The sequence below is a fragment of the Actinacidiphila yanglinensis genome (assembly GCF_900107965.1).
GTDB classification, from domain to species: Bacteria; Actinomycetota; Actinomycetes; order Streptomycetales; family Streptomycetaceae; genus Actinacidiphila; species Actinacidiphila yanglinensis.
On the sequence record NZ_FNVU01000021.1, the window covers coordinates 112626 to 167441 of the forward strand.

Genomic DNA, 54816 nt, shown 5'->3' on the forward strand with positions numbered 1-54816 from the left:
CCCGGCTCGTGGGCCTCGATCCCGCCACGGTGCCCGCGGACACCGCGCAGCTCGCCCGCTACTTCATCTCGGTCCGGCCCGAACTGGCCGCGACACCCGAGGCGTTCGACGTCGTCCGGTTCCTGAAGGCGCCGCCGGTGCCCGCCCTGCTGCTGCCGGCGCGGCTCGCGCTGTGGCGCATCGTCGCGACGACCGCGTTCGCCGCACTGCCGCCGTACGCGCACGCGTTGTACGGGCGGACCGCGCCCTCGCCGGCCGCCGCGGACCGCCGGCTGCGGGCGGTGGGGCGGGTGCTGCGGGCCATCCCGGCCACGGTGCGCTGGCAGTTGCCGCCGGGCCACATCCTCAAGGCGGTCGCCCGGCTCGGCCCCGGCACCCGCCCGTCGGTCCGGCGCCTGCCCCCGTACGAGCCCGAAGTGCCCTGATGCGCTGTCCCCCTCCGAGCACCGACCCGGCCATACTGGGTGCGGGGAAGCACCGAAGAGCACCGATGAGCACGGGGGCACGGCGCTGATGGCGGCTGGACACCATGACGAACAGGACGGACCCGGCGGCGCACCGCCCGCCGGGCGCGGCAAGGGGGCCGGCACGGACACGGGGGCAGGGGCGGGACGGGCCCCGGGCAAGGGTGCACCGGCGGGGGCCGGCGGCACCGGGAGCGACAGCACGCTGATACAGGGCCGCTACCGGCTGCACGAACTCATCGGCCGCGGCGGCATGGGCGAGGTGTGGCGCGCGCTGGACGAGTCGCTGGGTCGCAAGGTGGCCGTGAAGTGCCTCAAGCCCATGGGGCAGTCCGGTGATGCCGGCTTCAACCGGATCCTCCAGGAGCGCTTCCGGCGCGAGGCACGTGTGGCGGCGGCGCTCCAGCATCGCGGGATCACCGTCGTGCACGACTTCGGCGAGCACGACGGAGTGCTCTTCCTGGTGATGGAACTCCTGGACGGGCGCAACCTGCTCCAGGTCCTCGACGACGCCCGGCGGCACCCGCTGCCGGTCCCCGACCTCACCGACATCGCCGAACAGGTCGCCGACGCCCTCGCGTACACGCACGCCCAGGGCGTCGTGCACCGTGACCTGAAACCGGCCAACATCATCCGGCTGGCCGACGGCGGCGTGAAGATCTGCGACTTCGGCATCGCCCGGCTCGGCCACGACATCGGCTTCACCTCCCGCCTCACCGGCACCGGCGTCGCCATGGGCACCCCGCACTACATGTCTCCCGAGCAGATCAGCAACTCCGGTGTCGACCAGCGCAGCGACCTCTACTCGCTGGGCTGCGTGCTGTACGAACTCGCCACCGGACACCCGCCGTTCGACCTCGGCGACGCCTGGTCGATCCTGGTCGGGCACCGCGACAACATTCCGGAGCCGCCGCGCGCCGAGCGCCCCGAACTTCCCGCCGACCTGGAAGGCCTCATCCTCGACCTGCTCGCCAAGGACCCCGAGGACCGGCCGCAGAACGCCGCCGACGTCGCCGGCCGGCTCAAGGCGATCCGCGCGGGCGCCAAGGTCGCCGTCCCGGCCGGCACCGCCGTACCCGGCTGGGCGCGGGCGCTGAGCACCGGACCGGTGGCCCGCTCCACCCGCGTCCACCCGCCGGTCGAGCCCGCGCACCACGAGCTCACCGGCGCCTGGTCCACCCGCACCGTCACCGCGTCCGCCGACCCGGCCGCGCTCGCCGAACTCGCCGCCCGCCAGGCCGAGGCCGACGACCTCGGCCGGATCGGCAACTGGCATCAGGCGTACGACCTGCACACCACGGTCGCCACCAGCCGCGACCGCGCCCAGGGCACCGAGCACCCCGACACCCTGGCCAGCCGGCACGAGGCGGCGTACTGCCTGACCCGGCTCGGCCGCGCCGAGGAGGCGCTGCGGCTCTACGCGTACGTGGCGGAGGTGCGCCGCCGCGTGCTCGGACCCGACGACCCCGACACCCTCGCCGCGCGGCACGAGGCGGCGTACGCGCTCGGTGCGCTCGGCCGGCACCTGGAGGCCCACCAGGAGTTCTCCGCGGTGCTCGCCGCGCGCGAGCGCGTCCTGGGCCCCGAGCACCCGGACACGCTGCGCTGCAAGCACAACCTGGCGTTCAACCTGGGCCAGTTGGGGCGGGCGCAGGAGGCGTACACGACGGCCGTGGAGGTGGCCGACGCCCGGTCGCGGGTCCTCGGCCCGGAGCACACCGAGACGCTCGGCACCCGTTTCGAGGTCGGCTTCACCCTCGGCCAGGCCGGCCGCTGGGCGGAGGCGCTGGAGGTCTACAGGGAGGTGGGCGAGGCCCGGGCCCGCGTGCTCGGCGCCGACCACCCCGACACGCTCGCCGTCCGCTACGAGACCGGGATCTGCCTGACCCGGCTCGGCTGCACCGCCGACGCCCTGACCCTCTACGAGGACCTGGTCGCCGCCCTCACCCGCGCCAGTGGCTCCTCCGATGAGGAGACGCTGCGCGCCCGCCAGGCCCTCGGCGTCAACCTCGGCCGGCTCGGCCATTGGGACCGCGCGCTGGCCGAGGCCCGCGACGTGGCGGCCGTCCGCCAGCGCGTGCTGGGCGGCGACCACCCCGACACGCTCGTCAGCAAGCGGGAGATCGCGGTCTGCCTCGGCTGGCTCGGCCGCTGGAGCGACGCGCTCACCGTCTACCGCGAGGTCGCCGACGCGCGCGAGGAACTACTCGGCGCGGACGACCCCGACACCCTCACCAGCCGCAACGACCAGGCCCGCTGCCTGGAACACCTCGGCAGGAGCGAGGAGGCGCAGGAGCTCTACCGGCGCGTCTCCCGCCACCGCCAGGACGGCCCCGAACGCCTTTAGGCCCCGCACGCCTTCGGCTCCCCCTCCGAACGACTCCGGCTCCCGGGGACACCCGGATTCCGGACGCCTCCCGCCCGAGGAACGCCCGCAGCGAACAGCACCGCTGTTCCGCCCCGCCCCGCGCTAGCCTCCCCGGATGGGCGACGTGGTGACGTACGAGGTCAACGGGGTGCGGTTGGTCGGCGAGGGGGAAGGCCCGGCCGGCGGGCCGGTGGTCCTGCTGCTGCACGGGCTGGGGGAGGACCGCGGCTCGTGGCGGGCGGTGTCGGCGGCACTCGCGGCGGACGGCCGGCGGGCCTGGAGCATCGACCTGCGCGGCCACGGCGACAGTTCCCACCCGGGCGCATACGCGTACGAGGCGATGCGCGACGACCTGCTGGGCCTGATCGACCTGCTCGGGCAGGAGCGGGTGGTGCTCGTCGCCCACTCCATGGGCACCGTGCCCGCCTCGCTGGTGGCGATGGACCGGCCGCGGACCGTGGACCGGCTGGTGCTGGAGGAGGGCCCGCTGCCCTTCCCCGCCGAGCCGCGCCGCCCCGTGCCCGACGGCCCCGACGGCCCCACCCGCTACGACTGGCGGGCGGTGCGGGACATCGCGGTGCAGCGCAACGCACCCCCGGCCCGGCACTGGGACGGGCTGGCCGAGATCACGGCTCCCACCCTCGTGGTCGCCGGCGGCCCGCGCAGCCACCTTCCGCAGGACCAGCTCGCGCTGGCCGCCGCCCGTATCCCGGACTCCCGGCTGCTGACCATCGACGCCGGGCACATGGTGCACGACGAGCGGCCCGGCGAGTTCATCGAGGCGCTGCGCGGCTTCCTCGGCGCCGCGCCGGCGACGGCCGGGCGGCTCAGTCCCCCGTGACGCGTGCCGCGATCGTCCGGGCGCAGGACGCCGGATCGCTGCGGCTGGTGTCCACCTCCAGGTCGTAGGAGACACCTTCGTGGACCAGGGCGGCCTGCCGTGCCGCCATGCCGGGGGTGCGGTCGCCCCTGGCCGCCTCCCGGGCGGCGGCCACTTCCGGATCGCAGCGCACCCCCACCCACAGCACGTCCATCCCGCTCAGCGCGTCGCGCCAGCGGGTCTGGGAGGCGGCGCCCCCGAGGAAGACCTCGTCGATGACCAGGTGCGCGCCCGCGCGGGCGGCCGCGGCCATGCCCAGCGCCCAGGCGTCGTCCAGCCTGCGGAAGTCCGCGCCGGGCACCACCTCGCCGTCCGGCCCGAACGCGATGCCGTCGCCCGCGTCCCCGCCGCGCATCCGGGCGGGCAGCGCCTCGACGAGGGTGTCCGTGCCGAAGGTCAGCCAGGGCGGACCGGGCAGCGCGTCCTGCAGCGCGCGGGCGAGGCTGCTCTTCCCCGAGCTGGAGCCGCCGTTCAGAATGATCACCTGGGTGGGCACTGCGCCACCGTAGGCGGGACGAGAGGGGAAGGCCAGTGGTTTCCGGCGGGAGCGGCGAGACCGGCGAGAGCGGCGCGGACGATGGCGTCGCCGCGAGCAGCGCGGGCGGCGCGGACGGTGATGCCACCGCGGGCACCGCGCGCGACTCGGGCGCGCTGAGCGTCATGACCTGGAACCTCTGGTGGCGCTTCGGCGGGTGGCGGGAGCGGCGGGAGGCGATCCTGCGCACCCTTGAGGCCGAGCGGCCCGACATCCTGGGCCTCCAGGAGGTCTGGGCGGACAACGGTCCCGGCGGGGAGAACCTCGCGCGGTGGCTCGCCGAGCGCCTGGACATGCACTGGACCTGGTCCCCGGCCGTGGTCCAGGACCGCTGGCACAGCCGCAACGGCGGTGACACCACCGTCGACGTCGGGGTGGCCGTGCTCAGCCGCCACCCGATCCTGGAGACCGCCGAACGCCGGCTGCCGACGCTGCCCGGCCACCGCGACGACGGCAAGACCGCGTTGCACGCCCTCCTCGACGTCCCCGGCGGGCCGCTGCCCTTCTTCACCACCCACCTCAACTCCGGCATCGCCGAGTCGGCCGTGCGGTGCGCGCAGGTCCGCGAGCTGGCCGCGTTCGTCGCCGAGCATGCCCACGGGCCGTACCCGCCGGTCGTCACCGGGGACTTCAACGCGGAGTCGGACTTCGACGAGGTGCGGCTGATCTGCGGCTACAAGACGGCTCCGGCGGTCCCCGGACTGGTCCTCCTCGACGCCTGGCGGTTCGCCGATCCCGCGCTGCCGCAGGGAACGTGGGACATCGCGCACGAGGAGGCGGTGAACTTCGGCATGCGGCCCAGCTGCATCGACTACATCCTGGTCGGTCTGCCGGGACCGGACAGCCGCGGCTGGATCCGTACCGCGCGCCGCTCCGGAGATCGCCGGGTGGCCGGTGTGTGGCCGTCCGACCACGCCGCTGTTCGGGCGGAACTCGCGCTGCCGGACCCCGCGTTGAAGCTGAGCGGCGCGTAGACCGCGCCGGGCCCGTCGGGCCCGGGTGCCCGCCGGACCAGCACGGGCACCCGGGTTCCGCGCGGTCAGCGCCAGTCGGCGGCGAACGCGCGGGAGGGGTTCGCGACGAAGAACGCGTCCGCTGCGGCCTCCCCGAGCGCCGCGGCGATCCGAGGACGCAGCACCCGCAGCAGGTAGGGGAGGCCCGGCCCGCCGCCGGTCGACGCGCGCGAGGAGGCGACGACGTTGTCGCCGCCGATGAGGATCTGGCCGCCGTACCCGGCCGAGGCGAGGTCGGCGAGGCAGTCCAACAGCCGCCAGTCGGTGGCGTGGTGGGCGCGGGAAGGGCCGTCGAAGGCGAGGAACGCGCCGGACGCGGCCAGTTCGCGATGGAGGCCCGGGTCCGGGAACCGGTTGAGGTGGCCGAGCAGGATGCTGGTCACCGGCACCTCCAACTCGCCGTGCAACAGGGTGAGTACGTCGACGGCCGCGGTGCCCATCTCGTGGTGGATGCCGATCGGTGCGCCCGTGGCGTGATGCGCCCGCGCCGCAGCGGCCATCACCTCGCGGGCGTGCCCGTCCAGGCCGTGGAACATCCCGGCCACCTTGATCATGCCCGCCCTCGCGGTGCCGCGCGGCCCGTCCGGGTCGTCGCCGACGAGCATGCCCTCGGCCAGCTCGGCCGTGAAGAACTCCGCGAGGCCGTCCGACCGCAGCCGCTCCAGCAGTTCGGGGGCGTAGTGCGCGGCCTGGTGCAGGCCGGTCGCGGCCACCAGATGCATCCCGGCGGCCCGCGACAGCGCGGGCAGCTCGCCCGCCATCCGGCCCAGCCCGAAGGGCGTCCACTGTGCCACCGCCGCGCCGCCCAGCCCCCGGAACGCGCCCAACTCGGCCTCGGCGGCGGCCGGATCGTCCAACTCCTGCCCGGCGAGGGCGGGGGCGGCGAAGAACAGGTGGTCGTGGGAGTCGGTCACGCCCAGCGCGGCGGGGTCGATGTCACCGAGCACGGTGCGTACGCGCATCATGCGGCACCGCCTTCCCGGCCGCCGTCCTCGGCGGTGCCCGGGCCCGAACCCGTCCCTGGACTCGCTCCGTCGGTTTCCGCCGGGCCGACCCCGAGCTCGTCGAACGCCGCCGCCGCGACCCGCAGTCCGGCGAGCGCCTTGGGCACCCCGACGTAGGGCGCCAGGTGCACCATCACCTCCACGATCTCCGCCGGCTCGACGCCGATCCGCAGCGAGTTGCGCACGTGGTCGTCGAGTTGGGGCTCGACGCCGCCGAGCGCGGTGAGCGCGGCAAGAGTGGCGATCTGGCGGTCGCGCAGCGCCAGGCCGTCGCGCTGGTAGGTGCCGCCGAACAGCGCGGTGACGATCCAGTCGGCGAACCCGGGGGCCAGCCTGTCCAGCCCGGCCAGGGTGCCCTCCACGGTGCGCGGGCCGGCGAGTTCGCCGAGCAGCCGGTACCCCGCCTCGCGGTCGAGGGCCGCCCGCTTCACCACTGCCGCCCGGTCGGGAGGGAGTCCAGTTCGGGCCGCGACAGGTGCAGCACCTGGAAGCGTTCGCCGTCCGGCTCGTCGGGCGCGGCGCCCCGCCAGAGCGTGAAGCGCAGCACCTCCCAGTGCCGCGGATCGACCAGCAGGGCGGCGGAGTGCAGGTCGGCGTGGGCGGCGGTCTCGCGCAGCCCGTCCAGTTCGCGCGCGAACGCCGCTGCCGGGTCCTCGTCCGCGCCGAGTCGCCGCGCCGCGCGCACGGCGGCCGACGGCGGGGACGCCACGGCCGGGCCGCGCTCGAAGCCGAGCACGGTCCAGTGCTCGACCGTCGGGCGGCCGAAGTCCTCGACCAGGCCCCGGAATCCGGGGCCCCACAGGAAACCGTTCATGCCCTGCGGGGTGTTCCACAGGTAGAAGGGCGCGTACTCGTTCACCGGCGAACCGTCGGTGCCGCGCTCCCGGATCAGGTAGGCCTTCTGCCCCAGCCCGGGGAACTCGTCGAGCAGGTGCCCCCGGGTCGCCACCCGGTGCCGGATGATGCCCATGTCGTAGTCGGCGGGCAGGGGAATGCGGTAGTTCATGCCGTGCACGGGTGGATGCTCCCTCGTCCGGTACGCGGCGCGTCGCGCGCGTACGTCAGCGTCCTCGTGTGGGGGTCCGTCGCCGGTGTCCGTCGCGGGCGGACGCCCCGTCGCGTCCGCCCGGCTGGGTCAGCCGTCCTGGCCGGCGGGCGCCGCCGGGGCGGCGTGCCCGGTCGATGCCGCCTCGAGCAGGCCGAGCGCGCCGCGCACCGCCTGGTCGAAGGGCTCGCGGTCGCCCGCCGCGCGGGCCAGCACGTACCCGCCCTGGACGACCGCGGCCAGCGCGGCCGCCGTGTCCCGCGGGTCGATCCCGGGCCGCAGTTCGCCGCTCGCGACGCCGTCGGCGACGATCCCGGCGAGCCGCTCACGCAGCCACGCGAAGGTGTCCCGGACCGGCTCGCGCAAGGTGCCGCTGGCGATCACGTCCGGGTCCATCGCCATCCGGCCGACCCGGCAGCCGCGCAGCGGGTCGCGCTCGCGCAGCAGGTACGTGCCGACCCTCGCCAGCGCGGTGTCGCCCTCGTCGAGCAGCGCGTCGGCCTGCGCGCGCAACTCCGCGGCGCTGCGCCGCATCGCGGTCGCCGCGAGGTCGGGCTTGCCCTTGAAGTGGTGGTACATGCTGCCCTGGCCGGCGCCGGCCAGCTCCTGGATGGCCTTCGGACTGGTGCCGACGTAGCCGCGCTCCCAGAGCAGCTGCTGCGCGCTTTCGATCAGGCGTTCCGCGGTGTCCATGCGAGCAGCGTACATACTAGTAGGTACAAAACCAACCCGGAAAAGCGGCGGCGGGCCCGACCCGCCGCCGACCGGACCGGAGGCACCGGTCAGGCGAAGTACACCTCTGCCCCCGCGACCACCGTCCCGAAGCGGGGGAAGTCCAGCGTCACCGCCGCGTCGTGCTCCGCCGCGGTCAGCCCGGACATCGCGTCCCGTGCGAACACCAGCTGGTAGCCGAGATCCGCGGCCGCCCGCGCGGTGGACTCCAGACCCATGTTCGTGGCGATCCCGGCCAGCACCAGGGTGGTGATGCCCCACTTCCTCAGGTACGCGTCCAGTTCGGTGTCGTGGAAGGCGCCCACCGTGCGCTTGACCACCACCGCGTCGGCCGCCGCGGCGACCTCGGGGACCAGGTCGCTGCCGGGCGGCTGCTCGGCGGCGCCGGAACGGCACGCCCGCACCGCCACCACCGGCGCGCCCGCCGCACGGAACGCCGTGGCCAGCTCCACCGCCGCGGCGACCACCTCCGGCCCCGGGTACGGGGCCAGCGGCAGCGCGACGATCCGGTCCATCAGGTCGACGATCACGAGCGCGGTGCGGGCCGGGTCGAGTCCCGGCGCGAGCGGGGAGTCGCGGGCATCGCCGGCCGCGTGCCGATGATGATCATGTGCGGTCATGATCGGACCCTACCCGCCGGGTCGGTTTCGCGCGGCGGAACCAATACCCCTTTGCCCAGGCGTGGTTGAGCCGGAGACAGGTGCGGAACCGGCCCGGCGCGAGGATGCCGTAGCGCATCGCGGGCCGCCATGTGCGGCTTCCGCCTTCTTCTGCCGGGTGGGCCCGACACCGATAGGCTGGAAGCGGACGTCGATGTGGACGTGGTGTGGATGTGGGAGGAGCCGGGACGTGGCTGAGAGCACCATCGGACAGCCGTTGGCCAACGGGAAGAAGCCGCAGGTGGACCTGACCGGTGCGGAGTGGCTGTCCAGCAGCCAGGGCACCGGGGACGTGCAGATCGCCTTCGTCGAGGGGTACATCGCGATGCGGGACGGGCGGAACCCCGAGGGTCCCGCGCTGATCTTCACCCCCGCCGAGTGGCGGGCCTTCGTCCTGGGCGCGCGGGACGGCGAGTTCGACCTCACCTGACCCCCGGGGCACCTCGCCCCACCGGCGGGTGGTCCCGCCTGCCGGCGGCACCACCCGCCCCGGAGGATCAGGGCCAGTTCCCCAGTACGGGCAGCGGAGCCCCGATGAGCGGCCGCGAGGGAACCCGCCCGGCCAGCCACGCGGCGATGTCGGTCAGGCGGCCCTCGACGGGCAGGGGCTCACCCGCGCCGTGCGAGAAGGCGAACCCGGTGTCGGTGGCGGTGAGCGTCACCCGGAACCCCTCGGGAATCCGGGGCGCGAGGAAGCCGACGAGGTGGGTGCAGAGCGGCACCGGCCAGTCCTGCGTGCCGTAGCCGAGGCCGGCGTCGGCGGTGTGGATCTCCAGCTCCCGCCACCAGGCCAGCGCGGCGTCGCGCAGCACCCCGTCGCGGTAGCGGACCGGGCGCTCCCAGTCGTCGGGTCCGACCGGGGACCAGGACGCCTCGACCTCGTCCAGCGCGTCCGCGAGCGCGGGCGCGAGTTGCTGGACCGGCCGGCGGTGCCCCGCCTCGATGGCGGCGTCGCGGGCCGCCCGGCCCCCGTCGTAGACGTCGATGAGCGTGCCGCGCAGCGCGTAGCGGGCCTGCCGGGCCAATGCCAGGCCGACCCCTTCGAGGTGGGTGAGCACATGGCCGCGGCTCCAGCCGGGCAGCACGCTCGGCGCACGCAGCGCCTCGTCGGTCAGCCCCGGCAGCAGGGAGCGCAGGCGCAACTGCCCCGCGGCAAGCGCCTCCTGGAGGTCGACCGGCGTCGTGTCGGTCACGGCCACAGCAGACCCCGCTCCCAACCGGCGTCCGTACGGCGGTAGTCGAGGCGGGTGTGGCGGCGCTCCTTGTCGCCCTGCCAGAACTCCACCTCTTCGGCGCGCAGGGTGTAGAGCGTCCAGCCGGGCGCGACCAGCCCGGGGTCGGCGGCGATCCGCTCGGCCGCGGCGCGTACGTCCGTGTCGCGCGCGGCGAGGTCGGACAGCGGGGTGCTCTGCCGGCCGAGCAGCGCCTCGGCCCGCGCGCCGGGCGAGCGGGCGAGGAAGTCGGCCGCCGACTCCTCGGGGGACCCGGCGACCACCGTCCCGCGCACCCGCACCTGGCGGGCGAGCGGCGACCAGTAGAAGGTGAGCGCGGCGGCACCGCTGCCGGTCAGCTCGCGGCCCTTGCGGCTGCCGGCGTCCGCGGCGAACTGCCAGCCGTCGGGCGTGACGTTCTTGCAGATCAGCACCCGCGCCGACGGATTCCCGTCGAGGCCGGTGGTGGACACGGTCATGGCGTGCGGCTCGCGCACCCCGCTTCTGAGGGCGTCCAGCAGCCATTCCGTGAACAGCTCGTGCGGGTCGCCGGGCGCTCCCGAGACGTCGAAGTCCGGCAGCTCTCCTGCGAACACGTCGATCTCGCGCAGCACTTCGCGCAGGTCGGACACGAATACCCCCTCTGCGTTAATGGTTCACAGTGACGATACCATTAGCCCATGCAGGTTGATCATCTCGCCCTCGCGCTCGCCGTCACCGTCCGCCACGACGGGAACGGCGGGGTCGCCGACGACCTCGCCGAGCCGGCGGGGTTGACCGCGTGGGTGCGCGGGCAGGGTCCGGCGCTGGAGGAGTTCGGGTTCTCGGTGGCGGGGGAGGACGGTCGGGGCGGCCCGGACCGTCAGGTGCTCTTCCGGGCCGACCGCGCCGCGCTCGACGCCGCCGTCGAGGTGCGGACCGCGCTGCGGGCGCTGTTCGCCCGGGCCGTGCTGCCGGGGGCGCCCAGCAAGGCCGACGCCGGACGGCTGCCCGACGCCGGTGCCGCGCTGGAGCGGCTGAACGCGGCGGCGGCCCGGGTGCCGGTCACCCCCCGGCTCGCCTGGCCGGCTGACGCCCGCCCCGTCGCCGACTGCGCCGCGACCGGCCGCCACCCCGCGGCCGACCTGCTCGCCGCCGCGCTCGCCCGGGCCGGCATCGCCTTCCTCGCCGGGCCGGACAGCGCGCGGCTGCGGGCCTGCCCGGCCCCGCGCTGCGTCCGCTACTTCGTCCAGGCGCACGCGCGCCAGGAGTGGTGCAAGCCCTCCTGCGGCAACCGCGCAAGGGTGGCCCGGCACCACGCCCGCCACCGCACGCCGTCCGCCGAGGGCTCGAACCCACCTGCCGCGACGGCCGGTTGACCCGAGGGCTCGAACGCGCCCGCCCCGGTGGCCGGTTGACCCCAGAGTCCGGATCGCCGCATCCGGATCCCGGCCCGGCGCCGTGGTGGTTACGTGAGGTAACGGGGGCGCACGCGGGGCGCATGGGAGCTCTGCCGGGGAGTGGGGCCAGTGGGGAGTGGTGCCGGCCGCGACGGCCGTGGGAAAGTCGCGGCGGGCCGGCCGGGAAGGCATCCGCCTCCTACGGAGCCGCGGGCTCCTCCGTGCCGGTACGTCTCCTGCCAGTGGCGTACCGGCACGGTCGTTCCTCCTCACACAGCGCAGCCGACGGCGTACCCTGTGGTCCCATCGAACGGAGTGCGCCCGGCGCGCGCCCCGCCGGTCGGCAGGGGGAGAGGAACATGGCTGGACGGCCGTCTGGCGCCACGCGCGTACTGCTCGAGCGTGACGCCGAACTCGCCGCCGTCGACGCAGCGTTGTCCGCCCTGACAGGCCCGGGGCCAGGCGCCGTGCCGGCGCAGCCGGGCGGCCGGGACCGGCGGCGCGGCGGGCTGCTGGCCTTCGCCGGGCCCGCCGGACTGGGCAAGACCACCCTGCTCGCCGAGGTGCGCGCCCGTGCCGCCGAGCGGGGCTGCACCGTGCTGTCGGCACGCGGCGGCGACCAGGAGCAGCAGGTCGCCTTCCACGTCGCCCGGCAGCTGCTCCAGCCGCTGCTGGCCGGGTCGAGCGAGGCCGAACTGCGGGCGGCGCTGGGGAGTTGGTACGGCATCGTCGGCCCCGCCCTCGGGCTGTGCACCCCGCAGGGCGCCGCGCCGGACCCGCAGGGTCTGCGGGACGGGCTGGACTGGGTGCTCACCCACGTCGTGGTCCAGCACGCGCCGGTGGTGCTGGTGCTGGACGACGCGCACTGGGCCGACCCGCAGTCCCTGAACTGGCTGGCCGCGTTCGCGCCCCGCACCGACGACCTCGCGCTCCTGGTCGTCGTCGCCTACCGTCCCGACGAACTGCCGCCGTCCGCCGAGGCGTTCCGCGGCCTGCCCGGCCGTGCCGGGCACCGTCCGATCGGCCTGGAGCCGCTCACCGCCGACGCGATCGGGCTGCTGGTGCGGGCCCAGCTGGGCGCGCACGCCGACGAGGAGTTCTGCCGGGAGTGCTGGGCGGTCACCGCGGGAAACCCGTTCGAGGCGGTCGAGTTGACCGCCAAGGTGCTCGACCGGGGGCTCCGTCCCGACGCCGCCGGCGCCCCCCTGCTGCGCGACCTGGTCGCCGCGGTCAAGGGCAGCGGGCTGATCGCCCGGCTCGAACGCCTCGGCCCCTCCACCGTCCGCCTCGCCTGGGCCGCCGCCGTGCTCGGCACCGAGATCCAGCCCGCGCTGGCCGCCTCCGTGGCCGGACTCGGCAGCCAGGAGGCCGCCGACTGCGCCGACCGGCTGCGGGACGCGCGCATCCTCACCGGCAGCCGCACCCTGGAGTTCGTCCACCCGCTGATCGCCACCGCGGTGTACCGGGCGATCCCCGACGCCGTCCGCGTCGCCCTGCACGGCAAGGCCGCCTGGTCGGTGGTCGACGCCGGGCTCGGGCCCACCGCTGCCGCGCGCCACCTGCTGGAGACCCACCCCGAGGAGGACCCGTGGGTGGTGCACCAGTTGCGCGCCGCCGCCCGCGAGACCCTGCGGGCCGGCGCGCCCGAGGCGGCCCGCAGCTGCCTGGCCCGGGCGCTGCGCGAGCCGCCGCCGCCCGAGGAGCGGGCCGGCGTGCTCTACGAACTCGGCTGCGCCACGCAGCTCCTGGAGCCGTCCACCACCGTCAACCATCTGCGCGCCGCCCTCGAGGAGCCGATCGACGACCCCGAACTGCGCGACGGCATCCTCTTCCTGCTCTCGCAGTCCCTCGCCCACAGCGACCGGCTCAGCGAGGCCGCCGACGTCGTCGGCCGCGCCGCCCGCACGGCCACCTCGGCCCGCACCCGGCTGCGCATGCAGGCCGAGCAGTTCATGTGGGACGCCTTCCGCTCGGACGAACCCGACTCGCCCAGCAGATCGCGCCGGCTGGCCCGGCTCGCCGACCGCCTCACCGGCCGCGACCTCACCGAGCGCTACATCATCGGGCTGCGCGCCTGGGATGCCACCCTGCGCGGCGAGCCGACCGGCACCGTGCTGCGGCACGCCGCACGCGCCCTCCACGGCGGCCTGCCCTGGGCCGACGAGGGCCGCGGTTTCGAGGTGCCGGCACTGGTCGCGATGACCTACCTGTACGCCGACCGGCCCGAGCGCGCCGAGGAACTGTTCGCCGAGGGCATCGCCGACTTCGAACGCCACGGCTGGCGTGGCGCGCACCTCTCCTTCGGGTACGTCCTGCTCGGCTACGTCCGCTACCGCTGCGGGCGGCTGGCCGAGGCGGAGGAACTCGCCCGCGACGGGCTGCGGCTGGCCGAGCGGGTCGGCCGCGGCACCCCCGTGCAGTGGTACGCCGTCGCGGTGCTCGCCGGGGTGCTGATCGCCCGCGGCAGGGCCGAGGAGGCCGCCGCGCTCGCCGCCGACTACGACTTCGCCGAGCCCTTCCCGGCCGCGGTCACCTTCCCGGACGCGCAGGCCGTGCACGGCGAGCTCCTGCTCGCCCTCGGCCGCCACCAGGAGGCGGCCACCGAACTCGCCGCGGTCGGGCGGCGGCTCGACCCGCGCGGCATGCGCAACCCGGGCTGGTGCCCGTGGCAGCTCCACCTCGCCCTCGCCGAGGCGCACGACGCGCCGGAGCGCGCGGCCGGCACCGCGCTGGACGCCGTCGCCCGGGCCCGGCAGTTCGGCGCGCCGTCCGCGGTCGGCGGCGCGCTGCGGGTCGCCGCGGAGGTGATCGGCGGACCGCGCGGCCTCGACCTGCTCGCCGAGGCGGTCACCTGCCTGGAGGCCTCACCCGCCACCCACCAGCTCGCCGCGGCGCTGGTCGCCCAGGGCCGCGCGCTGCGCGCGGCGGGGCGTCCCGGCCCTGCGTCCACTGCCCTGCGGCGCGGCCTGGACGGCGCGGTGGGCTGCGGCGCGGACGGCCTGGCCGACCTCGCCGCAGCCGAGCTGGCCCGGCTGCCGGAACCGCTCGCCGCGCCCGCGGCCGCACCCGCCACAGCGCCGCGCCAGCGCTGAAAGACAGGCTCCCACCAGGCGCGTGTCACCACGTACGATGGCGGCATGTCCTTCCTCCGCCGCCGCAGCGCGGCCACGCCCACCGGGCCGGACTTCGACGTCCTCGCGATGGACCCGGGGGACTGGCCCGGCGACCTGGGCGCCGGGCTGCTGCCCGGCCCCGACGGGAGCTGCCAGGGCATCTACCTGCGGTACGACCTGTTCGGCGGCCGCGGTCCCGCCATGCTGATCGGCAACCTCCCCGAGGGCTCCCCGGCCCGCGAGCTGGAGGAGGGCCAGGTGCCCTTCGAGGTGGCGCAGCTGCTCGCCGCGCTCGGCAACGAGGAGCCCGCCGAGGTGACCGAGATCGAGGGCACCCCGGTGATGCTGGCCGACGGGCCCCTGATCGTCCGCCGGATCAAGATCTCCGAGTCCCGGGTCGCCTGCGCCCAGTTCGACCGCAGCGACGGGGTGCAGGTCACCATCGCCACCTGGGACCGCCCGATCACCGAGGACCTCTACCAGCTGCTCAAGCCGCTGCCCGCGGAGATGTTCCAGGCAGACTGACCGAACGCTCCGGTCCGCGGCGGCCTCGGGCCGAACGCCCCGGCCGGCGGCGGCTGCGGTCGGTCACAGCCATGCCGGCAGCGCCGGCAGGGGGGCCGCCGAGCGCAGTGCGGTGCCCGCGGCGCGGCCGGTGAGCCAGGCCGCCAGGGCGGCCGCGGTTCCGGTCACCTGCTGGGCGTCGGCCCCGTCGCCGCACCGCCAGCGGGTGCCCGAGGCGGACGCGACCAGTTCCAGCGCGGGCGCCCCGGCGCCGAACGAGCCGAGGACGTCGGCGATCAGCACCTCGCAGAAGGCGGGCGGCAGCGCGTCGGCCGCCGCCCCGCAGCCGAGGTCGAGGGTGTGCAGCCAGACCTCGCGCGAGCGCATCCACGGCACTTCCCGGGCCGCGATGGCGCGCCCCTTGGCGCTGCGCACGGGCGCGTCCCACTCGCCGGGCGCCAGCCGGTCGACATGCGCCCGCAGCGCCGCGGCGGTCTCGGCCGCCTCGTGGCGCAGCCGCTCCGCGGGGAAGCCGTGGGAGCGTTCGATGTCGTCGCCGCGCTGCGCGGGACTGCCGTACATCGGGGTCTCGACGCCGGTCTGCGCCCACTCCAGCAGCCGGTCCAAAGCCTCGGCGTTGCGGGCGACGTGGGCGACGACGTGGCGCCGCGTCCAGCCGGGAAGGGCCGAAGGGGCGTCGAGTTCGGCGTCGGTCAGCCCCGCGACGGCGGACAGGAACAGGTCGGTGCCCTCGTCCATCCACGGCAGCGTGACCGCCATGTCCTCCTGCCGGCCTGTCATCGTCCCGCGCACCTCACTGACCGTTCCGCCCGCGCGCGCATCGGCTGACGCACGTGCCGATGGTAGCGATCAGGGTGACCACCCGCGAGGTGCCGGTGACGCGGCGCGGTGCCGTGCGGGCCCCAACCCCCCACGGGCGCCCGCCTGCCCCTGCCCGCCGCGGACCCGGGCCGTCGCGCGGGCCCTCACCGCCGACCACCGGGCCGCTCGGCGGCGGGCGGCCCCGGCCGGCACCGTCACTGCGTGCCGACCGCCGCGCGCACGGCCCGCCGGGCCATGCCGCAGTCGTCGTGCAGCCGCCGCAGCAGCAGCCGCTGCTCCTCGCCCGCCTCGGCCGCGCCGGGCGCGGCAGGCGCCGTGGCCCGCATCGTCCGCTGCACCGCGGTCTCGTAGGTGCGGATCTCCCGGGTCAGCACCAGCATCAGATTGACCAGGAAGCCGTCCCGGGCCTCCGGGCCCAGCGCCTGTGCCTGCTGGCTGATCTGGCGCCGCGCCGCGGGATCGTCGCCGAGCACCGACCACAGCACCGCCAGGTCGTACCCGGGCAGATACCACCCCGCGTGCTCCCAGTCGACCAGCGACGGCCCGGCCGGGGACAGCAGCACGTTGGACAGCAGCGCGTCGCCGTGGCAGAACTGCCCCGGCGTGCGCGACAGTCCGCGCAGCAGCTTCTGCAGGTCGCCCATGTCCCGGTCGGTGAGCAGCCCCAGATCGTGGTAACGCCCGATCCGGGTCGGGTAGTCGATCGGCGCGTCGAAGGACCCGGCCGCCGGCCGCCACGCGTTGATCCGCGAGTACGCCGACAGCGCGGCCCGCACGTCGGCGCGGGTCGGCGCCTGCACGGGGTGCCGCTGCGGGGTGATCACCCTGCCGGGCATCCGCTCCATCACCAGGACGCAGCTCTCCGGGTCCGCCGCGATCAGCCGCGGGGCCCGCACCGGCGGGCGTTGCCGGACGAACGTGCGGTAGGCCGCTATCTCGTGGCGGAAACGTTCCGCCCAGGCATGGGAGTGGTCCAGCAGGCACTTGGCGACCGCCGGCGACCGGCCGGAGGTGCCGATCAGCAGCGCCGTGCGGCCGCCGCGCCGCAGCAGCTGCAGGGGGGTGAACTCGGGGCAGATCCGCTGCACGGCGGCCACGGCGGTACGCAGCTGGGACCCCTGCGGGCCGGTCAAGTCGAGTCTCCCGCCGAGCGGATGGGATCCGCCGGTCACGGTCCGCCGTACGGCGGCCGGACGCGGGCGCAGCACCGGGTCCGTGGCGGACGGGTACGCGAGCCGGGGTGGGGCGGACACGGAGGACGATGCCGAATACATGAGTGGAAGCAGATCCCTTCGTGTGCCTACGGGTTCAAAGGGCGCGCCGTCCCGGTCCGGTGCCGCACCCTGGGGAATGGAGCACCGGGCCGGGGTGGCGCGTTCCTACCTGACACCCGGGCGCGGGTGGCAGACCATCTGGCGGACCCTGGCGAACCCTGGCGAATAGTCGCGGGGCGAATGTCACCGGGATTAGTGTCAACGTGCCGAGGAAACCTGGGGGCTTGACGTGGGCAACGAAGCCAACACCCGACTCGCGGACCTGTTCGGCCTCACCGGCTGGTCCAAGGGCGAACTCGCGCGGCTGGTCAACCGGCACGCGGCGGCCATGGGCCACCAGCAGCTGGCGACCGACACCTCGCGGGTGCGCCGCTGGATCGACACCGGGGAGTCGCCGCGCGAACCCGTGCCGAGGGTGCTGGCCGCGTTGTTCACCGAGCGTCTCGGCCGTGTCGTGACCATCGAGGATCTCGGGTTCGACCGGCGCCGGCAGGCGGGGAGAAGGAAAGCCGGGGACGGCCTGCCGTGGCCGCCGGAACGAACTGTCGCGGTCCTCACCGAATTCACGGGAATGGACCTCATGCTCAACCGACGCGGACTGGTGGGCGCGGGTGCCGCGCTCGCCTCAGGCACCGTACTCAGCACCGCCATGTACGACTGGCTGCACACCGACCCGGCCCTCGCGGCCGATGCACCGGTCCTCGACTATCCGCTCGCCGCGGACCCTGCCGCCCACGACGTCTACGAAGCCGCCCCGATCGGCTACCAGGAGATCGAGTCGCTGGAGCGCTCGGTCGAGGTGTTCCGGGCCTGGGACGCCTCCCGGGGCGGGGGCCTCCAGCGCAAGGCGGTGGTGGGCCAGCTCAACGAGGTCGGCGGGATGCTCTCCTACCGCCATCCCCCGCACCTGCAAAGAAGGTTGTGGGGCGTCGCCGCCAACCTCGCGGTGCTCGCCGGGTGGATGTCGCACGACGTGGGCCTGGAGCCCACCGCCCAGAAGTACTTCGTGATCGCCGCGCACGCGGCCCGGGAGGGCGGTGACCGGCCGCGGGCCGGCGAGGCCCTGTCCCGCGCCGCCCGCCAGATGGTGCACCTGCAGCGCCCCGACGAGGCGATCGACCTGATGAACCTGGCCACGTCCGGTTCCGGCGAGGAGACCCTGCCCCGCACCCAGGCGATGCTGCGCACCATCGAGGCGTGGGCCCAGGCGTCCATGGGACGCGGCCAGGAGATGCGCCGCACCCTGGGCGAGGCCGAGGAACTCTTCGCCTCCGACCGCGACGACCTGCAACAGCCCAGCTGGATGCAGAACTTCGACGAGGCCGACCTGCACGGCATGGAGGCGCTGGCCTACCGCACCCTCGCCGAGCACGAGTCGGCGGCGGCCGTCCACGCCCAGCGGCACGCCAGACAGGCGATCGACCTGCGCGGCGGCGGTCACGAACGGTCGATGATCTTCGACTACCTGTCGCTCGCCTCGGCCTGCTTCATCGCCGACGACCCCGAACAGGCCGACCGCTACGCCCGGATCGCGCTGGCGAGCATCGGCCAGACCTCCTCGCTCCGCACCTGGGACCGGCTGCGCCAGATGCACCGGCTCACCGCGCGCTACTCCGGGCAGGACGACATCCGGCAGCTGCGCCGGGAGATCGAGGCGGCGCTGCCGAAGCCGAGGGCGGCCAAGGGAGCCAAGGGTCCGAACGCGCAGGCGCCCCACACCCGTTCCGTGTGAGATCGCCGTACGTGACGCGGCAGGTCAGCCGGCCATCGGCCCTCCCACGGCGGGAGATCCGGCAGCGGGCAGGTCAGGAGATCCTGGCGATCAGCACGCAGGCGTCGTCCGCACGGTCGGGAACGTCGAACTCCTCGGCCACCAGGCGCAGGCAGTCCTGCGCGGAGCGGGCGGCCTCGAACAGCGGCGCCATGGTGAGCAGGCGTTCGGTGCTGCCGCCGCCCGCCGTGGAATCGGGTGTGCGGCGGGGCGCGAGGCCGTCGGTGTGCAGCAGCAGGATGTCACCGGAGGCGAGTTGCTCGCGGGCCTGGGCGTAGCGCGTGCCGGATGCGGCACCCAGCAGGATGCCGTCGGGCGGGTCGAGGACGCGCCCCGTCCCGTTGCGGAACAGCAGCGGGGCGGGGTGCCCGGCCTGGGCCCAGTGCAGCACCCGCTCGACGGGCTCGTAGCGGCAGCACACGACGCTGCCGAGGGCGGGCTGCGGGGCGGTGTCGAGGAGTTCGTTGAGCGAGGCCATCAGCACGCCGGGCTCCAGGCCGGCCACGGCCATCCCGCGCAGCGCGCCGAGCAGCATCGCCATGCCCGAAGTGGCGGTCACGCCGTGTCCGGTGAGGTCGCCGGCGGACAGGAGGGTGGAGCCGTCGGGCAGTTGCATCGCGTCGTACCAGTCGCCGCCGATCAGGGCGCTGGTCGACGACGGCAGGTAGCGCGCGGCGAGGTCCATCGCGGCGGTTCCGCCCTCCTGCGGGAAGCGCAGGCCGCCGCGCCGCGGTGGCAGCACCGCCTCCTGCAACTCCACCGCGAGCCGGCGCTCGGTCTGCGCGATCTGCCGCTGCCGGTCCAGGGAGTCCCGGGTCTCGCGGAGCATGCGCTGGCTGCGCCGCAGGTCGCTGACGTCGCGGATCACCGACCACATCGCGACGGTTCCGCCCTCGGCGTCGAGCACCGGCTCGCCGACCATGTGCACGGTGCGCACCGTTCCGTCGGCGCGCACGATCCGGAACTCGCCGTCGATCGGCCGCCCGTCGACCAGGCAGCCGGTCACCATCTCGGTGAGCAGTTGCTGGTCCTCCGAGAACAGCCACGACGGCAGCTCGTCCAACGTCAGCGGGCCGTCCTGCGGGGAGCGCCCGAAGATCCGGAACAGCTCGTCCGACCACTTCACCTCGTCGGTGAGCAGGTTCCACTCGGCGCTGCCCGCGCGGCCGAGCGCCCCCACCGCCCCGGGCGCGGGCAGTTCCGACGCGCCCGTCCCGGCGGCCGGTCCCCATCCCTGCTCCGATGCCGTCGCCCCGTCCGGCGACTCCGGCGCGAAGCCCTCGCGCAGCTGGCCCAAGTGCGTGCCGAGGTCGTCGAGTTGGTGCACGGCGAGGTCGCACAGCGCACGCTGCCATCTCAGTCGCGGGTCCTCGGCGGCCGACGCGCTCTCGCCGAGCACCTCGTCGACCCGGCTGCGCAACTGGCGTGCCTGGCTGATCAGGGCATCCACGGCCCCGGGACCCGGTGGCTGTGCTGCGGGGGTATCCGCGTGCGCGGGGGACGGCATGACGCACTCCGAGGGCTGTCTGCGGGCAGCCGCTGCTGCGGCCGTGGCGGACGGTGGGACAGGGGGAACAGTAACGACTGTTGCACAGCGAGCGATCGCCCGTAAGGGTTTCCGCGATACCCGATCCGGTGGTGCTTCCGGCATATGCCTGACGCCCGTTGGCTCCCAAGTCACCGCGAAGCGGGCACGAATGAGGAGCCGGCCGCCCCGCTCGGGCGCGACGGCATGGCGGTGCAGCCGCCAGCGGGTCCCGCCCGGGAGCTCCTCGGGCGGTCCGGGGTCGCCCATTCGTGTGCATGCGGTGGCAGCGGGCCGGCCTCACGAGCGGGTGATCCGGGTGCTCCCGGGCGAACCCGTACGGCAGTTGCGGCCGGGCGCGGGAGCCCTATCCCGCGCGGAGCCGGCCCCGCACCGCCGTCTGGACCTCCGCCTCCTCCGCCGGATCCGCGGCCAGCCGGCGCAACTGCGTCAGCACCCGCACATCCCCGGACGCGGCCTTCCGCGCCGCCAACTCCCGCGTGCTCTCCTCGCAGTCCCACAGGCACTCCACCGCGAACCCCGCGGCGAACCCGGGATCGGTGGCGGCCAAGGCGTGCGCGGCGACCCCGCGCAACTGCGACGACGACGTCTCCCGGTACAGGTGCCGCAGCACCGGTGCGGCCCGGCACGCGGCGAGCCGCCCGGCCCCCTCGACGAGCGCGTCCAGCCCGTCGGCGTCGGCTCCGCCGACCTGCACGGTCCGGCGCAACGCGGCCAGGACGAGTTCGGCGTCTCGCGGCCCGCCGTGCCGCGCGAGGATCCGGGCGGCGGCGCAGCCGAGGGCGTCGGGGTGCTCGGCCCACTGCCGCGCCTGCGCCAGCGCCTCCTCGTCCCGGCGCCGCTCGAACGACTCGACGGCGGCCCGCAGCACGCGCTCGTCCCCGGCGGCTGCGGCGGCCTCGACGAGGGCGAACGCCTTGGGGTCGCGCCGGTCGACGAGGTGGCGCAGCGCGGCGGCGCGGGCGGCCGACGCACCGTGCAGCGCGGCGTCCAGCAGCGCGGGCCGGTCCTCGGGCCCGGCCACCGAGGCCAGGCAGCGGGCGGCGGGCTGGTCGCGCTCGATCACGGGATACTGCGCGAGCCCCTGCTCGGCCCACTCCAGCACGGCCGTGACGCTCCACCCCGGAGTCGGTCCGGCGGGGCGCATCTGCCGCTGCCAGCGGTCGAAGGACACCTGCTCGCCGGCCTTGCGGACGCGGGCCGCGGTCTCCGGCCGGGCGGCGTCCTCGGCCCACAGCTGCCACGGCCTCGGTTCGTACGCCTCGCGGACGGCCCGGGCCAGCTCGGCGTCGCCCTCGGGGGTCTGCGGGAAGCGGGCGACGACGGCGGCCCCGAGCGAGCGCAGGCCGGCGTCGTCGTCGCGCAGGGCGAGTTCGTCCAGTGCCCACGCCCAGGAGCCGCCGGAGGCGGCGTAGCGGCGCAGCAGCCGCAGCGCGTCCCGGCGGCCGTACCCGGCGAGGTGGCCGAGGACGGACAGCGCCAGCCCGCAGCGGTGCTCGTCGCCGGCGAGGAGGTCGTCGGGATGGAAGAGGTGCTGTTCGATCCCGTCGAGCGGGCCTTCCAGGTCGGAGTAGAGGCGGGCGTAGTACAGCGAGCGCGACTCGATCCGCCAGTCCAGGCGGGGGTCGCGCAGCACGCACTGCTCCAGGGCGGCGAGGGCCTCCGCCCGCTCGGTCGCCAGGGCATGGAGGGGCCCGTCCCCGCGTCCTCGCTGGAGGAGGCCGAGAAGGGTGCCACTGGGCGCTATGTCTGGGTCGAACATGAGGTCAGCATCCGGTGCGGGGGATCTCATGGCAACGGGATTTCCGTGGCCAGGCGTGAAACGCCGTCCGGCATCCTTACCGGCCACCGGGCTTTCATGCCTGGCGATCGAGTGGACTCCCATGGGGACGGGCGCCGGAAGCCTACCGACTCCCGCCCGTCGCTGTCGCTCCACCTCGCCCGCCTCCGGCCGCCGGCCCCGCCGACCCGTTCGGTCCCGACGACCGCCGACCGCCGGCCCGACCACGGTGCTCCCTCGCACAGGCGGACCCGCCCGGCCCGACCGCGGAGCTCCCCCGCACCGCGGCGCTCCTTCCTCCCGGCCCCGCCCCCGTCCGCACCACCCGCATCCCGCGCCCACCCCCGTATGACCTGCGAGCCCAACGCTCATGGGGCGTTCCCCTTCGGGAAAGATCCTCGTGGCCCTGACAACTCCCGGTCCGGCGACAACCACCGTATGAGAGTCGCCATCGTCACGGAGTCCTTCCCCCCCGACGTCAACGGAGTGGCCCACTGCGCGCTGCGCACGGCCGAGCACCTCGTCAGGCGCGGCCACGACCCGATGGTCGTGGCCCCCGCCGGACCCCTCGCCCCCGAGCCCGGCCAGGACCCCTGCCCCGTCGTCCGGGTGCCGTCGCTGCCGCTGCCCGGCTACCCGCAGGTGCGCGTCGCGCTGCCCGGCCGCCGGACCGCCGCCGCCGTGGCCGCGCACCGCGCGGACCTGGTCCACCTGGCCAGCCCCTTCGTCCTCGGCGTGCGCGGGATGGCCGCCGCCACACGGCTGGGCGTGCCCGCGGTCGCCGTCTACCAGACCGACCTCGCCGGCTACGCGAAGACGTACCTCAGCACGGGCGAGGCCGCCGCCTGGCGCCGGATCCGCGCGGTGCACAGCGCCGCCGCCCGCACGCTCGCCCCCTCCACCGCCTCGGTGGACGCGCTCGTCCGCCAGGGCGTGCCGCGCGTGCACCTGTGGGCGCGGGGCGTGGACTCCCGGCGCTTCCACCCGGACCACCGCCACGACGACCTGCGCCGCGAACTCGCCCCCCACGGCGAGCTGATCGTCGGATACGTCGGCCGGCTCGCCGCCGAGAAGCACGTGGAGCAGCTCTCCGCGACCTGCGCGCTGCCGGGCGTGCGGGTGGTCGTCGTCGGGGACGGCCCCAGCACCGGCGGGCTGCGCGCGGCCCTGCCCGGCGCGGTCTTCCTCGGCCGCAGGACCGGCGACGACCTGGCCCGCATCTACGCCTCCCTCGACGTCTTCTGCCACACCGGCCCGTTCGAGACGTTCTGCCAGACCGTCCAGGAGGCGATGGCCAGCGGCCTGCCCGTGGTCGCCCCCGCGGCCGGCGGCCCGCTGGACCTGGTCGCCCACGGCCGCACCGGCCTGCTCGTCCCGCCGCTGGACGCCGACGCCACCGCCGACGCCGTCCGCGGGCTGCACGCCGACCCGGAGCGGCGCGCCCGCTTCGGCGCCGAGGCCCGCCGCGCGGTCGCCGCCCGCACCTGGGAGGCGGTCGGCGACCAGCTCATCGACCACTACGACGACGTCCTCGCCCGGCACCAGGCGGCCGTGGCATGAACGGCACCGTCGACGGCACGACGCGCGGCGCCGCATCCGGCGGCACCGGAGGTTCCCGCCCGCTGCGGATCGTGCGGGTCGCCAACTTCGTCACCCCCGTGTCCGGCGGCCTGCGCACCGCGCTGCGGCACCTCGGCGAGGGGTACGCGGCGGCCGGGCACGAGCCCGTCCTGGTCGTACCGGGTCCGGAGCGGTCCGACGAGCTGACCTCGCAGGGGCGGGTGATCACCGTGCCCGGCCCCGAGATCCCCGGCACCGGCGGGTACCGGGTGCTCGCCCGCCGCGCCCCGGTCGAGGCGCTGCTCGCCCGCCTGGCACCCGACCGCCTGGAGGTCTCCGACCGCACCACCCTGCGCTGGACGGGGGAGTGGGCGCGGCGCCACCGGGTCCCGGCGGTGATGGTCTCGCACGAGAGCGCCGACGGCGTGCTCGGCACCTGGGGCGTCCCCACCCCCCTCGCCCGCCGCTTCGGCGACGCCCTCAACCGCCGGTCCGCGTACGCCTACACGCGGATCGTGTGCACCACCGCCTGGGCGGCCGCCGAGTTCGACCGGATCGGCGCGCGCAACGTCGTCCGCGCCCCGCTCGGCGTCGACCTCGCCGCCTGGCACGGCGGCCACCACGACCCCGAGGTGCGGGCCCGCTACGCGCGCGAGGACGAGGCGCTGCTCGTGCTCTGCTCCCGGCTGTCCCCGGAGAAGCGGCCGGACGACGCCCTGGACGCGCTGGCCCACCTGCGCGGGCAGGGAGTGGCCGCGGTGCTCGTGGTGGCCGGGGACGGGCCGCTGCGCGCCCGGCTGACCGCGCGGGCGGCGGCGGCGCGGCTGCCGGTGACCTTCCTCGGCCACGTGGCGCGGCGCCCCGAGCTCGCCGCGCTGCTGGCGACGGCGGACGTGGCGCTGGCGCCCGGACCCGTGGAGACGTTCGGCCTCGCCGCGCTGGAGGCGCTGGCCTGCGGCACCCCGGTGGTGGCCAGCTCCCGCTCCGCCCTGCCCGCGCTCATCGGGCCGGCGGGCGCCGCCGCCGCGACACCCGCGCAGTACGCCCACGCCGTCCGGCGGCTGCTCGCGGTGCCCGCCGAGACCCGGCGTGCGACCGCTCGCGCCCGCGCCGAACTCCACCCGTGGCCGGCCGCCGTCGCCGCGTTCCTCGCCGCCCACGACGCCCCGGCCGTGCGCCCGGCCGCTGCCGCAGGGGACGCCCGCCCATGACCGCCGAGCTGTTCGCGCGGCCGCGCCGGGAGGCGGCGGTGCGGTTCGCGGTACTGGGCGACTCGCTGAGCGAGGGCGTCGGCGACCCGCTGCCCGGGGGCGGCTGGCGCGGCTGGGGCGCGCTGCTCGCGGAGGGCGTCGGGGCCGGTCCCGGCACGGTCGACGTCGTCAACACCGCCCGCAGCGGCGCGCGTTCGGGGGACGTGGCCGGACGCCAGCTCGCCGTGGCCCTCGCCTGCCGCCCGACCCTCGCGTCCGTGCTCGTCGGCGGCAACGACACGCTGCGCGGCGGGTTCGCGATCGACCAGGTCGCGGCCGACCTGCACGCCGCGATCGGGGCGCTGCGGGCGGCCGACGCGGACGTCCTCACGGCGTGCCTGCCCGACCCCGGCGCCGTACTGCGCCTGCCCTGGCCGCTCGCCCGCCCCCTGGGGCGCCGGATGGCGGCGCTCAACACGGTGGTGCACGCCCTGTCCGCGCACCACGGCGCGCTGCACCTGCACGCCGCCGACCGTTCCTGGTCCACCGCGCCGGGCACCCTCAGCGCCGACCGGCTGCACCCCAGCGAGAAGGGCCACCGGCTGCTCGCCCGCGACTTCCACGCGCTGCTCGTGGCGCGGGGCCTCGCGGCCGGCCTGCCGCCCCCGCTCGACCCCGACCGGCCGCCCCCCGGGCGCGGTGCCTCCACCTGGTGGATGGCCACGCGCGGCACCCGCTGGATCGCCGACCGCAGCCGTGACCTGCTGCCGGACCTGCTGCGACTGGCCGCGGAGGAGTACCGCCACGAGGTCCGCGGCACGGTACCGCTGCTGGACCGCGCGGCCCGCGACGCGACCGAGCGCGCGCTGGCGACGCTGCTCCCCGCGCCCTTGCGGGTGCCCGGCGGGCGGGTCGAGACCGTGCTGCCGACGGCGGGGTGAGCGGGACCCGCAGGGAGGCGGGAGGAGGGAGGCGGCGGTACGGCGGGAGCGGTCGCGCGGGGAACGCCGTGCGGCGTTGGGCGTGCCGGTACGGGGGTGCTGGACGAGCGGGGTGTCGTTCGTGCGCGGAGGCGGGAGTACGGCCACGGTCCGCTGGAGGAGGCGGAGTTCGGGGTCACCGGCAACGCCCGTGTATCACGCCTGAGGAGGCACCCGCCGGCCCGGCGGCGCGACCTGGGCGCGGCAGTGCACCAACGGCCCCGCATCCGGGGGTCGTTGGCCGGCGGGATGGTGGCCGCTACCGCGTGCCCCCGGCCGGGACGAAGCGCACGGGTGTGCCCGGCGCTGCCTGGGCCGCGGCCCAGAGGGCCGCTTCGGGGACGACACCGATGACGGGATAGCCCCCGGTGGTCGGATGGTCGGCGAGGAAGACCACCGGCCGCCCGTCCGGCGGCACCTGTACGGCGCCCAGCACCATGCCCTCGCTGGGCAGTTCGTCGTGCCGGACCCGGTCGAGCGCGGGGCCGGCGGTGCGCAGCCCGATCCGGTTCGAGGCGGGGGAGACCTCGTAGCGGCCGCGGGCCAGCACGCGGGGTGCGTCCGCCGCGAACCAGTCGTCGCGCGGGCCGGGCACCAGCGGCAGCACCAACTCCGGCCCGAGCCCGGCGTACGGGTGGACGTCGGCCGCGCGCGGCGGGCCCGACCGCTCCCCGCCCAGCCGCAGTTCACGGCCGTCGGCCAGGGGCGCGGGGCCGAGCCCGGACAGCAGGTCGGTCGCGCGGCTGCCCAGCACCGGCGGCACATCGAGGCCGCCCGCGAACGCCAGGTAGGAGCGCAGCCCCCGGCGCGCCGCCCCCACGTCGAGGACCGCCCCCGCGGGCACCCGTACCGGAGCGCCCCACGCCACCGGGCGGCCGTCCACCCGCACGGCGCAGGCCGCACCCGTCACCGCGGCGACCATCGGGCCCGACGCCCGCACCGCGCAGCCGTTCACGGTCGTCTCCAGTCCGGCCGCCGAGGGCGCGTTGCCGACCAGCGCGTTCGCCAGCAGGTGCGCGGGCCGGTCCAGGGCGCCCGAGTGCGGCACCCCGAGGTGGGCGTGCCCGGCCCGGCCCAGGTCCTGCACGGTGGTCAGCGCGCCGGAGCGGATGACGGTCAGCAGCACGGCGGGTGCGTCGGGCGCGCTCATCGGGCCGCCGTGAAGCGGACGTCGGTGCCGGGCGTGAGCAGGGCCGCGGGGTCGCGGTCGGGGTCCCACAGCGGCGCGTCCGTCGTCCCGACGACCTGCCAGCCGCCCGGCGACGCGCGCGGGTAGACCCCGGCGTACGGCCCGGCGAGGCCGACCGAGCCGGGCGGCACGGAGGTGCGCGGGCTGGCCCGGCGCGGCACCGCCAACTCCGGCGGCAGCCCGGTCAGATAGCCGAACCCGGGGGCGAACCCGCAGAACGCCACCCGGAAGGCGGTACCCGTGACCGTCGCGGCGACCTCCTCCGTCGACATCCGCCACAGGGCCGCCACGTCCGCCAGGTCCGGACCGTCGAACCGCACCTCCAACTCCACCGTCCCCGCCGCGGCACGCACCAGCGGCGGCACCTCCCAGCGCAGCACGTCCGCCGCGAACGCCCGCGGGTCGGCCAGCCCGGCGACCAGCACCGTACGGGCCGCGGGCACGACCTCCGCGACCTCGCCCAACTCGCCCGCCGCCCGGCGCCGTACGACCTCCGCGTGCAGCGCCTGCGCCTGCTCGCCGTCCTCCGCCTCGACCAGCACCGCGGCCGGACCGGCGGCCATCACCCGCAACCTCACGCGAACGCCTCCACCCTCAGGCCAGCGTCCTCCAGTTCCCGGCGCACCCGAGCCGCCAGGAGGGCCGCCCCCGGGGTGTCGCCGTGCACGCACAACGACCGGGCCGCGACCGCGACCTCCTCCCCGGTCGACGCGGTCACCCGGCCGTCGCGGGCCAGCGCGACCGCACGCGCCACCACCGCGTCCGCGTCGTCGACCACCGCGCCCGGTTCGCGCCGCGACACCAGGGTGCCGGCCGCGGTGTACGCGCGGTCCGCGAACGCCTCGGGCACCGCCGCGAGCCCGGCCCGCTCCGCCGCCGCCAGCAGCCGCGAACCCGGCAGCCCGAGCACCGGCAGCCCCCCCGCCATGCGTACGCCCGCCACCACCGCTTCGGCCTGCTCCGCGTCCTGCACCGCCCGGTTGTACAGCGCGCCGTGCGGCTTCACGTACGCCACCGCCGCGCCCGCCGCCCGCGCGAACACCTCCAACGCGCCGATCTGGTAGGCCACTTCGGCGGCCAGCTCATCCGGCGGCACGTCCATCGTGCGCCGCCCGAAGCCGGCCAGGTCGCGGTAGGAGACCTGCGCGCCGATCACGACCCCGCGCTCGGCGGCCAGGTCGCACACCCGCCGCATCGTCGCCGGATCGCCCGCGTGGAAGCCGCACGCCACGTTCGCACTGGTCACGACCGCCAGCAGCGCCTCGTCGTCGGTCAGCCGCCAGCGGCCGAACCCCTCGCCGAGATCGGCGTTGAGATCGATCCGCGCTCGCGCCACCGCCGACTGCGTCATGATGATCCGCCCGGGTCCGTCGCCTCGCATCGGCCCGCCGATGCCCGTGCCACGATCATGGCAGTTCCACCCCGGTTCCACCCGGTGGTGCCCGCCCCGTACGCATCCGTGCCGTTTCGTGTCCTGTCGGTGGCACCGCCTAATGTGGGGGGCGTGACCACGACCGTCCCGCACCTGCCGCAGCAGTCGCGGCAGCCGCCGCAGCCGCTGCCGGGCGCGCCGCGCCCCGCGCCGGGCCCGGCGGCCGACGAGGGGCTGGCCCGCCGGCTGCGCGCGCTGGCCTGCACCGCGCCGCTGCACGACCTCGACACCCGCAAGGCGAACCTCGCCGGCGAGTACTCGGTGTACGCCATGGCCGAGGTCGCGCTCGCCGCGATCGACCTGGTCACCCTCAACATGGACTTCGACACCGGCGCGGACCACGACCAGATAGTGGCCAGGCTGCTGCCCCGCGTCGCCGCCCAGGCCCCTTCCCGCTCCCACAGCGAGCACGAGCGGGTGGCCCGCTGGGTGCTGGAGAACCTCATCAACGTCGGCAGTGCCGACCGCGGATTCCGCGCCGTCTACGGCACGTTCGGCCCCGACGGCCTGTACATCCGGCGGGACTACGACTTCAAGCTGATCGAGGAGGTCGCCGGCCCCGGCGGCAGCGTCTACCTGCGCACCACCGACGAGGCGGTCAACGTCCTGGTCGGCGCCCTCGACACCGACGTCACCAGCGCGCAGATCGCCGCCGAGGTCAAACTCGAGGTGCTGATCAGCCGGGGCCGCCTCGCGGATGCCCAACTCGCCGCCGAGCAGGCCCGCTACCGGACCGTGCAGTACGCCGAGACGCTGCGCCGCACCCTGGAGGCCACCCGGCGCAACGTCCGGGCGGTCGACTGGCTGCGCCAGGTGCCCGACATGATCGCCGAGGCCCTCGACCACGTGGCCGACCGCTACCGCCACGAGAACGCGATCCTCACCAACATCCGCAAGGCGCGCGACGAAGCGGAGGAGCCCGAGCACAAGCGGCGCGCCGCCGAACTCGTGGACATCGTCAAGGACTGCATCCGCCGCCACACCCAACTCCAGTCCCGGCTGCTGGAGGCGGGCCCGCTCTTCCGCGCAGAACAGGACCGCCAGTCCTTCGCCGCGCCCCCCGCCCGCGCCGGCCTCGACCTGTACGGCCAACTGGTCGCGCCCCTGCTGCCGCTGCCCGTCGAGCAGGCATCGCGCGTCACCGACGCGTTCTTCGCCCGCGGCACCGGCCTGCGCACCCCGGGCGCCGTCCGCGTCACCGACCTGGTCGACCTCCTGCTCACCCCGCCGGCCGAGCGCGACCACCTCGGCGCCGAGATGCCCGAGCCCGACCTCGTCGCCACCCCCGACGACTCCCGCTTCAGCGACGAGCAACTGGAGTCCGCGCTCGCCCTCCTCGACCTGCCGCACGACGCACCGCGCCGGCTCTCCGGGCTGCTCGCCGAGGCCCGCCGGCAGGACCCCGACCTGCCCTACCTCGTCGCGCTGCTCGCCGTCCACGCCGCGTCCCCGCCGGTCGGTACCGCGCACCGGCAGGGCGAGCCGCACCTGCTGTTCGCCGTCGACGACGGCACCGAGCTGGACGACCACGAGTTCGGCGGCGCCGACCTGATCCTCGGGACCGCCCTGCTGACGTCGGGAGCCGATCCCGACGGGTGACCGCTCTGCGACCCCGCACCGGCGGGCGACCGGTCTCCCCGGTCCGCGTTCCCGCGCCCGCGGCGTCGGGCACCCGCCCGAGCCCCGGCCCGCCGAGCAGTCGACCGCGCGGCCCGACCGCGTACCCATGTACCGATGTACCCATTTCCCCGACCACCCAGAGGAACGAGCGACGTGATCACCGACCGGCAGGACGCGCGGGAACCCGGTGAGGCGGAGGCCCCGCCGCCCCCCATCGTGCCCGCTGACGTCGCCGACGCCGCCCGCCTGGTGGGCTTCGGGTTGCAGCCCAAGCTGGTCCCGGCCCGGGACACGGAGTACGCCGAGCTGGTCCGCCGGCACCGCGAGGACCCGGCGTTCGCGCGGCTCGCGGACGCCGTCGCCGCCGGGCTCGGCCTGATCGTGCTGGAGGTGTCGCAACGGGCGGGCATGGCCGTGGCCGCCGCGGAGGACTCGGTGTTCGCGGTCCGGATGGGCGACTACGCCCGCCGTGCCGCCTCCGACGCGGGCGACCGCTTCCTGCACGGCCTGGCCCACCTCGCCGCCGCGGCCCTCGCCTTCCCCCGCCCGGAGGACCTGGCCGACGACGGCTACATCGGCCGGATCACCGTGCACGGCGTGGACGCCTTCGTCCGGCAGGCATGCCGGCGACTGGAGGAGCGCGCGGAGGAGAGCGGCGAGAACACCGACCCGGCCAGCGACGCCCCCGGCCTGGAGGCGGCCTGGCGGGTCTACACCCGGCGCAGTGCCACCGGCGCCACCAAGGACGCCCGGCGGCTCGCGAGTTCGACCACCGGCATCATCGGCAAGGCCGTCGCCTTCCTCGTCGACTCCGGCTTCCTGCAGCGCACCGGCGACGAGTCCGGCGGCACCTACCGCACCACCGCCCGCTACCAGCTCCAGGTCCGGGACATGGCCGGCAGCGCCGCCATGGCCGAACTCCTCGACCTGGGCGTCGTACCGGTCGGCGACGGCACCGCCACCCTCGTCCCCGCCGCCGACGGGGAGGCCGCGGACCTCGCCGCGGGTGCCGGCCTGCCCTTCCACACCGGCACCTGACCCCGATTCCCGCCAGCCCGCACCTCCCGCGGCCGGCCCTCCCGGGCCCGCCCCCTCCCCGCAACCGCCGCAGCCCACCAGCCAGCCAGCCCCTGAGGACGAAAGCCCCCCGCATGTACGAGCTCTCCCGACTGCGCCTCTACTCCATCGGGCCGGCCGGCGCGCGCTACGCCGACACCGTGCTGGACCTGCGCGGAGTCGGCGAGCCCGTGCCGCAGCCCGCCCCCGCCCAGGGCGACTTCTTCGCCGACGAGCCGACCGGGCCGCCCCGCCGGCCCGCCCCGGCCGGCGTGCTCTTCCTGGAGAACGGCGGCGGCAAGTCCGTCCTGCTCAAGCTGATCTTCTCGGTGATGCTGCCTGGCCACCGCAACACCCTGGGCGGCGCCAGCTCCGGCGTGCTGCGCAAGTTCCTGCTCGCCGAGGACTGCGGGCACGTCGCCCTGGAGTGGCAGCACACCCTCACCGGCGAGCTCGTCGTGGTCGGCAAGGTCAGCGAGTGGCGCGGCCGTCAGGTCTCCTCCGACCCCCGCAAGTTCTCCGAGGCGTGGTACTCCTTCCGCCCGGGCCCCGGGCTCGGCCTGGACTCGCTGCCGGTCGCCGAGGCGACGTCCGTACGGCCGCCGGCCGAGGGCACCTCCGGCGCCCGCGGCCGCCGCCGCACGATGAAGGGCTTCCGCGACGCCCTCACCGAGGCGAGCAAGACGTACCCGCACCTGGAGGTCGTCTGGGAGGAGATCCACGACCGCTGGAACGAACACCTGGGCGACATCGGCCTCGACCCCGAACTCTTCCGCTACCAGCGGGAGATGAACGCCGACGAGGGCGAGGCCGCCGGCCTGTTCGCGGTCAAGAAGGACTCCGACTTCACCGACCTGCTGCTGCGCGCGGTCACCGACACCCGTGACACCGACGGCCTCGCCGACCTCGTGCACGGCTTCGCCGGCAAGCTCGGTCGCCGGGCCGAACTCACCGCGGAGCGCGACTTCACCGCCGGGTCGCTCGACCTGCTGGACCGGATCGTCGACGCCTCCGCCGTCCGCGACCAGGCCCGCGGCGTGCACGCCCAGTCCGAGCGGCGCGCCCGCGTCCTCACCCGGCGGCTGACCGCCCGCGCCCGCCAGGAGCGGGAGCGGGCCGCCGACCTCGCCCAGGACATGGCGGGCGCCGCGCACACCGTCACCGACACCGAGCAGGCCCGGGCCGGCAGCGCCCGGATCGCCGCCGAACTCGCCTACCGCCACGCCTCGCTGGCCCTGGCCGCCGCCGAGAAGGGGGCCGCCGCGCTGCGCCGCGAGCTCACCGACGCGCGCACGCTGCACTCCGCCTGGCAGACCGCCGAGACCGTCCTGCGGCACCGCGCGGCAGGAGACCGGCTGGCCAGGGTGACCGAGGCGATCCGTGCCGCCGAGCGCGACGCCGCGCCCGCGCTCGCCGCCCGTACCCTGGCCGCCACCGAACTGGTGCGCGCGCTGCACGGCGCCGCCGCCCGCGCCGAACGCCAGGCCGACGACGAGGAGGAGCGGTCCGCGACGCTCCAGAGCCTCGCCGAGAGCGCCCACCGCGACGCGACCGCCGCGGCCACCGAAGCGCAGCGCGCCCGCAGCGAGAACGGCCACCTCGGGCAGCGCCTCACCGAGGTCGAGCAGGAGACCGCCGAGGCGGTGCGCGCCGGCTGGCTCGACGACACCGCGCCCGACGCCGATCCGGCCCGCGCCGCGCTGGCCGCCGCCGACGCCGAGCGCGCCGCCGAGGCGCTGGCCCGGGCCGCCGCCGACACCGCCTCCACCGCCGGCGACCGGGCCCGCGAGGCCGCCGGCGCCGAGGCCCGCGCCGAACTCGCCGCCGCCCGCGCCGCCGACGCGCTCACCGCCGCCACCACCGCGCACCGCGCTGCGCTCGCCGCCACCACGCCCCTGACCACCGACCCGCGCGCGCTCGCCCTGCTCGGCCTGGGCGAGGCGTCCTCCAGCGTCTCCGGGGCCCCTTCTTCCTCCCTGCCCGGGACCTCAGCCGACGCGGGAGCGGCCGATGGGGATACGGCCGCCGGAGGTCCGGGCGGCTCGGCCTCCGGCGGGTCCGACGGCGCGGCATCTCCCGGCGCCGATCCCACGGGCCGGACCGTGGAGTCCGCGGACCCGGACGGCTCTGCCACGGTCACGGGCCTGCGCGAAGGGCCGCTGGACGCCGCGGAGTTGGACCGCTTCGCCGAGCCGCTGCGGGAGATGGTCGAGGAGGGTGTGGCCGCCGCCGAACGGCAGATGTTCGAGCTGCGTACCGCCGCCGCGGACGACGCCCGGATCCTGGGCGCGCTCGGCGACGGCGGCCTGCTGCCGCCGGGCCCCGACGTCCTGGCCACCGTGGAATACCTCGCCGAGCACGGCATCCCCGCCCTGCCCGGGTGGCGCTACCTCGCCCAGGCCGTCGCCCCGGCCGACCACTCCGCCGTGCTGGCGGCCCGCCCGGAGCTGGTCGACGGCGTCGTGGTGACCGACCCCGACTCCTACGCGCGCGCACGCGAGGCGCTGGCCCAGGCCGCGTTGCTGCCCAGGTCCACCGTGGCCGTGGGCACCGCCGCCGCGCTCCTCGCCCCGACGCCCCCGGCCGACCATGCCTCCGACGTGTTCCTGGTCCCGCCGAACCCGGCGATGCACGACGAGATGGCCGCCGACGGCGAACGCCGTGAGCTGCGCGGGCGCGCCGCCGCCCGCGAGGAGGAGATCCGGGTGCTCGCCGCCCGGCTGGCCCACGACCGCACCCTCGCCGCCCGGCTCGCGTCGTGGCGGGCGTCCTGCCCGCCCGGACATCTCGCGGAACTCGCCGCGGAGGTCGGCGCCGCGCAGGACGCCGCCCAGCGGGCCCGGGCGGAGCTCGCCGCGGCGCGGGAGGAGCGCGCGGAGGCCGACGCGGCCGCCGCCGAGGCCGGTGCGGACAACGACTCCCGGCGGTCGGCCGCCGAGCAGGCCCGCCGCCGGGCCGACGTACTCGCCGGGCTCGCCCACCGGCTGCGCGAGCGGGCCAACTGGCAGCGCCGGGCCCGCGAACTGGCCGCCGACGCGTCCGAGGCGGAGGCCCGCGCGGAGACCTGCCTCGACCGCGCCCGGGCCGCCGACGAGGACCGCAGGGCCGCGCAGCGCGCCTCCGACGACGCCCGCCGCACCGCCAGGGTGCTGCGGGCGGAGCGCGCCGAGATCGCCGGCGCCCCCGACGACGGTCCCGAGCCGGACGCGCACGAACCGTCCGCCTCCTCGCTGCCCGCGCTGCGGGAGGCGTACCGCGCGGCCTCCCAGGTCTACGAGCAGGTGGGCGTCGGCGCCGACCTGCGCGCCGAACAGGCGCGCGCGGAGAGCACCGAGAACGCCGCCCTCGCCGAACTCGAGCGCCTCAGCAACAAGGTGCGCAGCCGCGCCGCCCAGCTCCTCGAAGGACCCGACGGCTCCGACGGACCCTCGCGGCAGGCCGCGGCCGGCCGGGCCGAGCAGCTCGTGCAGACCCTGGAGTCACGCCAGTCCACCGCCAGCGAGCAGTTGGGCCGGCTGCGGGCCGAGACCGAGCGCCTCGCGCCCGCCGAGGGAGACGCCCACGCGACGCTGCCCGACTCCCTCACCCCGCGCGACGCCGACCACGCCCAGCAGCTGCTGCGCGCCGCGAACGCCGAACTCGCCACCCACACCGAGGAACTGGACCAGGCCCGGGCCGCGCACGCCGACGTGGTGCGCTCCCACCGCGCCGCCGAGGACGCCGTCGGCGGATTCGACGACACCGCAGGGCTCCTGCGCGACCTGCTGCGCGACGGCCCGCAGGCCCCGGCGGACGACGAGGAGCCCGAGCCGTACCCCGGCGGCCTGGAGGAGGCGCGGCAGGCCGCCGCCGAGGCCCGCCGCAGCCTGCGCGGCTGCGCGGCCGACCTGTCCGCGGCCGACACGCACCTGCGGGACGCCTGCGACGTCCTGGTGCGGCACGCCAACGCGGTCCGCTACGAGCAGGTCCGCACACCGGCGCGCCAGCAGATCCGTGAGCTGCCCGCCGCCGCGCTGCCCGAGCACGCCGCCTCCTGGGCCGCCGCGTTCGCCCCCCGCCTGCGCGTCCTGACCGACGAGCTGGACCAGTTGGAGCGCAACCGCGACAGCATCGTGGACCGGCTTCGCGGCCTGGTGGAGTCCTCGCTGGCCACCCTGCGCTCGGCGCAGCGGCTGTCCCGGCTGCCGGAGGGGCTCGGCGAGTGGTCGGGCCAGGAGTTCCTGCGCATCCGCTTCGACGACCCCGACCACGCGGTGCTCACCGACCGCCTCGGCGAGGTCATCGACGAGGCCACCCGCGCCGCCGTACGGAAGAACTCCGACCTGCGCCGCGACGGCATGACGCTGCTGCTGCGCGGGGTCGGCGCCGCACTCGAACCGCGCGGGATCGCCGTGGAGATCCTCAAGCCGGACGCCGTGCTGCGCGCCGAGCGGGTGCCGGTCGGCCAGATGGGAGACGTCTTCTCCGGCGGTCAGCTGCTGACCGCGGCCATCGCGCTGTACTGCACCATGGCCGCCCTGCGCAGCAACGACCGCGGCCGGGACCGGCAGCGGCACGCGGGCACCCTCTTCCTGGACAACCCCATCGGTCGCGCCAACGCGACCTACCTGCTGGAGCTCCAGCGGGCCGTGGCGGACGCGCTCGGCGTCCAACTGCTCTACACCACCGGCCTGTTCGACACGACCGCGCTCGCGGAGTTCCCCCTGGTGGTGCGGTTGCGCAACGACGCGGACCTGCGGGCGGGACTGAAGTACATCAGCGTGGAGGAGCACCTGCGGCCCGGCCTGCCGGTCCCCGACCCGCGCGGCGAGCAGGTGCACGGCGAGATCACCGCCACCCGGATGTTCCGCCGCCCCGCGGAGGCCTGAGGCAGGGGGTACCCGCGGGCGGCAGCAGGACGTTCACCGGCTGTACACCCTCACGCGCCGTGTGCCCGGGGCACGTCACCCCGCATCCGCCGGTCGCGTATCCGCGCCTGGCCGCCCGTGTCGCCCTCGCCCCGCCCGGTGGCCCGCGCCGCCCGGCGGGCGCGGCGGCGCTCCCGCCGCAGGGCCCGCGCCGCGCTGCTCGGGCTGGACACCACCCCGTTGCGCTGGTTCCAGACCTGGCGGGTGACCCACACGTCGAGTACCGCCCAGCTCGCGGCGACACTGGTGAGCACGCTGGCGAGGGTCATCGGCGCGCTCAGCCAGGACTGCCCGGCCGCCAGCACCACCGTGGCCACCGCCTCCGTGAGGGCGACCGCGGATATCAGGGCCGCGCGCACCGCCGCGGTACGCACCGGATCGGGCATCCGCGGGGTCGGTACGGGCTGTTCCTCCCACATGGTTCGACGCTCGAACTCCATAAGGGGTCCCTGCCCCGAATCGTCCGCGTGCATTCCGGCGCGGTCCGCGACCTGCCCGGGCGGCGCTTTCCGGCCAGACGCCCTCAACGCCAAGGCCGACTTTCGAGTTACCACTGTCACAGGAGTAGGCTCACGCCGTTTGCACGCCACAGACCGATCCCCGTTTCGGGGCGATACGTTGGGGAGGCCATGCGCTTTCGCGGTACGACGATCCGCCGGAAGATCGTGGCGCTGCTGCTGATCCCGCTGGTGTCCCTCACCGTCATCTGGGTCTTTGCCGCAACGATCACGAGCCGCGCGGTGTTCGGTCGCCCCGACGCCCAGCGAATAGCGAACAACGTGGTCTATCCCCTGGAAGACGCGTTGGGCGGCATCCAGCAGGAGCGTAAGGCGGCTCTCCTCTACATCGCCAACACCCGCGACTCCCAGGCGAGGATCGCCTACGAGAAGCAGCAACAGGCAACGGATTCGGCCATTGGCCGGCTGCGCACCCAAATCAGCGGCGCCCACATGCGCAGCGACCTCAACAGCCAGGCGCGCGGCTACCTCGACGACTTCTACAGCGCCGTGGGCGGCCTGTCCGCGCTGCGGCAGCGGGTCGACAACCAGCGGATCACCCGCGAGGACACCTACGCCGGCTACAACTCCTTCCAGGCGCCCGCCTTCTCGCTGTGCGACAGCCTGTACCTGGTCGACAACGCGGACCTCGACTCGCAGCGCGCCGGAGTGATCGGCCTGGTCCGCGCCGAGGAGCAGATCACCCGCGAGGACGCCCTGATGGGCGCCGCGATCAGTACCGGCCACATGAGCCGCCAGGAGTTGAACGCCTTCGTCTCCGCGGTCGCCCTGGAACGCGGCTACTACGACGACAGCGAGCCGCTGCTGACGAGTGCGTACCGCGCCGAACTCGACGAATACTGGCAGAGCCCGGGCGGCAAGGCACTGCGTTCCGCCCAGGACGCAGTGACCGCCGCGTCCCCGGCCGACGCGCCGATCGTGGCCGCGCACCAGTCCTGGCCCACGGTGGCCGGCACCGCCGAGACCGATCTCGACAAGCTCGACACCAAGGTGGTCGGGAACTTCACCGACCGTGCCGCACCGGTGCCCACCTCCCTCGTGGTGGAGGCGGCGCTGGCGGGCGGCCTCGGCCTGATCGCGGTGGTCGCCTCGCTGTTCGTGTCGGTCCGGGTCGGCCGCGGCCTGATCCGCGACCTGACCGGGCTGCGCCGCGAGGCGCAGGAGCTGTCCGGCACCCGACTGCCGCGCGTCATGCGCCGGTTGGCCTCCGGCGAGCAGGTCGACATCGAGACCGAGGTGCCGCGGTTGCAGTACGCGGACGACGAGATGGGCCAGGTCGGCCAGGCCCTCAACACGCTCCAGCGCGCGGCGGTCGAGGCGACGGTCCGGCAGGCCGACATGCGCAAGGGCGTCTCGGACGTCTTCGTGAACCTCGCCCGCCGCAGCCAGGTCCTGCTGCACCGCCAACTCACGCTGCTGGACGCGATGGAGCGGCGCACCGAACAGCCGGAGGAGCTCTCCGACCTGTTCCGCCTGGACCACATGACCACCCGTATGCGGCGGCACGCCGAGGGCCTGGTCATCCTCTCCGGCGCGGCCCCTTCGCGGCAGTGGCGCAAGCCCGTGCAGCTCATGGACGTGGTCCGGGCGGCCGTCGCCGAGGTCGAGGACTACGAGCGGGTCGAGGTGCGCCGCCTGCCGCGGCTGGCCGTGGCCGGCGCCGCGGTCGCCGACCTCACCCACCTGCTCGCCGAACTCATCGAGAACGCCGCGGTGTTCTCGCCCCCGCACACCCCGGTGCGGCTGCACGGCGAGTACGTCGCCAACGGCTTCGTGCTGGAGATCGACGACCGCGGCCTGGGCCTGACCCCGGACGCCCTGCTGGAGGCGAACCTGCGGCTCGCCGAGACCCCCGAGTTCGAGCTGTCCGACACCGACCGGCTCGGCCTGTTCGTGGTCAGCCGGCTCGCGCAACGGCACAGCGTGCGCGTCTCGTTGCGGCAGTCCCCGTACGGCGGCACGACCGCCGTGGTGCTGGTACCGGCGGCGCTGCTCACCGAGACCGACGAGGACACCGGCTCGACCCGCCTGGAGGTCCCCGCGGAGGAGCCGAAGCCGGCCGACGGCGACCCCGAGCACACCTTCCGCCAGTGGGGCCTGGACGGTATCGGCGGCGAGCAGCACAAGGAGCACGCCGCCCATGCGGAGGAGCCCGCGCCGGCGCCGGCTCCCGCCGCGGCACCCGAGCCGGCCGGCCCCGGCGGGCTGCCGCGCCGCCGCCGCACCACACCGGTCCTGGTCTCCGACCGCGGCCGTCCGGTCGGCGAGCGGCCGCAGCGCGGCACCCGCGAGGAGCCGGCCCAGGCCGAGCCGGTCAGGACCGAACCTGCCGAGGCCACCGACGAACCGCCCGGCGCCCGGCCGGAGGACCTGCCCGCGGCGAACCCTCCCGCCGCGACGGCCCCGAAGCCTGCCGCGGCCGCTGCGCCCGCGCCGGCCGCACCTGCACCGGAACGGGACCGGCCCACCGGCTCCGTCCCCGACCCCGCTACCGGCACCGCCCTTCCGCGCCGGGTCCGGCAGGCCAACCTGGCACCGCAGTTGCGGGTGGAACCGCCGCCGGCCGCCCGCGAGGCGGAGACCGGCGGACGGGAGCGCTCCGCGGACGAGGTGCGCGACCGGATGGCCTCGCTCCAGCGGGGCTGGCAGCGCGGACGAGCCGTCGACCCGGACGCGGATCCGGACCCCGGCGCCGATGACGACACTTCGACACCAGTAACGCGAACGACACCTGAGGAGTACGGCCGATGACGGCACCATCCAGCCCGACACGTGAGCTGAGCTGGCTCCTTGACGATCTGGTCGCCCGTGTGGCCAGCATCCGCAAGGCCCTGGTGCTCTCCGGGGACGGCCTCTCGATCGGCGCCTCCGACGGGCTCACCCGTGAGGACTCCGAGCACCTCGCGGCCGTCGCCTCCGGCTTCCACAGCCTGGCCAAGGGCGTGGGCCGGCACTTCGAGGCCGGCCGGGTCCGGCAGACCATCGTGGAACTCGACGAGGCGTTCCTCTTCGTCACGGCCGCCGGCGACGGCAGTTGCCTCGCGGTGCTCGCCGACGCGGACTCCGACGTCGGCCAGGTCGCGTACGAGATGGCCCTGCTGGTCAAGCGGGTGGGCGCGCATCTCAGCAGCGCGCCGCGGCACGGCGGCGGTACCGCCCTCAGCGGCTGACCGCGAGGCGTTGAATCTACGGGGTGACAGGTCATGAGTGCTGAGTCGTCGGGAAACTCCGACCCCTCGGAGTCGGAGCGGTGGTACGACGACGCGGCCGGTCCGGTGGTCCGTCCCTACGCGATGACGCGGGGCCGCACCAGCCATGGCGCCGACACGAAGATCGACCTGATCGCCCTGGTGATCGCCGAGCGGGCCCCCGGGGACGGGGACCCGCTCGACGACCACACGCTGTCGCCGGAACACCTCGACATCATCGAGCGGTGCCAGTACCAGGCCATCTCCGTGGCCGAGTTGGCGGCCGACCTCGACCTTCCGGTGGGCGTGGTCCGCGTGCTGGTCGGCGATCTGGTCGAGGGCGCGCATGTGCGCCTCCACAAGCCGGTGCCCCCGGCCGAGTTGCCCGACGTGAGCATCCTGCGCGAGGTGATCAATGGCCTGCGCGCCCTGTAGCACCTGCCCGCGTCCGGGTCCGCGCAGGGCCGCCTGCGCCGGGGCCGTGGCAAGTAACGTATGCAGCAATCGAGTTGTGAGTTCGTCGCCCGCGGACGTCCCGTCGCCCGCCCCGGTAGGGAAGTAGAGAAGAGACCATGGCCGTCGCGCGCACCGAACTCCGTCCCGAGCTGTCCGCCAAGGAGCCGGTGGCGCTCAAGCTGCTGGTGGCGGGCGGGTTCGGCGCGGGCAAGACCACGCTGGTCGGCGCGGTCAGCGAGATCCGTCCGCTGCGCACCGAGGAGTCGCTGAGCGAGGCCGGCCGCCCGGTGGACAGCACTGTCGGGGTCGAGGGCAAGCGGACCACCACGGTCGCCATGGACTTCGGGCGGATCACGCTGCGCGAGAACCTGGTGCTCTATCTGTTCGGCACGCCCGGGCAGGACCGCTTCTGGTTCCTGTGGGACGAGTTGGCGCAGGGCGCGCTGGGCGCGGTGGTCCTCGCCGACACCCGCCGGCTGGCCGACTGCTTCGCGGCCGTGGACTACTTCGAGCAGCGCGGTATCCCCTTCGCGGTGGCCGTCAACTGCTTCGAGGGCGCCGAACTCCACGACCCGCAGCACGTCCGCGAGGCGCTGGACATCGACTCGGGCGTCCCGGTGGTGCTGTGCGACGCGCGGGAGCGCGACTCGGCGAAGAACGTGCTGATCAGCGTGGTCGAGCACGCCGCGAAGGTGGCGGCGGGGCGGCGCACCGTCTAGCACGGTGACCCGGGGCGGCCCGAGCCGCCCGCCCGCCGTCACCGACCGGCCGCCGCCTGCGCGGCGCCGCCGTTCGCGCCGCGGGCGAACCCGGCGGGCCCTCGGACCGGGCGGCGCCCGGGCGGACACCCTGTCCCAGGGGTGCTACACGTCCTCGGCCGCCGCGTCCTGACTCCCGTTGTCCGCACGCCACTTCGCCGCGGTCTCGGCAAGTTCGGCGTCCCGTCCCGCGAGCATCGTGGTGATCATCTTGACGTCGCCGCGCAGTGACCACGCCGGGTGGCCGAAGGTCGCCGGGTTGTTCTTCTCGATCAGGAAGTGCGCGGGCCACGCGGTCCCGTAGCCGATCAGCGGGAGCGCGGCGGCGTACCGCGCGCGCCCGCGGGCCAGGCCGTAGCCGGTGACCGCGAGCCCGGTCAGCGTGCCCGCCAGGTGCACCCAGCGGGTGGCCGCTTTGGAGTGCATCGCCACGTAGTAGGGCCAGAACTCCTCGAAGGAGTCAAAGGTCTGCTTCGCCATTACCGCACAGTAGCGCCGGGCCTGGACCGTGTCAGCCGTCCGTGCTAGGTTCTTCTCAGATCGAGAAGTACTCAGATTGAGAAGAACGGGGACCGGTCCCGCGCCGCGCGTGGGCGCGGTCGAGCACCGGGGGATCGACGAGGGGGCCGTCGTGGACGCAGCGCAGCCGGACCGGGGCGACCGCGAGGTCGCGGGCGCGGGGGACGCGCAGGAGGAGCGGGAGTTCCTCGCGGGCTATGACCCGCGCGCCTTCGACCCGATGGCCGTCACTGTCGACGTGGTGGTCCTGACGCTGCGTCAGGGTCGGTTGCACGTCCTCGCGGTGGAGCGCGGCGGGCCGCCGTTCGCCGGCGCATGGGCCCTGCCGGGCGGGTTCGTGCGTGCCGGGCGGGAGTCGCTCGACGCCGCCGCGGCCCGCGAACTCGCCGAGGAGACCGGCCTGGACGCGGCGGCACTGGGCCGGGTGCACCTCGAACAGCTCGGCTCGTACGGCCGCCCCGACCGCGACCCGCGCATGCATGTCGTCTCCGTCGCCTACCTCGCCTTCGCGCCCGGCCTGCCCGACGCGCGGCCGGGCGGGGACGCGGCGGGCGCCGCCTGGCTCCCGGTCGAGGCGGTCGCGGGAGCCTGGCAACCAGAAACGGCAGCTCCGCGTCCCTTCGAGCAGGGTCGGCGGACCGGAACCCACGGGGGTGGTACCGGCCGCCGGCCCCTTCCTTCGGTGCCCGGCGAGGCCGTCCTCGCCTTCGACCACGCCCGCATCCTCGCCGACGCCCTGGAGCGGGCCCGCGGGAAGATCGAGTACACCCCGCTGGCGACCGCGTTCCTCGCCGAGACCTTCACCATCACCGAGTTGCGCGCGGTCTACGAGACGGTCTGGGGCGCTCCGCTGCACGCCGGCAACTTTCACCGCAAGGTGCTGTCCGTGCCCGGTTTCGTGGAGTCCACCGGGCAGACCGACGCCCGGCCCGGCAGCCGTGGCGGCCCCCGGGCCCGGCTCTACCGCGCCGGCGACGCGAGGCTGCTGCACCCGGCGCTCCTGCGCCCGGACCGGGAGGCGGACATACGATGACCGCCGCCCACCCGGCCACCCCCTCCGTCCCGCGCCCCGACGTCCAGGCCCCGGATGTCCCGCGCAACGTCCCGCGCCCGGATGTCCCGCGCACCTTCGACGAGGCCCTGGCGCTCCTCGGCCCGGAACCCGCCTTCCCCGCCTTTCCCGCCGACCCGGTCCTGGCTGCGCGCCGATTCCGGCTACTGGCCCGGCTGTTGCACCCCGACACCGCGCCCCCCGGCCGCGCCGCGCAGGCCGCCGGCGCCTTCGCCCGGCTCAGCGCCGCATGGCGCGAGCACGACCGCGAGGTCCTCACCAGCCCCCGGCACCGCTACGTCCTCGGCCCGGTCCTGGCCACCGGCGACCTCACCGACCTGCGCGCCGCACGTTACGACGACGACGGCGACGTCCGTACCGCCGTCCTGAAGATCCCCCGGCAGCCGCGCGACAACGACCTCGCGGAGCACGAGGCCGACGTCCTGACCCGCCTCGACACCGTCGCCGAGACCCGTCACCGCGCCTACGCGCCCACCCTCGTGGAGAGCTTCCGGCACCGCACGGGCGACGGCAAGGAGCGCAGGATCAACGTGCTCGCGCCGCTCACCGGCTTCCACACCCTGGCCGCCGTGGCCGCCGCGCACCCGAGCGGACTCGACCCGCGCGACGCCGCCTGGATGTGGCGCCGGCTGCTGACGGCCCTCGGCTGGGTCCACCGCGCCGGCCTCGTGCACGGCGCGGTCTTCCCCGAACACGTCCTCATCCACCCCGGCCTGCACGGCGTGGTGCTGGTCGACTGGTGCTACGCCACCGCCGTCGGCACCGACGTCCCCGTGCTCATCCACCACCACGCCGCCGACTACCCGCCCGAGGCGAGGCGGCACGAACCCGCCGGCCCGGCCACCGACATCCACCTCGCCTCGCTCTGCGTGCGCCGCCTGCTCGGCGCCCGCGCGCCCGGCCCGCTGCGCGCGTTCCTGCGCGGCTGCACCCTGCCGGGCCCGAACTCCCGCCCGCAGGACGCCTGGTGGCTGCTGGCCGAACTCGACGACCTGCTCGACCGGCTGTACGGGCCGCGCACCTTCCGCCCGTTCGCCATGCCGCCGGCCGGCTAGGGCCTGCCGTTCGACACGGCGGCAGCACTCCACACCACCACCAAGGGGGAACACCATGGGGAGCGGAAGCTGGTCCACCAACGTCTACGACGCCGCCGAGCGCTACCGTTCGGCCCGCGGCGCCGGCGCCTTCGCCTACAGCGACCGCGTCAGGTACAGCTCGCCGCGGTCGACGTGGACCGCGCACCCCTCGCTCGACCCGCGCGGCCTCAGCACGCGTGAGAGCCGCGACTCCGCCGAGCACCCCACCTCGCTCGCCATCTCCGTCCTCTTCGACGTCACCGGCTCCATGGGCGCCGTCCCGCGCGTCCTGCAGACCAAGCTCCCCGAGCTGTTCGGCCTGCTGCTGCGCAAGGGCTACACCGAGCACCCGCAGATCCTCTTCGGCGGCGTGGGCGACGCCACCTGCGACCGCGTCCCGCTCCAGCTCGGTCAGTTCGAGTCCGACAACCGCATGGACGAGCAACTCGGCAACATCCTCCTCGAAGGCGGGGGCGGCGGCCAGATGACCGAGTCCTACGAACTCGCCCTCTACGCGATGGCCCGGCACACCTCCCTCGACTGCCACGAGAAGCGCGGCCGGCGCGGCTACCTCTTCCTCATCGGCGACGAGATGCCCTACGGCAAGGTGAAGGCCCGCGAGGTCCGTGCCGTCCTCGGCGACCACCTGCAGGAGGACATCCCGCTGCCGGTGATCCTCGCCGAACTCCGGCGCAGGTTCCACGTCTTCTACATCCTCCCGGCCGGCGCCTCGCACGCCGGGAACTCCGACGTCCTCACCCTCTGGCGCCGCCTGCTGGGCCAGAACGTCATCGAGCTCGACGACCTCGACGCGGTCTGCGAGACCATCGCGCTCACCGTCGGCCTGGGTGAGGAGGCCATCGACCTCGCCGCGGGTCTCGCCGACCTCGCCGAGGTGGGCTCCACGGCGGCCTCCTCGGTGGAGCGGGCGCTGACCCCGCTGACCCGCCGCTGACCCGGGGCCGCCGACCCGTCACCCACCCGCCGGTGACCCTCCGGCAGGCCCGTGTCCCGCCCCCCGCCTCGCCCAACCACCAGGAGCCGCACATGCACACCACGGTCGTGGACCTCGGCTACGGCGACGCGGGGAAGGGAGCGGTGGTCGCGCGGCTCAGCCGGGAACCCGACGTCGCCGCCGTCGTCCGGTTCAACGGCGGGCCGCAGGCCGCCCACAATGTGGTGACTCCCGACGGACGCCACCACACCTTCGCGCAATTCGGCTCCGGCACCCTCCACGGCACCCCGACCCACCTGTCCCGCTTCATGTCCGTCGACCCGCTCGCCCTGGCGGCGGAGGCCGACCACCTCCGCGCCCTGGGCGTCCCGTCCCCCTACGACCTGCTCACCGTCGATCGCACGGCGCGGCTCGTCACCCCCTACCACGCCGCCGCCAACCGGCTGCGGGAGCAGGCCCGCGGGAACGGGCGGCACGGCTCGTGCGGCATGGGCGTGGGGGAAACCGCCCGATACGCCCTCGCTCACCCGGACGACGCACCGACCGCCGGCGACTGCGCCTCCCGGCCCCGCCTGCTGCGCCTGCTGCGGCTGCTGCGGGACCGCTTCAGCGACGAACTCGGGCCGCTGGACGCCCCGCCGGTCGAGGCGTGCGTGACCGCGTTCGCGGCGTTCGCCCGCGCGGTCACCCTCACCGACGGCGCGTACCTGCACCGGCTGGCCCGCGGCGGCCGGCTCGTCCTCGAAGGCGCGCAAGGGGTCCTGCTCGACGAGTGGCACGGCTTCCACCCGTACACCACCTGGTCGACCACCACCTTCGCGAACGCCGAGACGCTGCTGGCGGAGGCCGGCGTGCCGGACCGGCCGCGGCGGCTGGGCGTGGTGCGCACCTACACCGTCCGGCACGGGCCGGGACCGCACGTCACGCAGGACACGGAACTGGCCGCCGCGTTGCCCGAACCGCACAACGGCCCCGGCCGCTGGCAAGGCGCCTTCCGCATCGGGCACTTCGACGCGGTCGCGCACGCCTACGCCGTCGAGGTGTGCGGGGGAGTGGACGCCCTGGCCGTCACCCACCTCGACGCCCCGCAGCGCTGCCCGGGGCTGCGGATCTGCCACGGCTACGCGGTCGAGGGCCGGTTGGTGGAACGGCTGCCGGTCGGGCCGCCCGGCGATCTGGAGCGGCAGGCCGCGCTCACCCGCCGACTGCTCGGCGCCCGGCCCGCGGTGTGGTCCACCCCGCAGCACTGGCCGTCAGCGATCAGCGCGTTGCTCGGCGCGCCCGTGGTGGTGGAGTCGCACGGCCCCGCCCAGCAGATGCTCACCGGTGCCGCGGTCGGATAGGGTCCGCGGGTGGCCACCGACGCGCACTGCTCGACCTGCGGAACCCCCTACCCCGACACCGGGGCGTGGCCCCGCACCTGCCCCAACTGCGGCCACACCGCCTACCGCAACCCGCTGCCGGTCGCGGTGTGCCTGCTGCCCGTCCACGACGCCGACGGCACCGCACTGGTCGTCATCCGCCGCAGCATCCCCCCGGCGCGGGGACGGCTCGCCCTGCCCGGCGGCTTCATCGACTTCGGCGAGACCTGGGAGCAGGCCATCGTCAGGGAACTGGCGGAGGAGACCGGCATCGCCGCCGAGGCAGGGGACGTGGTGCTCGCCGACGCCATGACCGACACCGAGGGCGGCTACCTCCTGCTGTTCGGCCTGCTCCCGCCCCGCCCGGCTGCCGAACTGCCTCCCTCCGCCCCGACCGACGAGACCGAGGGCCACCAACTCCTGCACGTACCAGAGGAGTTGGGCTTTCCGTTGCACACCCTCGCGATGCGCCGCTGGTTCGACGGCGGCTACGCCTCCGCCGCGCGCACGCGCACCTCGTAGCCGACCTCGCCGCCGCCCTCCCGCTCCACCACGACCCGGCCCTTCTCCCAGCGCGACACGAACCGCTCCCGGCGCGGCGCCGTCCAGCCCTCCGGGTCCCCGACGACGACCTCGCCGCCCCCGCCCCGCCCGGTGCGCGGCGCCCACGCCTCCAGTTCCACGCGGCCGTCGGCCCCGGTCACCGGCAGCACCGCGCCGGCCCTGGCCAGCACCGGGATCCGGCCCAGCGGCGCGTCCAACCGCACCGTGGTACGCCCCGGGTAGGCCCTGCCGGTGGCCGTGTCGTGCCACTTCCCCCGCGGCAGCCGCACCTGCCGGCTCGTGGCGCCCTCCTCCAGGACCGGCGCCACCAGCAGCGCGTCCCCGAGCAGGAACGCGTCGGCGCACTCCCGCAGCGCCCGGTCACCCGGCGACTTCCACCACAGCGGCCGCACGTACGGGGCGCCGGTGCGATGCGCGACATGCGCCAGCGTCTCCAGGTACGGCAGCAGCCGCATCCGCTCCTCCAGGGCCGCCCGCGCGTGCCCCAGCACCTCCGGCCCGAACTCCCACGGCTCACGCCGCCCCGCGCCGATCGCCGAGTGGGTACGGAACAGCGGCAGGTACGCGCCGAGTTGGAACCACCGCAGGTACAACTCCGGCGACGGCACGCCGCTGAAACCGCCCACGTCGGGACCGGAGTACGGCACCCCGCACAGTCCCATCCCCAGCACCAGCGCCAGCGACGCCCGCAGCCCCTCCCACCCGGTCGCCACGTCGCCCGACCACGTGCCGCCGTACCGCTGCATCCCCGCCCAGCCCGAGCGGGAGAACAGGAACGGCCGCTGCTGCGGGCGCAGTTCGCGCAGACCCTGGTAGCCGGCCCGGGCCATCTCCAGCGCGTACACGTTGTGCGCCTCGCGGTGGTCACCGCCGCGGCCCTCCAGCGCGTGCCGGGCCGACAGGGGCAGCGTCGGATCGCCGAACGCCGCGAAGGACACCGGCTCGTTCATGTCGTGCCAGAACCCGGCGAAGCCCCTGTCCAGCCGTTCCCGGTACTGCGCGCCCCACCAGGCGCGCGCCGCGGGGTCGGTGAAGTCGGGGAAGACGCACTCGCCCGGCCACACCGCCCCCCGTATCTCCCGTCCCCTCGCGTCCCGCACGAACGCCCGCGCCGCCGCACCGCCGTCGTAGGTCGCCAGGCCCGGCTCCGCCTTCACCGCCGGGTCCACGATCGACACCAGCCGCACCCCGTGTCCCGCCAACTCCTCGGCCAGGCCCGGCAGATCGGGGAAGGTCCGCGGGTCCGCGGTGAACACCCGATGCCCGTCGAAGTGGTCGATGTCCAGGTGCAGCACCGACAGCGGCAGCCCGTGCTCCCGGTAGCCGGCCGCGACCCGCCGCACTTCCTGCTGGCTGCCGAAGCCCCACCGCGAGTGATGGTGGCCCAGGGCCCACCGCGGCGGCAGCGCCGGCCGGCCGGTCAGCGCCGTCCACCCCGACAGCACCCGCGCCGGGGTCCCGGCGATCACCCAGTAGCGCAGCGGGCCGCCCTCCATCCGCAGCCGGCAGATCCCCGGCTGGTCGGGGCCGGACCCGGCGCCCTCACGGCCCTCCCACAGCGCGACCTCGCCGTCCCAGGTGTTGTCCTGGAAGGCCAGGTGGCAGCCCGCGTCCGCGACGACGAGCTGCACGGGCATCGTGAGGGACAGCGGATCGTCGCCCGGCCGGAAAGCCCCGCCCGGGTCGGTGTTCCACAGCCGGTACCGGCCGGTGCGCAGCGCCGGCCCTGAGGCGCGCCCGCCCAGCCCGAACACCCGCGCGTCGGCCGGCAGCCGCGCCCGCTGCTCCCAGCCGGGCGCCCGGCCCTCCGCCGGCGACGCCGCGTCCCGCCACGTCGGCGGGCCCTCCGTCCGCAGCAGCAGCCCGCCGGGGGTGCGGAACTCCACCGCCCCCTGCGCCGAGATTCGTACCGTGATCCGCTCCGACACCACCCGCCAGCCCGCGCCGTCCGGCTCCAGCTGCGCGCGGGGGTCCGCCTCCGGGCAGTCGCCGGCCAGCGCGTACGACGGCAGCGGCACCGCCCCGTCCCAGCCGCAGAACACCGCCCCGCCGGCCGCCACCCGCACCCGCAACTCCGCCCGGGAGAACCGCACCACGCCCCCGCCCGGCTCCGGCTCCGCCCCCACCACGAGCCCGGGCGTGCGCGCCCGGTCCGGCCCCGCCGCCGGCAGGTCCCGGGCGTCCACCGACCGCCGGCGCACCGCCGTGCGCACCGCGAGGCGCCCCCGCGCCGAGCCCAGCATCCGCGCCGCCCGCACCAGATCGGCGCTGCCCGCCCGCTGCCGTCGCAGCGCCGCCCGGAGGTCCCGCACCCCGCCGACGACCTCCCCCACCACCGCGCCCAGCAGATACGCACCGTCCATGCCCCCACCCTCCCATCGGCCCGAACACCCGCGCCGCTCGTTCAGCCGCTGTTCACCTTGACGATCATGCCCGGCCGCGGTCCCGCAGCCACCGCCGCGTGCCGCCGTACGATGCGACCCGCCCCACACCGCGCGCCCCGCCCTGGCGTCGAAGACGATCACATGGCATCGTCCTGCCCAGTCCCCGGGCGACGGACGCCCGTCCCGGGTACCGAGCCGCCGACGCAACGACGCGTACCGTCCGGGAGCCGCCCCATGAGCACCACCTCCGTGCCCGCCGCCAGCACGCCCGAGCCGCTGTGGACTCCGAGCCCCGACCGGGTCGCGGAGGCACGGCTGACCCGTTTCCACGACTGGGCCGCGCAGCGTCACGGCACGCCCGCCCGCGCCGGCGCCGACCCCGCGGCCGACTACGCGGCCCTGCACGCCTGGTCCGTGCGCGCTCCGGAGGCGTTCTGGCGCGCGATCACCGAGTGGTTCGACGTCCGCTTCTCCACCCCCGCCGAGACGGTGCTCGCGGACGCCGCGATGCCCGGCGCCCGCTGGTTCCCCGGCGCCCGGCTGAACTACGCCGAGCACGCCCTGCGCTCCGCCCGCGATCCCGAGCGTGCACGCGAGCCCGCGCTCCTTCACGTCGACGAGCGCCACGAACCGGTCACCGTCAGCTGGGCCGAACTCAGCCGCCAGGTCGCCTCGCTCGCCGCCGAACTGCGCCGCCTCGGCGTCACCCCCGGCGACCGCGTCAGCGGATACCTGCCCAACACCGCGCACGCCGTCGTCGCCCTGCTCGCCACCGCGGCGGTCGGCGGTGTGTGGACCTCGTGCGCCCCCGACTTCGGCGCCCGCAGCGTTCTGGACCGCTTCCAACAGGTCGAGCCCGTCGTGCTGTTCGCGGTCGACGGCTACCGCTACGGCGGCAAGACCCACGAGCGCGCCGGAACCGTCGCCGAACTGCGGGCCGGACTGCCCACCCTGCGCGCCACCGTGCACATCCCGCTGCTCGGCACCGACGCGCCCGAAGGCACCCTGCACTGGGACACCTTGACGTCCGCGGACACCGAACCCGAGTACGAGCAGGTGGAGTTCGACCACCCGCTGTGGGTGCTCTACTCCTCCGGCACGACCGGGCTGCCGAAGGCCATCGTCCAGTCCCAGGGCGGCATCCTGCTCGAACACCTCAAGCAGACCGGCCTCCACCTCGACCTCGGCCCCGGCGACCGGTTCTTCTGGTACACCTCCACCGGCTGGATGATGTGGAACTTCCTCGTCTCCGGCCTCCTGGCGGGCGCCACGATCGTGCTCTACGACGGCGCCCCCGGCCACCCCGACACCGCGGCCCAGTGGCGGGTCGCCGAGCAGACCGGCACCACCGTCTTCGGCACGTCCGCCGCCTATGTCATCGCCTGCCGCAAGGCGGGCGTCCACCCCGGCCGCGACTTCGACCTCTCGGCGGTCGGATGCGTGGCCACCACCGGATCACCGCTGCCTCCCGACGGGTTCCGCTGGCTGCACGACGAGGTCGCCGCCGACCTGTGGATCGCCTCGGTCAGCGGCGGCACCGACGTGTGCAGCTGCTTCGCCGGCGGCGTGCCGACGCTGCCCGTCCACATCGGCGAACTCCAGGCACCCTGCCTGGGAACGGACTTGCAGGCATGGGACGCCCAAGGCCGCCCGGTGGTCGACGAGGTGGGGGAGCTGGTCGTCACCAACCCGATGCCCTCGATGCCGATCCGGTTCTGGAACGACCCGGGCGACACCCGCTACCGCGAGAGCTACTTCGAGATGTTCCCCGGCGTGTGGCGGCACGGCGACTGGATCACCCTCACCTCGCGCGGCACCGTCGTCATCCACGGCCGCTCGGACTCCACCCTGAACCGCCAGGGCGTCCGGATGGGCTCCTCCGACATCTACGAGGTCGTCGAACGCCTCCCGGAGATCGCCGAGTCCCTCGTCATCGGCGTCGAACAGCCCGACGGCGGCTACTGGATGCCGCTCTTCGTCCGCCTCGCCGCCGGCGCCACCCTCGACGACGCGCTGCGCGACCGCATCCGCACCGCGATCCGCGCCCACCTCTCCCCGCGCCACGTCCCCGACGAGGTGATCGAGGTCCCCGGGGTGCCCCACACCCTCACCGGCAAGCGCATCGAGGTCCCGGTCAAGCGGCTGCTCCAGGGCACCGCGCTCGACAAGGCCGTCAACCCGGGCTCCGTGGACGACCTGGAGGTGCTGCGCTTCTACGAGCGGCTCGCCGCGGAACGCGCCGGCGGCGGCAGCCCGTCATAGCCCCGGCGCCGCCGCGCGAGGCGGCGTTGTCAGAGGGTCCGACTACGGTGAGTAATCAAGAGCGGGCGATGCCGCATCCGGCGCCGCCCGCACGCACCGTACCGACCCCAGGAGCTTCCATGCCCCCCACCGCCGACGACACCGGCCGACCCGAGCAGGACCACGCCCGCACCCGCAGCGGCGACCGATCGCGCCCCCGCACCGGACCCGACCGTCCTGACCAGCAAGCCACCACCGGTAGCCCCTCACGCACCGGCCGCAGGAGGCGTCCGGCAGGACGCACCCGACATCGCCGGGCGCTGCGCCGGGAAGCCCCCACCGTCATCGCCATGCTCCTCGACGAGGGCGACTTCACCGCCATGACCCGCCACCCGAGCTTCCCCTTCGACGACTACGGACAGTACCTGCACCACCTCGACGGACTCCTCCGCAGCCTGCACGCCCAGGGCACCCACGTCACCGTCACCCACTTCGACCCCGACGATTACGCCAGCTACTGCCGCGGCACCCGCCGACCGCCCGACACCCCCACCACCCGCACCCATTACGTCGCCGAGGCCACCACCACCGGACCCGGCGTCCACTACGCCCGCCAGCCCGTCGCCGAACTCCGCGCCCTGCTCACCCGCGAGGTCGACCGCCGCACCGTCTGGGAGCGCGCCACCGACATCCTCATGGACTCCGGTCCCTGCCCCGACTGCGGCCAGGACCTCGCCCACTGCGCCTTCGACGACGCCTCCGACACCCTGCTGCGTCTCCTCGAAGCCGTCGGTCCCGGCGCGCACCACGTCGTGTGCAGCCTCCCGGCCGACGACGGCCCGCCCCTCGCCGCCGCCCTCCACGCCCACACCTCACCCGACGGCGACCTCCACTTCTCCGAGGCCGACGCCCTCGTCCTGGGCACGGTCCTCGCCGCCGCCATGGTCACCGACCGCACCGCGGGAATCGTCGTCCGCACCCTCGACCCCGACGGCGACACCGTCCGCGGCTGGGAACTCCACGGCGGCGAAACGCACCCCCTCAGCGAAGCCGCCGTCTTCGACGCCTACTGCACCGACCCCATCACCGGCACCCCCATCCCCCCGGAACCCGGCGTCCACTACGCCCCCGGCATCCCGCTCCCCTGAAGCGCCCCCGGCCGCACGGCGGGTTCCGGCTCCGGCATGCGCTCGGCCGGCCCGCGCCGGCGGAAGGCATGGCACCTTCCGCCGGGCTCGGGCCGGCCGAGCGGGTCCGGCTACTCGCCGGAGAGCACCCCCTGCGCGGCCCCCCGGGCCGCCTCCGCACTGTCCGTCGCCCGGGCCGCCGCCGCGGCCCGCTCGCACTGCGCCAGCGTGTACTTCCCCAACGTCGCCCGCACGTAAGGGATCGACGCCGCCCCCATCGAAAGGCTGGTCACCCCCAAACCCGTCAGCACGCACGCCAGCAGCGGATCGGCCGCGGCCTCACCGCACACCCCGCAGCTCTTCCCCTCCGCGCGCGCCGCCTCGGCCGCCGATGCGACCAGGTCGAGCAGCGCCGGCTGCCACGGGTCCTGCCACCGCGCCACGGCTCCCACCTGCCGGTCCGCCGCGAAGGTGTACTGCGCGAGATCGTTCGTCCCCAGCGAGAGGAACTCCACCTCCTTCAGCACCGACCGCGCCCGCAGCGCCGCCGAGGGGATCTCGACCATCGCGCCGAACTTCGCCGGCAGCCCCGCCGCACGGCACGCGTCCGCGAACGCCTTGGCGTCCTGCCGGTCCGCCACCATCGGGGCCATCACCTCCAGGTGCACCGGAAGCCCCTCCGCGGCCCGGGCCAGGGCCCGCAACTGCGTGCGCAGGACGTCGGGGTGATCGAGCAGGGACCGCAGCCCCCGGACACCGAGCGCGGGGTTCGGCTCGTCCGCGGGGGTCAGGAAGTCCAGCGGCTTGTCCGCGCCCGCGTCCAGGACCCGCACCACCACCCGCCCCTCGGGGAACGCCTCCAGCACCTGCCGGTACGCCGCGACCTGCTTGTCCTCCGACGGAGCCACCGCGGAGTCGTCCAGGAACAGGAACTCGGTGCGGAACAGCCCCACGCCCTCCGCACCCGCCTCCACGGCAGCCGCCACATCACCGGGCCCGCCGACGTTCGCCAGCAACGGCACCCGATGACCGTCCGAGGTCGCCCCGGGCCCGGACGACGCCGCCAGCGCGGCCTTCCGCTCCGCGGCCGCGGCCGTCAGGGCGGCCCGCTTTTCCCCGCTCGGCTCGACGAACACCTCCCCGGTGCTCCCGTCCACCGCGACCACGGTGCCCTCGGCCAGCTCACACGCGCCGGCCAGCGCCACCACCGCCGGCACCCCCAGTGCCCGGGCCAGAATCGCGCTGTGGCTGGTCGGCCCGCCCTCCTCGGTCACGAAACCCAGCACCAGCGAGGGGTCCAGCAACGCCGTGTCCGCCGGCGCGAGATCCCGCGCGATCAGCACGTACGGCTCGTCGCTGTCCGGAACCCCCGGCATCGGCACGCCCAGCAGCCGCGCCACGATCCGGTTCCGCACGTCGTCCAGGTCCGCCACCCGGCCCGCGAGGTACTCACCCGCGCCCGCCAGCAGCGCCCGGTAGGACGCGAACGCGTCGTACGCCGCCCGCTCCGCGGTGCTCCCCACCGCGACCCGCCGTTCGATGTCGGCCATCAACTCCGGGTCCTGCGCCATCATCGCCTGGGCCTCGAGCACGGCCTGCGCCTCGCCGCCGGCGAGCTGCCCGCGCGCGTTGAGATCGGCGGCGACCGCCTCGACCGCCTGCCGGGCCCGCCCCTGTTCCCGGGACGCGTCCTCGGCCCTGGTCTGCTTCGCCGGCGGCTCCAGCACCGTGGTGCCCATGTGCCGTACCTCGCCGATCGCCACCCCGTGGCTGACGCCGACGCCTCGCAGCGTTGTCTCCATCTCACTACTTCCAGTTGAAGAGGGTGTCGCCGGCCGCGACCTCACCATCCTGCGCCACCTCGCCGAGTGCGTCGGCGGTGGCCTCCAGGGCGATCACCGGGCAGATCGGGGACTTGCCGCCGGCCTCCACCGCCGCCGGGTCCCACCCCACGACCGGCTGCCCACGGCGAACCGTGTCGCCCTTGGCGACGAGCAGTTCGAAGCCCTCCCCGTTGAGCTGCACGGTGTCGATACCCAGGTGTGTCAGCACCCCGTGGCCTTCGTCGTCCACCACGACGAAGGCGTGCGGGTGCAGTGAGACGATGACGCCGTCCACCGGCGACACCACCTCACCGGGGGCGCGCACCGGATCCACGGCGGTACCGGGACCGACCATCGCACCGGAGAACACAGGGTCGGGTACGGCGTCGAGCGGGATGGCCCGACCGGCCAGGGGCGACGAGACGGTCGTCATGGGAAGCACTCCTCAGCGCGGTGATCAGGGCGCCGTCACTGCCTGTCACCGGACGGTTGACGGCTACAGCAGAGTAAGTCATGCCAAGTACGGATTCCTCCCTCCAGGGCGCGCCTCGCGGTTCCTCCGGGTCCCCACCGGGCGGCCGCCCCCGATTTGCTCCGCGCGGAGGCATCCAGTAGGTTGGCCCGACCGCCTCGACGAGACCTGCGGAAACGTGTGTTTCGAAAAGGGGTTGGTAATTCCGACCGGAAAGCATCTGCTAAGGTTGGAACACAACGAAGGG

At 75.5% G+C, this 54816-nt stretch carries 46 protein-coding genes (1 of these 46 cut by a window edge); 26 read left to right on the forward strand and 20 right to left on the reverse strand.

Annotation, left to right across the window (positions count from 1 at the left end; all coding sequences use genetic code 11):
* The 3 genes from C4U44_RS33575 to C4U44_RS33585 form a co-directional block, all read left to right on the forward strand.
* Positions 1-425, forward strand: partial view of an oxygenase MpaB family protein gene (locus tag C4U44_RS33575; protein WP_103889869.1) — the end only. The gene continues 559 nt to the left of window position 1, outside the view; 425 of the gene's 984 nt are visible here — the last part of the coding sequence; its start codon lies beyond the left edge, outside the window; its stop codon occupies positions 423-425.
* 88 nt (positions 426-513) lie between these two features.
* Positions 514-2811: a serine/threonine-protein kinase gene (locus C4U44_RS33580; RefSeq protein WP_103889870.1), complete on the forward strand. Its 2298-nt coding sequence runs from the start codon at positions 514-516 to the stop codon at positions 2809-2811.
* Between the two features lie 136 nt (positions 2812-2947).
* Positions 2948-3673: an alpha/beta fold hydrolase gene (locus tag C4U44_RS33585; protein ID WP_103889871.1), complete on the forward strand. Its 726-nt coding sequence runs from the start codon at positions 2948-2950 to the stop codon at positions 3671-3673.
* On the opposite strand, the gene cpt is transcribed toward C4U44_RS33585, so the two are convergent.
* Positions 3660-4208 (reverse strand): chloramphenicol phosphotransferase CPT, encoded by a 549-nt coding sequence (gene cpt, locus C4U44_RS33590; protein WP_235032544.1) that lies wholly within the window; start codon positions 4206-4208, stop codon positions 3660-3662. The genes C4U44_RS33585 and cpt overlap by 14 nt on opposite strands.
* 35 nt (positions 4209-4243) lie before the next feature.
* Between cpt and C4U44_RS33595 the strand changes: the two genes are divergently transcribed.
* Entirely contained in the window at positions 4244-5221 is a 978-nt protein-coding gene (locus C4U44_RS33595) for an endonuclease/exonuclease/phosphatase family protein (RefSeq protein WP_322973716.1), read from the forward strand.
* Between the two features lie 65 nt (positions 5222-5286).
* On the opposite strand, the gene C4U44_RS33600 is transcribed toward C4U44_RS33595, so the two are convergent.
* The 5 genes from C4U44_RS33600 to C4U44_RS33620 all read right to left on the reverse strand — a co-directional run bounded on the left by C4U44_RS33600 (position 5287) and on the right by C4U44_RS33620 (position 8661).
* On the reverse strand, positions 5287-6225 hold the full coding sequence (locus C4U44_RS33600) for a phosphotriesterase family protein (protein WP_103889872.1): 939 nt from the start codon (positions 6223-6225) through the stop codon (positions 5287-5289).
* A complete protein-coding gene (locus C4U44_RS33605; RefSeq protein WP_103889873.1) occupies positions 6222-6698 on the reverse strand; it encodes a carboxymuconolactone decarboxylase family protein in 477 nt (158 codons plus the stop codon). The genes C4U44_RS33600 and C4U44_RS33605 overlap by 4 nt, the downstream gene beginning before the upstream one ends.
* Positions 6692-7279: a DUF4865 family protein gene (locus C4U44_RS33610; RefSeq protein WP_103889874.1), complete on the reverse strand. Its 588-nt coding sequence runs from the start codon at positions 7277-7279 to the stop codon at positions 6692-6694. The genes C4U44_RS33605 and C4U44_RS33610 overlap by 7 nt, the downstream gene beginning before the upstream one ends.
* 120 nt (positions 7280-7399) lie before the next feature.
* Positions 7400-8002, reverse strand: coding sequence for a TetR/AcrR family transcriptional regulator (locus C4U44_RS33615; RefSeq protein ID WP_200823496.1), 603 nt, complete (start codon positions 8000-8002; stop codon positions 7400-7402).
* Positions 8003-8091: 89 nt separating this feature from the next.
* Entirely contained in the window at positions 8092-8661 is a 570-nt protein-coding gene (locus C4U44_RS33620) for an isochorismatase family protein (RefSeq protein ID WP_103889876.1), read from the reverse strand.
* A 229-nt stretch (positions 8662-8890) separates the two neighbouring features.
* Here C4U44_RS33620 and C4U44_RS33625 point away from each other — a divergent pair, with 229 nt between their 5' ends.
* The gene (locus C4U44_RS33625; protein WP_103889877.1) at positions 8891-9130 is read left to right on the forward strand and encodes a DUF397 domain-containing protein; all 240 of its coding nucleotides are present in this window, start codon (positions 8891-8893) and stop codon (positions 9128-9130) included.
* 67 nt (positions 9131-9197) lie between these two features.
* On the opposite strand, the gene C4U44_RS33630 is transcribed toward C4U44_RS33625, so the two are convergent.
* Both C4U44_RS33630 and C4U44_RS33635 read right to left on the reverse strand, forming a co-directional pair.
* Positions 9198-9893 (reverse strand): maleylpyruvate isomerase family mycothiol-dependent enzyme, encoded by a 696-nt coding sequence (locus C4U44_RS33630; protein ID WP_235032545.1) that lies wholly within the window; start codon positions 9891-9893, stop codon positions 9198-9200.
* Entirely contained in the window at positions 9890-10543 is a 654-nt protein-coding gene (locus C4U44_RS33635) for a pyridoxine/pyridoxamine 5'-phosphate oxidase (RefSeq protein ID WP_103889879.1), read from the reverse strand. Before C4U44_RS33635 ends, C4U44_RS33630 begins: the two co-directional genes overlap by 4 nt.
* Positions 10544-10591: 48 nt before the next feature.
* Here C4U44_RS33635 and C4U44_RS33640 point away from each other — a divergent pair, with 48 nt between their 5' ends.
* From C4U44_RS33640 to C4U44_RS33650, 3 genes are all read left to right on the forward strand, one after another.
* Entirely contained in the window at positions 10592-11269 is a 678-nt protein-coding gene (locus C4U44_RS33640) for a CGNR zinc finger domain-containing protein (RefSeq protein ID WP_103889880.1), read from the forward strand.
* 380 nt (positions 11270-11649) lie between these two features.
* Positions 11650-14382, forward strand: a complete 2733-nt coding sequence (locus tag C4U44_RS33645) for an ATP-binding protein (protein WP_103889881.1) — start codon at positions 11650-11652, stop codon at positions 14380-14382.
* A 45-nt stretch (positions 14383-14427) separates the two neighbouring features.
* Positions 14428-14928: a hypothetical protein gene (locus tag C4U44_RS33650; protein ID WP_103889882.1), complete on the forward strand. Its 501-nt coding sequence runs from the start codon at positions 14428-14430 to the stop codon at positions 14926-14928.
* 63 nt (positions 14929-14991) lie between these two features.
* Here the strand turns inward: C4U44_RS33650 and C4U44_RS33655 are convergent, their stop codons facing one another.
* Positions 14992-15708: a maleylpyruvate isomerase family mycothiol-dependent enzyme gene (locus C4U44_RS33655; protein WP_103889883.1), complete on the reverse strand. Its 717-nt coding sequence runs from the start codon at positions 15706-15708 to the stop codon at positions 14992-14994.
* A gap of 236 nt (positions 15709-15944) precedes the next feature.
* Positions 15945-17024, reverse strand: a complete 1080-nt coding sequence (locus tag C4U44_RS33660) for an aminoglycoside phosphotransferase family protein (RefSeq protein ID WP_103889884.1) — start codon at positions 17022-17024, stop codon at positions 15945-15947.
* A gap of 229 nt (positions 17025-17253) precedes the next feature.
* On the opposite strand from C4U44_RS33660, the gene C4U44_RS33665 reads away from it, so the two are divergent.
* A complete protein-coding gene (locus tag C4U44_RS33665) occupies positions 17254-18756 on the forward strand; it encodes a DNA-binding protein NsdB (protein WP_103889885.1) in 1503 nt (500 codons plus the stop codon).
* A gap of 73 nt (positions 18757-18829) precedes the next feature.
* Here C4U44_RS33665 and C4U44_RS33670 read toward each other — a convergent pair whose 3' ends face one another.
* Together C4U44_RS33670 and C4U44_RS33675 are read right to left on the reverse strand one after the other, a co-directional pair.
* Complete coding sequence (locus tag C4U44_RS33670; protein ID WP_103889886.1) at positions 18830-20302, reverse strand: PP2C family protein-serine/threonine phosphatase; 1473 nt, start codon at positions 20300-20302, stop codon at positions 18830-18832.
* A gap of 385 nt (positions 20303-20687) precedes the next feature.
* Positions 20688-22103: a hypothetical protein gene (locus C4U44_RS33675; RefSeq protein ID WP_103889887.1), complete on the reverse strand. Its 1416-nt coding sequence runs from the start codon at positions 22101-22103 to the stop codon at positions 20688-20690.
* Between the two features lie 456 nt (positions 22104-22559).
* On the opposite strand from C4U44_RS33675, the gene C4U44_RS33680 reads away from it, so the two are divergent.
* Genes C4U44_RS33680 through C4U44_RS33690 form a run of 3 tightly spaced genes read left to right on the forward strand, consistent with a single transcriptional unit; the run spans position 22560 to position 25812 of the window.
* Positions 22560-23681 (forward strand): glycosyltransferase family 4 protein, encoded by a 1122-nt coding sequence (locus tag C4U44_RS33680; protein WP_103889888.1) that lies wholly within the window; start codon positions 22560-22562, stop codon positions 23679-23681.
* Complete coding sequence (locus C4U44_RS33685; protein ID WP_103889889.1) at positions 23678-24892, forward strand: glycosyltransferase; 1215 nt, start codon at positions 23678-23680, stop codon at positions 24890-24892. The genes C4U44_RS33680 and C4U44_RS33685 overlap by 4 nt, the downstream gene beginning before the upstream one ends.
* Positions 24889-25812 (forward strand): SGNH/GDSL hydrolase family protein, encoded by a 924-nt coding sequence (locus C4U44_RS33690; protein ID WP_103889890.1) that lies wholly within the window; start codon positions 24889-24891, stop codon positions 25810-25812. Before C4U44_RS33685 ends, C4U44_RS33690 begins: the two co-directional genes overlap by 4 nt.
* A 298-nt stretch (positions 25813-26110) precedes the next feature.
* Here C4U44_RS33690 and C4U44_RS33695 read toward each other — a convergent pair whose 3' ends face one another.
* The 3 genes from C4U44_RS33695 to C4U44_RS33705 are packed head-to-tail and all read right to left on the reverse strand — an operon-like array spanning position 26111 to position 28391.
* Positions 26111-27001: a 5-oxoprolinase subunit C family protein gene (locus tag C4U44_RS33695; protein WP_103889891.1), complete on the reverse strand. Its 891-nt coding sequence runs from the start codon at positions 26999-27001 to the stop codon at positions 26111-26113.
* Positions 26998-27603 (reverse strand): 5-oxoprolinase subunit B family protein, encoded by a 606-nt coding sequence (locus tag C4U44_RS33700; protein ID WP_103889921.1) that lies wholly within the window; start codon positions 27601-27603, stop codon positions 26998-27000. Before C4U44_RS33700 ends, C4U44_RS33695 begins: the two co-directional genes overlap by 4 nt.
* Before the next feature lie 11 nt (positions 27604-27614).
* The gene (locus tag C4U44_RS33705) at positions 27615-28391 is read right to left on the reverse strand and encodes a LamB/YcsF family protein (protein WP_200823497.1); all 777 of its coding nucleotides are present in this window, start codon (positions 28389-28391) and stop codon (positions 27615-27617) included.
* A gap of 153 nt (positions 28392-28544) precedes the next feature.
* Here C4U44_RS33705 and C4U44_RS33710 point away from each other — a divergent pair, with 153 nt between their 5' ends.
* From C4U44_RS33710 to C4U44_RS33720, 3 genes are all read left to right on the forward strand, one after another.
* Positions 28545-30071, forward strand: a complete 1527-nt coding sequence (locus tag C4U44_RS33710; protein WP_407642929.1) for a hypothetical protein — start codon at positions 28545-28547, stop codon at positions 30069-30071.
* Positions 30072-30206: 135 nt separating this feature from the next.
* The gene (locus C4U44_RS33715) at positions 30207-31130 is read left to right on the forward strand and encodes a hypothetical protein (RefSeq protein WP_407642930.1); all 924 of its coding nucleotides are present in this window, start codon (positions 30207-30209) and stop codon (positions 31128-31130) included.
* Between the two features lie 113 nt (positions 31131-31243).
* Complete coding sequence (locus C4U44_RS33720) at positions 31244-36016, forward strand: hypothetical protein (protein WP_103889893.1); 4773 nt, start codon at positions 31244-31246, stop codon at positions 36014-36016.
* 50 nt (positions 36017-36066) lie between these two features.
* On the opposite strand, the gene C4U44_RS33725 is transcribed toward C4U44_RS33720, so the two are convergent.
* Positions 36067-36474, reverse strand: a complete 408-nt coding sequence (locus tag C4U44_RS33725) for a hypothetical protein (protein ID WP_200823498.1) — start codon at positions 36472-36474, stop codon at positions 36067-36069.
* Positions 36475-36684: 210 nt separating this feature from the next.
* Between C4U44_RS33725 and C4U44_RS33730 the strand changes: the two genes are divergently transcribed.
* The 4 genes from C4U44_RS33730 (at position 36685) to C4U44_RS33745 (ending at position 40936) form a co-directional block, all read left to right on the forward strand.
* Positions 36685-39324, forward strand: a complete 2640-nt coding sequence (locus tag C4U44_RS33730; RefSeq protein WP_103889894.1) for a sensor histidine kinase — start codon at positions 36685-36687, stop codon at positions 39322-39324.
* The gene (locus C4U44_RS33735; RefSeq protein ID WP_103889895.1) at positions 39321-39743 is read left to right on the forward strand and encodes a roadblock/LC7 domain-containing protein; all 423 of its coding nucleotides are present in this window, start codon (positions 39321-39323) and stop codon (positions 39741-39743) included. Before C4U44_RS33730 ends, C4U44_RS33735 begins: the two co-directional genes overlap by 4 nt.
* A 33-nt stretch (positions 39744-39776) precedes the next feature.
* Positions 39777-40196 (forward strand): DUF742 domain-containing protein, encoded by a 420-nt coding sequence (locus tag C4U44_RS33740; protein WP_103889896.1) that lies wholly within the window; start codon positions 39777-39779, stop codon positions 40194-40196.
* A gap of 137 nt (positions 40197-40333) precedes the next feature.
* On the forward strand, positions 40334-40936 hold the full coding sequence (locus C4U44_RS33745) for a GTP-binding protein (protein WP_103889897.1): 603 nt from the start codon (positions 40334-40336) through the stop codon (positions 40934-40936).
* Between the two features lie 144 nt (positions 40937-41080).
* On the opposite strand, the gene C4U44_RS33750 is transcribed toward C4U44_RS33745, so the two are convergent.
* Positions 41081-41455: a DUF962 domain-containing protein gene (locus C4U44_RS33750; protein WP_103889898.1), complete on the reverse strand. Its 375-nt coding sequence runs from the start codon at positions 41453-41455 to the stop codon at positions 41081-41083.
* A 259-nt stretch (positions 41456-41714) separates the two neighbouring features.
* Between C4U44_RS33750 and C4U44_RS33755 the strand changes: the two genes are divergently transcribed.
* The 5 genes from C4U44_RS33755 to C4U44_RS33775 all read left to right on the forward strand — a co-directional run bounded on the left by C4U44_RS33755 (position 41715) and on the right by C4U44_RS33775 (position 46480).
* Positions 41715-42527, forward strand: coding sequence for an NUDIX hydrolase (locus C4U44_RS33755; protein ID WP_103889924.1), 813 nt, complete (start codon positions 41715-41717; stop codon positions 42525-42527).
* Positions 42524-43621, forward strand: coding sequence for a protein kinase family protein (locus C4U44_RS33760; RefSeq protein ID WP_200823499.1), 1098 nt, complete (start codon positions 42524-42526; stop codon positions 43619-43621). The genes C4U44_RS33755 and C4U44_RS33760 overlap by 4 nt, the downstream gene beginning before the upstream one ends.
* Positions 43622-43676: 55 nt before the next feature.
* Positions 43677-44597, forward strand: a complete 921-nt coding sequence (locus tag C4U44_RS33765; RefSeq protein ID WP_103889899.1) for a hypothetical protein — start codon at positions 43677-43679, stop codon at positions 44595-44597.
* A gap of 92 nt (positions 44598-44689) precedes the next feature.
* A complete protein-coding gene (locus C4U44_RS33770) occupies positions 44690-45940 on the forward strand; it encodes an adenylosuccinate synthetase (protein WP_103889900.1) in 1251 nt (416 codons plus the stop codon).
* A gap of 9 nt (positions 45941-45949) precedes the next feature.
* A complete protein-coding gene (locus C4U44_RS33775; RefSeq protein WP_103889901.1) occupies positions 45950-46480 on the forward strand; it encodes an NUDIX domain-containing protein in 531 nt (176 codons plus the stop codon).
* Here the strand turns inward: C4U44_RS33775 and C4U44_RS33780 are convergent.
* On the reverse strand, positions 46447-48765 hold the full coding sequence (locus C4U44_RS33780; protein WP_235032559.1) for a glycoside hydrolase family 31 protein: 2319 nt from the start codon (positions 48763-48765) through the stop codon (positions 46447-46449). The genes C4U44_RS33775 and C4U44_RS33780 overlap by 34 nt on opposite strands.
* A gap of 375 nt (positions 48766-49140) precedes the next feature.
* Between C4U44_RS33780 and C4U44_RS33785 the strand changes: the two genes are divergently transcribed.
* Positions 49141-51168, forward strand: coding sequence for an acetoacetate--CoA ligase (locus C4U44_RS33785; protein WP_103889903.1), 2028 nt, complete (start codon positions 49141-49143; stop codon positions 51166-51168).
* A 119-nt stretch (positions 51169-51287) separates the two neighbouring features.
* A complete protein-coding gene (locus C4U44_RS33790; protein WP_235032548.1) occupies positions 51288-52295 on the forward strand; it encodes a hypothetical protein in 1008 nt (335 codons plus the stop codon).
* 110 nt (positions 52296-52405) lie between these two features.
* Here C4U44_RS33790 and ptsP read toward each other — a convergent pair whose 3' ends face one another.
* A complete protein-coding gene (ptsP, locus tag C4U44_RS33795) occupies positions 52406-54076 on the reverse strand; it encodes a phosphoenolpyruvate--protein phosphotransferase (protein ID WP_103889905.1) in 1671 nt (556 codons plus the stop codon).
* Between the two features lie 4 nt (positions 54077-54080).
* A complete protein-coding gene (locus tag C4U44_RS33800; protein ID WP_103889906.1) occupies positions 54081-54530 on the reverse strand; it encodes a PTS sugar transporter subunit IIA in 450 nt (149 codons plus the stop codon).
* Positions 54531-54816 lie beyond the last annotated feature (286 nt).

Excerpts from the sequence above, each read along its gene's own strand:
- C4U44_RS33615 (WP_200823496.1), bottom strand. The coding sequence starts at position 8,002 with ATGGACACCGCGGAACGCCTGATCGAAAGCGCGCAGCAGCTGCTCTGG.
- C4U44_RS33700 (WP_103889921.1), bottom strand. The coding sequence starts at position 27,603 with ATGGCCGCCGGTCCGGCCGCGGTGCTGGTCGAGGCGGAGGACGGCGAG.
- C4U44_RS33655 (WP_103889883.1), bottom strand. The coding sequence starts at position 15,708 with ATGACAGGCCGGCAGGAGGACATGGCGGTCACGCTGCCGTGGATGGAC.
- C4U44_RS33760 (WP_200823499.1), top strand. The coding sequence starts at position 42,524 with ATGACCGCCGCCCACCCGGCCACCCCCTCCGTCCCGCGCCCCGACGTC.
- C4U44_RS33680 (WP_103889888.1), top strand. The coding sequence starts at position 22,560 with ATGAGAGTCGCCATCGTCACGGAGTCCTTCCCCCCCGACGTCAACGGA.
- C4U44_RS33740 (WP_103889896.1), top strand. The coding sequence starts at position 39,777 with ATGAGTGCTGAGTCGTCGGGAAACTCCGACCCCTCGGAGTCGGAGCGG.
- C4U44_RS33690 (WP_103889890.1), top strand. The coding sequence starts at position 24,889 with ATGACCGCCGAGCTGTTCGCGCGGCCGCGCCGGGAGGCGGCGGTGCGG.
- C4U44_RS33765 (WP_103889899.1), top strand. The coding sequence starts at position 43,677 with ATGGGGAGCGGAAGCTGGTCCACCAACGTCTACGACGCCGCCGAGCGC.
- C4U44_RS33600 (WP_103889872.1), bottom strand. The coding sequence starts at position 6,225 with ATGATGCGCGTACGCACCGTGCTCGGTGACATCGACCCCGCCGCGCTG.
- C4U44_RS33735 (WP_103889895.1), top strand. The coding sequence starts at position 39,321 with ATGACGGCACCATCCAGCCCGACACGTGAGCTGAGCTGGCTCCTTGAC.
- C4U44_RS33725 (WP_200823498.1), bottom strand. The coding sequence starts at position 36,474 with ATGTGGGAGGAACAGCCCGTACCGACCCCGCGGATGCCCGATCCGGTG.
- C4U44_RS33750 (WP_103889898.1), bottom strand. The coding sequence starts at position 41,455 with ATGGCGAAGCAGACCTTTGACTCCTTCGAGGAGTTCTGGCCCTACTAC.
- C4U44_RS33790 (WP_235032548.1), top strand. The coding sequence starts at position 51,288 with ATGCCCCCCACCGCCGACGACACCGGCCGACCCGAGCAGGACCACGCC.
- C4U44_RS33780 (WP_235032559.1), bottom strand. The coding sequence starts at position 48,765 with ATGCTGGGCTCGGCGCGGGGGCGCCTCGCGGTGCGCACGGCGGTGCGC.
- C4U44_RS33770 (WP_103889900.1), top strand. The coding sequence starts at position 44,690 with ATGCACACCACGGTCGTGGACCTCGGCTACGGCGACGCGGGGAAGGGA.
- C4U44_RS33720 (WP_103889893.1), top strand. The coding sequence starts at position 31,244 with ATGTACGAGCTCTCCCGACTGCGCCTCTACTCCATCGGGCCGGCCGGC.
- C4U44_RS33715 (WP_407642930.1), top strand. The coding sequence starts at position 30,207 with ATGTACCCATTTCCCCGACCACCCAGAGGAACGAGCGACGTGATCACC.
- C4U44_RS33580 (WP_103889870.1), top strand. The coding sequence starts at position 514 with ATGGCGGCTGGACACCATGACGAACAGGACGGACCCGGCGGCGCACCG.
- C4U44_RS33650 (WP_103889882.1), top strand. The coding sequence starts at position 14,428 with ATGTCCTTCCTCCGCCGCCGCAGCGCGGCCACGCCCACCGGGCCGGAC.
- C4U44_RS33730 (WP_103889894.1), top strand. The coding sequence starts at position 36,685 with ATGCGCTTTCGCGGTACGACGATCCGCCGGAAGATCGTGGCGCTGCTG.
- C4U44_RS33670 (WP_103889886.1), bottom strand. The coding sequence starts at position 20,302 with ATGCCGTCCCCCGCGCACGCGGATACCCCCGCAGCACAGCCACCGGGT.
- C4U44_RS33620 (WP_103889876.1), bottom strand. The coding sequence starts at position 8,661 with ATGACCGCACATGATCATCATCGGCACGCGGCCGGCGATGCCCGCGAC.
- C4U44_RS33755 (WP_103889924.1), top strand. The coding sequence starts at position 41,715 with ATGGCCGTCACTGTCGACGTGGTGGTCCTGACGCTGCGTCAGGGTCGG.
- C4U44_RS33745 (WP_103889897.1), top strand. The coding sequence starts at position 40,334 with ATGGCCGTCGCGCGCACCGAACTCCGTCCCGAGCTGTCCGCCAAGGAG.
- C4U44_RS33660 (WP_103889884.1), bottom strand. The coding sequence starts at position 17,024 with ATGTATTCGGCATCGTCCTCCGTGTCCGCCCCACCCCGGCTCGCGTAC.
- C4U44_RS33675 (WP_103889887.1), bottom strand. The coding sequence starts at position 22,103 with ATGTTCGACCCAGACATAGCGCCCAGTGGCACCCTTCTCGGCCTCCTC.
- C4U44_RS33800 (WP_103889906.1), bottom strand. The coding sequence starts at position 54,530 with ATGACGACCGTCTCGTCGCCCCTGGCCGGTCGGGCCATCCCGCTCGAC.
- C4U44_RS33685 (WP_103889889.1), top strand. The coding sequence starts at position 23,678 with ATGAACGGCACCGTCGACGGCACGACGCGCGGCGCCGCATCCGGCGGC.
- C4U44_RS33585 (WP_103889871.1), top strand. The coding sequence starts at position 2,948 with ATGGGCGACGTGGTGACGTACGAGGTCAACGGGGTGCGGTTGGTCGGC.
- C4U44_RS33640 (WP_103889880.1), top strand. The coding sequence starts at position 10,592 with ATGCAGGTTGATCATCTCGCCCTCGCGCTCGCCGTCACCGTCCGCCAC.
- C4U44_RS33645 (WP_103889881.1), top strand. The coding sequence starts at position 11,650 with ATGGCTGGACGGCCGTCTGGCGCCACGCGCGTACTGCTCGAGCGTGAC.
- C4U44_RS33705 (WP_200823497.1), bottom strand. The coding sequence starts at position 28,391 with ATGACGCAGTCGGCGGTGGCGCGAGCGCGGATCGATCTCAACGCCGAT.
- C4U44_RS33695 (WP_103889891.1), bottom strand. The coding sequence starts at position 27,001 with ATGAGCGCGCCCGACGCACCCGCCGTGCTGCTGACCGTCATCCGCTCC.
- C4U44_RS33785 (WP_103889903.1), top strand. The coding sequence starts at position 49,141 with ATGAGCACCACCTCCGTGCCCGCCGCCAGCACGCCCGAGCCGCTGTGG.
- ptsP (WP_103889905.1), bottom strand. The coding sequence starts at position 54,076 with ATGGAGACAACGCTGCGAGGCGTCGGCGTCAGCCACGGGGTGGCGATC.